The 57671-nt window shown below is 47.8% G+C and carries 54 protein-coding genes and 3 pseudogenes (2 of these 57 only partly in view); 44 read left to right on the top strand and 13 right to left on the bottom strand.

The genetic code is table 11. The features are described 5' to 3' along the window. From DWX26_RS01095 to DWX26_RS01085, 3 genes are all read left to right on the top strand, one after another. Positions 1 to 11, top strand: partial view of an ABC transporter substrate-binding protein gene (locus tag DWX26_RS01095; RefSeq protein WP_055265263.1) — the 3' portion only. The gene continues 1840 nt to the left of window position 1, outside the view; only the last 11 of its 1851 coding nucleotides appear in the window; the start codon falls outside the window, past its left edge; the stop codon is at positions 9 to 11. 5 nt (positions 12 to 16) lie between these two features. Further along, positions 17 to 2965, top strand: coding sequence for a hybrid sensor histidine kinase/response regulator (locus DWX26_RS01090; protein ID WP_118600577.1), 2949 nt, complete (start codon positions 17 to 19; stop codon positions 2963 to 2965). A gap of 216 nt (positions 2966 to 3181) precedes the next feature. Continuing rightward, a complete protein-coding gene (locus tag DWX26_RS01085; protein ID WP_055219527.1) occupies positions 3182 to 3442 on the top strand; it encodes a sensor histidine kinase in 261 nt (86 codons plus the stop codon). Here the strand turns inward: DWX26_RS01085 and DWX26_RS01080 are convergent. Next, positions 3431 to 3952: a transposase gene (locus tag DWX26_RS01080; RefSeq protein WP_243030458.1), complete on the bottom strand. Its 522-nt coding sequence runs from the start codon at positions 3950 to 3952 to the stop codon at positions 3431 to 3433. The genes DWX26_RS01085 and DWX26_RS01080 overlap by 12 nt on opposite strands. A gap of 267 nt (positions 3953 to 4219) precedes the next feature. Here DWX26_RS01080 and DWX26_RS01075 point away from each other — a divergent pair, with 267 nt between their 5' ends. The 7 genes and pseudogenes from DWX26_RS01075 to DWX26_RS01045 all read left to right on the top strand — a co-directional run bounded on the left by DWX26_RS01075 (position 4220) and on the right by DWX26_RS01045 (position 8729). Next, positions 4220 to 4819 carry a YczE/YyaS/YitT family protein gene (locus DWX26_RS01075; RefSeq protein ID WP_022461476.1) on the top strand — a complete coding sequence of 200 codons (600 nt, stop codon included), beginning with the start codon at positions 4220 to 4222 and terminating at the stop codon, positions 4817 to 4819. Positions 4820 to 4852: 33 nt separating this feature from the next. Continuing rightward, a pseudogene (locus DWX26_RS01070) lies at positions 4853 to 4969 on the top strand (transposase); the annotation flags it as partial. A 303-nt stretch (positions 4970 to 5272) separates the two neighbouring features. Further along, positions 5273 to 6000 (top strand): annotated as a pseudogene (gene rhuM / locus DWX26_RS01065) (RhuM family protein); the annotation flags it as partial. A 26-nt stretch (positions 6001 to 6026) separates the two neighbouring features. Next, a complete protein-coding gene (locus DWX26_RS01060) occupies positions 6027 to 6311 on the top strand; it encodes a hypothetical protein (RefSeq protein WP_055265269.1) in 285 nt (94 codons plus the stop codon). Then, complete coding sequence (locus DWX26_RS01055; protein ID WP_118600575.1) at positions 6293 to 6649, top strand: response regulator; 357 nt, start codon at positions 6293 to 6295, stop codon at positions 6647 to 6649. Before DWX26_RS01060 ends, DWX26_RS01055 begins: the two co-directional genes overlap by 19 nt. A gap of 27 nt (positions 6650 to 6676) precedes the next feature. Continuing rightward, positions 6677 to 7522, top strand: coding sequence for a LicD family protein (locus tag DWX26_RS01050; protein ID WP_022461471.1), 846 nt, complete (start codon positions 6677 to 6679; stop codon positions 7520 to 7522). A 31-nt stretch (positions 7523 to 7553) separates the two neighbouring features. Next, a complete protein-coding gene (locus DWX26_RS01045; protein ID WP_117814473.1) occupies positions 7554 to 8729 on the top strand; it encodes a glycosyltransferase in 1176 nt (391 codons plus the stop codon). A 63-nt stretch (positions 8730 to 8792) separates the two neighbouring features. Here the strand turns inward: DWX26_RS01045 and DWX26_RS01040 are convergent, their stop codons facing one another. After that, positions 8793 to 9470, bottom strand: a complete 678-nt coding sequence (locus DWX26_RS01040; RefSeq protein ID WP_242998566.1) for a GGDEF domain-containing protein — start codon at positions 9468 to 9470, stop codon at positions 8793 to 8795. A gap of 35 nt (positions 9471 to 9505) precedes the next feature. Then, positions 9506 to 10255 carry a transposase gene (locus tag DWX26_RS01035; RefSeq protein WP_227093614.1) on the bottom strand — a complete coding sequence of 250 codons (750 nt, stop codon included), beginning with the start codon at positions 10253 to 10255 and terminating at the stop codon, positions 9506 to 9508. Positions 10256 to 10464: 209 nt separating this feature from the next. On the opposite strand from DWX26_RS01035, the gene DWX26_RS01030 reads away from it, so the two are divergent. From DWX26_RS01030 to DWX26_RS01010, 6 genes are all read left to right on the top strand, one after another. Then, positions 10465 to 11460, top strand: coding sequence for a DUF4118 domain-containing protein (locus DWX26_RS01030; protein ID WP_055265279.1), 996 nt, complete (start codon positions 10465 to 10467; stop codon positions 11458 to 11460). Further along, complete coding sequence (locus DWX26_RS17025) at positions 11408 to 11641, top strand: sensor histidine kinase (protein WP_243030456.1); 234 nt, start codon at positions 11408 to 11410, stop codon at positions 11639 to 11641. The genes DWX26_RS01030 and DWX26_RS17025 overlap by 53 nt, the downstream gene beginning before the upstream one ends. Then, positions 11634 to 12335: a response regulator gene (locus DWX26_RS01025; RefSeq protein WP_022461465.1), complete on the top strand. Its 702-nt coding sequence runs from the start codon at positions 11634 to 11636 to the stop codon at positions 12333 to 12335. The genes DWX26_RS17025 and DWX26_RS01025 overlap by 8 nt, the downstream gene beginning before the upstream one ends. Before the next feature lie 82 nt (positions 12336 to 12417). Continuing rightward, positions 12418 to 13194, top strand: coding sequence for a GTP pyrophosphokinase (locus DWX26_RS01020; protein WP_022461464.1), 777 nt, complete (start codon positions 12418 to 12420; stop codon positions 13192 to 13194). 86 nt (positions 13195 to 13280) lie between these two features. After that, positions 13281 to 13496, top strand: a complete 216-nt coding sequence (locus DWX26_RS01015) for a metal-sensing transcriptional repressor (protein ID WP_242998571.1) — start codon at positions 13281 to 13283, stop codon at positions 13494 to 13496. Between the two features lie 15 nt (positions 13497 to 13511). Then, positions 13512 to 13754 (top strand): hypothetical protein, encoded by a 243-nt coding sequence (locus DWX26_RS01010; protein ID WP_117814475.1) that lies wholly within the window; start codon positions 13512 to 13514, stop codon positions 13752 to 13754. Positions 13755 to 13882: 128 nt separating this feature from the next. On the opposite strand, the gene DWX26_RS01005 is transcribed toward DWX26_RS01010, so the two are convergent. Beyond that, complete coding sequence (locus DWX26_RS01005) at positions 13883 to 14833, bottom strand: tRNA dihydrouridine synthase (protein WP_118600573.1); 951 nt, start codon at positions 14831 to 14833, stop codon at positions 13883 to 13885. A gap of 397 nt (positions 14834 to 15230) precedes the next feature. On the opposite strand from DWX26_RS01005, the gene DWX26_RS00995 reads away from it, so the two are divergent. Then, entirely contained in the window at positions 15231 to 15410 is a 180-nt protein-coding gene (locus DWX26_RS00995; protein ID WP_055219510.1) for a hypothetical protein, read from the top strand. Positions 15411 to 15470: 60 nt separating this feature from the next. On the opposite strand, the gene bsh is transcribed toward DWX26_RS00995, so the two are convergent. The 4 genes from bsh to DWX26_RS00975 form a co-directional block, all read right to left on the bottom strand. After that, positions 15471 to 16445 carry a choloylglycine hydrolase gene (bsh, locus tag DWX26_RS00990; protein ID WP_055219508.1) on the bottom strand — a complete coding sequence of 325 codons (975 nt, stop codon included), beginning with the start codon at positions 16443 to 16445 and terminating at the stop codon, positions 15471 to 15473. Between the two features lie 295 nt (positions 16446 to 16740). Beyond that, entirely contained in the window at positions 16741 to 18051 is a 1311-nt protein-coding gene (locus tag DWX26_RS00985; RefSeq protein ID WP_242856423.1) for a bifunctional diguanylate cyclase/phosphodiesterase, read from the bottom strand. Next, positions 18021 to 18812 (bottom strand): hypothetical protein, encoded by a 792-nt coding sequence (locus DWX26_RS17020; RefSeq protein ID WP_243030454.1) that lies wholly within the window; start codon positions 18810 to 18812, stop codon positions 18021 to 18023. Before DWX26_RS17020 ends, DWX26_RS00985 begins: the two co-directional genes overlap by 31 nt. Before the next feature lie 364 nt (positions 18813 to 19176). Further along, positions 19177 to 20712 carry an aminotransferase class I/II-fold pyridoxal phosphate-dependent enzyme gene (locus tag DWX26_RS00975; protein ID WP_118600571.1) on the bottom strand — a complete coding sequence of 512 codons (1536 nt, stop codon included), beginning with the start codon at positions 20710 to 20712 and terminating at the stop codon, positions 19177 to 19179. Positions 20713 to 21011: 299 nt separating this feature from the next. Here DWX26_RS00975 and DWX26_RS00970 point away from each other — a divergent pair, with 299 nt between their 5' ends. Together DWX26_RS00970 and DWX26_RS00965 are read left to right on the top strand one after the other, a co-directional pair. After that, positions 21012 to 22334: an APC family permease gene (locus DWX26_RS00970; protein WP_055219502.1), complete on the top strand. Its 1323-nt coding sequence runs from the start codon at positions 21012 to 21014 to the stop codon at positions 22332 to 22334. Positions 22335 to 22356: 22 nt separating this feature from the next. After that, the gene (locus DWX26_RS00965) at positions 22357 to 23736 is read left to right on the top strand and encodes an MATE family efflux transporter (protein WP_118600569.1); all 1380 of its coding nucleotides are present in this window, start codon (positions 22357 to 22359) and stop codon (positions 23734 to 23736) included. Positions 23737 to 23913: 177 nt separating this feature from the next. Here the strand turns inward: DWX26_RS00965 and DWX26_RS00960 are convergent, their stop codons facing one another. Next, positions 23914 to 24318, bottom strand: a complete 405-nt coding sequence (locus DWX26_RS00960) for an amino acid-binding protein (RefSeq protein WP_117801750.1) — start codon at positions 24316 to 24318, stop codon at positions 23914 to 23916. A 322-nt stretch (positions 24319 to 24640) separates the two neighbouring features. Between DWX26_RS00960 and DWX26_RS00955 the strand changes: the two genes are divergently transcribed. From DWX26_RS00955 to glgD, 3 genes are all read left to right on the top strand, one after another. Further along, positions 24641 to 27256, top strand: coding sequence for a glycoside hydrolase family 3 protein (locus DWX26_RS00955; protein ID WP_118600567.1), 2616 nt, complete (start codon positions 24641 to 24643; stop codon positions 27254 to 27256). Between the two features lie 292 nt (positions 27257 to 27548). Beyond that, entirely contained in the window at positions 27549 to 28757 is a 1209-nt protein-coding gene (locus DWX26_RS00950; protein WP_022461389.1) for a glucose-1-phosphate adenylyltransferase, read from the top strand. After that, a complete protein-coding gene (gene glgD, locus DWX26_RS00945; RefSeq protein ID WP_022461388.1) occupies positions 28751 to 29893 on the top strand; it encodes a glucose-1-phosphate adenylyltransferase subunit GlgD in 1143 nt (380 codons plus the stop codon). The genes DWX26_RS00950 and glgD overlap by 7 nt, the downstream gene beginning before the upstream one ends. 221 nt (positions 29894 to 30114) lie before the next feature. Here glgD and DWX26_RS00940 read toward each other — a convergent pair whose 3' ends face one another. Then, on the bottom strand, positions 30115 to 31878 hold the full coding sequence (locus DWX26_RS00940) for a Na/Pi cotransporter family protein (protein WP_118600565.1): 1764 nt from the start codon (positions 31876 to 31878) through the stop codon (positions 30115 to 30117). Between the two features lie 283 nt (positions 31879 to 32161). Beyond that, positions 32162 to 32590 carry a hypothetical protein gene (locus DWX26_RS00935; protein ID WP_022461386.1) on the bottom strand — a complete coding sequence of 143 codons (429 nt, stop codon included), beginning with the start codon at positions 32588 to 32590 and terminating at the stop codon, positions 32162 to 32164. A 181-nt stretch (positions 32591 to 32771) separates the two neighbouring features. On the opposite strand from DWX26_RS00935, the gene DWX26_RS00930 reads away from it, so the two are divergent. From DWX26_RS00930 to DWX26_RS00880, 11 genes and pseudogenes are all read left to right on the top strand, one after another. Further along, positions 32772 to 34205 carry a glycoside hydrolase family 32 protein gene (locus tag DWX26_RS00930; protein WP_118600563.1) on the top strand — a complete coding sequence of 478 codons (1434 nt, stop codon included), beginning with the start codon at positions 32772 to 32774 and terminating at the stop codon, positions 34203 to 34205. Positions 34206 to 34209: 4 nt separating this feature from the next. Further along, positions 34210 to 35628, top strand: coding sequence for a GH32 C-terminal domain-containing protein (locus DWX26_RS00925; protein WP_117509271.1), 1419 nt, complete (start codon positions 34210 to 34212; stop codon positions 35626 to 35628). A 190-nt stretch (positions 35629 to 35818) separates the two neighbouring features. Further along, complete coding sequence (locus tag DWX26_RS00920) at positions 35819 to 36694, top strand: methionyl aminopeptidase (RefSeq protein WP_117509270.1); 876 nt, start codon at positions 35819 to 35821, stop codon at positions 36692 to 36694. Between the two features lie 89 nt (positions 36695 to 36783). Continuing rightward, positions 36784 to 37692 carry a radical SAM protein gene (locus DWX26_RS00915; protein ID WP_243030452.1) on the top strand — a complete coding sequence of 303 codons (909 nt, stop codon included), beginning with the start codon at positions 36784 to 36786 and terminating at the stop codon, positions 37690 to 37692. A gap of 136 nt (positions 37693 to 37828) precedes the next feature. Next, a complete protein-coding gene (locus DWX26_RS00910; RefSeq protein ID WP_117760780.1) occupies positions 37829 to 39031 on the top strand; it encodes a class I SAM-dependent rRNA methyltransferase in 1203 nt (400 codons plus the stop codon). A 67-nt stretch (positions 39032 to 39098) separates the two neighbouring features. After that, positions 39099 to 39323: a DUF6472 family protein gene (locus DWX26_RS00905; protein ID WP_117760782.1), complete on the top strand. Its 225-nt coding sequence runs from the start codon at positions 39099 to 39101 to the stop codon at positions 39321 to 39323. 74 nt (positions 39324 to 39397) lie between these two features. Further along, the gene (locus DWX26_RS00900) at positions 39398 to 39919 is read left to right on the top strand and encodes a nitroreductase family protein (protein ID WP_022461381.1); all 522 of its coding nucleotides are present in this window, start codon (positions 39398 to 39400) and stop codon (positions 39917 to 39919) included. A 135-nt stretch (positions 39920 to 40054) separates the two neighbouring features. Further along, a complete protein-coding gene (locus DWX26_RS00895; RefSeq protein ID WP_022461380.1) occupies positions 40055 to 40726 on the top strand; it encodes a response regulator transcription factor in 672 nt (223 codons plus the stop codon). A 24-nt stretch (positions 40727 to 40750) separates the two neighbouring features. Beyond that, positions 40751 to 41770: a sensor histidine kinase gene (locus tag DWX26_RS00890; RefSeq protein WP_199607195.1), complete on the top strand. Its 1020-nt coding sequence runs from the start codon at positions 40751 to 40753 to the stop codon at positions 41768 to 41770. A 146-nt stretch (positions 41771 to 41916) separates the two neighbouring features. Then, positions 41917 to 42683 (top strand): annotated as a pseudogene (locus tag DWX26_RS00885) (ABC transporter ATP-binding protein). Further along, complete coding sequence (locus DWX26_RS00880; protein ID WP_117760786.1) at positions 42676 to 44676, top strand: ABC transporter permease; 2001 nt, start codon at positions 42676 to 42678, stop codon at positions 44674 to 44676. The pseudogene DWX26_RS00885 and the gene DWX26_RS00880 overlap by 8 nt, the downstream one beginning before the upstream one ends. A 117-nt stretch (positions 44677 to 44793) precedes the next feature. Here the strand turns inward: DWX26_RS00880 and DWX26_RS17450 are convergent, their stop codons facing one another. Then, positions 44794 to 45333: an FKBP-type peptidyl-prolyl cis-trans isomerase gene (locus tag DWX26_RS17450; protein WP_330418077.1), complete on the bottom strand. Its 540-nt coding sequence runs from the start codon at positions 45331 to 45333 to the stop codon at positions 44794 to 44796. Between the two features lie 327 nt (positions 45334 to 45660). Between DWX26_RS17450 and DWX26_RS00870 the strand changes: the two genes are divergently transcribed. The 10 genes from DWX26_RS00870 (at position 45661) to DWX26_RS00825 (ending at position 55316) form a co-directional block, all read left to right on the top strand. After that, the gene (locus DWX26_RS00870; RefSeq protein ID WP_117760790.1) at positions 45661 to 47133 is read left to right on the top strand and encodes a vWA domain-containing protein; all 1473 of its coding nucleotides are present in this window, start codon (positions 45661 to 45663) and stop codon (positions 47131 to 47133) included. Between the two features lie 87 nt (positions 47134 to 47220). Then, positions 47221 to 48663: an ATP-binding protein gene (locus DWX26_RS00865; RefSeq protein ID WP_118600552.1), complete on the top strand. Its 1443-nt coding sequence runs from the start codon at positions 47221 to 47223 to the stop codon at positions 48661 to 48663. A 102-nt stretch (positions 48664 to 48765) separates the two neighbouring features. Continuing rightward, positions 48766 to 49503 (top strand): tRNA pseudouridine(38-40) synthase TruA, encoded by a 738-nt coding sequence (truA, locus tag DWX26_RS00860; protein ID WP_117760794.1) that lies wholly within the window; start codon positions 48766 to 48768, stop codon positions 49501 to 49503. A gap of 106 nt (positions 49504 to 49609) precedes the next feature. Then, complete coding sequence (gene rsxC, locus DWX26_RS00855) at positions 49610 to 50938, top strand: electron transport complex subunit RsxC (RefSeq protein WP_117760796.1); 1329 nt, start codon at positions 49610 to 49612, stop codon at positions 50936 to 50938. A gap of 13 nt (positions 50939 to 50951) precedes the next feature. Further along, positions 50952 to 51908, top strand: coding sequence for an RnfABCDGE type electron transport complex subunit D (locus DWX26_RS00850; protein WP_117509260.1), 957 nt, complete (start codon positions 50952 to 50954; stop codon positions 51906 to 51908). Next, positions 51905 to 52543, top strand: a complete 639-nt coding sequence (locus DWX26_RS00845) for an FMN-binding protein (protein WP_117760798.1) — start codon at positions 51905 to 51907, stop codon at positions 52541 to 52543. The genes DWX26_RS00850 and DWX26_RS00845 overlap by 4 nt, the downstream gene beginning before the upstream one ends. Next, positions 52540 to 53244 (top strand): electron transport complex subunit RsxE, encoded by a 705-nt coding sequence (gene rsxE, locus DWX26_RS00840; RefSeq protein ID WP_022461369.1) that lies wholly within the window; start codon positions 52540 to 52542, stop codon positions 53242 to 53244. The genes DWX26_RS00845 and rsxE overlap by 4 nt, the downstream gene beginning before the upstream one ends. Then, on the top strand, positions 53241 to 53816 hold the full coding sequence (gene rsxA / locus DWX26_RS00835) for an electron transport complex subunit RsxA (RefSeq protein WP_022461368.1): 576 nt from the start codon (positions 53241 to 53243) through the stop codon (positions 53814 to 53816). The genes rsxE and rsxA overlap by 4 nt, the downstream gene beginning before the upstream one ends. A gap of 13 nt (positions 53817 to 53829) precedes the next feature. After that, the gene (locus DWX26_RS00830; protein WP_117760799.1) at positions 53830 to 54624 is read left to right on the top strand and encodes an RnfABCDGE type electron transport complex subunit B; all 795 of its coding nucleotides are present in this window, start codon (positions 53830 to 53832) and stop codon (positions 54622 to 54624) included. A 191-nt stretch (positions 54625 to 54815) separates the two neighbouring features. Then, on the top strand, positions 54816 to 55316 hold the full coding sequence (locus DWX26_RS00825; RefSeq protein ID WP_022461366.1) for a heme-degrading domain-containing protein: 501 nt from the start codon (positions 54816 to 54818) through the stop codon (positions 55314 to 55316). 113 nt (positions 55317 to 55429) lie between these two features. On the opposite strand, the gene DWX26_RS00820 is transcribed toward DWX26_RS00825, so the two are convergent. Next, positions 55430 to 56320 (bottom strand): RluA family pseudouridine synthase, encoded by an 891-nt coding sequence (locus DWX26_RS00820; RefSeq protein ID WP_117760801.1) that lies wholly within the window; start codon positions 56318 to 56320, stop codon positions 55430 to 55432. Between the two features lie 257 nt (positions 56321 to 56577). On the opposite strand from DWX26_RS00820, the gene ftsH reads away from it, so the two are divergent. Next, a protein-coding gene (gene ftsH / locus DWX26_RS00815; RefSeq protein WP_117760802.1) for an ATP-dependent zinc metalloprotease FtsH crosses the window boundary here: on the top strand, positions 56578 to 57671 show its 5' portion. Its footprint extends 766 nt past the window's final position; only the first 1094 of its 1860 coding nucleotides appear in the window; the start codon lies at positions 56578 to 56580; its stop codon lies off the right edge, out of view.

The raw sequence follows: 57671 nt of genomic DNA, 5'->3' as shown, positions 1-57671 counted from the left end.
CCCTGAGGTGAGAAAAATGGATGTTAAGAATTATAATAGAAATAGAAAGAAACCTGTCAGGAAAAAAGGATTAAGAATAGTTGCTTTTCTTCTTCTCTTTATAGGAGTTGTTCTGGCTGTTTTCCGATATTATAAGTTTATGTCGAAATCTATTTACGAGGAAAGTGTTTCTCATCTGACGGAAGTTCTTCATCAGTCTGATCAGATGCTGAGAGAACTGACAAATAAGAACCTGACTTACCTCCATATTTGGGGCGAGAATCTGCAGAATATTTCCGGTGAAGACGAGATCCGTGATTATATAAAGAAAGCGCAGGAAGATGCAGGCTTTTTGGAATTCTTTTTTCTATCATCTGACGGTGACTACAAGATGGCGACAGGTGAAACCGGGTATCTTGGATTACAGGAAAATATTGAAGAGGATATCCGGCAGGGAAATGATGTGATAGCGAATGCAGCAGTTCCCGGAAAATCCCAGCTGCTTGTTTTTGCCACACCTAAGGCGCATGGAATTTATCAGGGATTTGAATATGATGCGATTGCCATTGCTTATGAAAATTCTGATATCGTAGATGTACTGGATATTTCTGCTTTTGATGGAAATGCCCAGAGTTTTATTATTCATCCGGATGGTCGTGTTGTGATTGATCATTCTTCCGAGTTATGGGGGAACGTGTATAATTTCTTCGGTTTTCTGAGTAGGTATTCTGATATGTCTGAAAAAGAGATCAATGTCCTTTTGGAGAAGTTTAAAGCGGGACGTACTGATGCGATGTTGCTGAATCTGGATGGAAGAAATTATTATCTGGTCTATGAAAAATCGGATATTCAGGACTGGATGTTTCTGGGACTTGTCCAGGCTGATATTGTCAATGCCAGTATGAACAATCTGCAGTTTACCACGATGCTTCTTGTTGGAGCTGTTGTACTTTGCATTGCTGCCTTTTTTATCAGTCTTATTATCCAGAAAAACAGGAAAAATCTCAGAAGAAAGGATGTGGAGATCCGGTACCGTGATGAGCTGTTTCAAAAGCTTTCAATGAATGTGGATGACGTTTTCCTGATGCTGGATGCCCAAACATATCAGACGGATTACGTCAGCCCTAATGCGGAAAAACTGCTGGGTATTACAGTAGAACAGATTCGCAAGGATATTCGTGTTTTAAGAAAACTGCACCCTGCAGATTCTGAAGACTCGCAGAAGAATCATCTGAAAGAAATTCCGGTTCATGAACAGCAGGAGTGGGATTGTGAATTTATACATCGGAAGACAGGGGAAAGGCGCTGGTTTCATAATATTGCAATGGGAAGTGAGGTAAACGGGGAAAAGAAATATATTCTGGTTATGTCAGACCGTACCTCTGACCGGAAAATGAACCAGGCTCTTTCTGAGGCAGTCCATGCGGCAGAGACTGCAAATAGGGCGAAGAGTATTTTTCTTTCCAATATGTCTCATGATATCCGGACACCAATGAATGCGATTATTGGATTTACAACATTGGCTGCAAGTAATATTGATGACAAAAAAAGGGTTCAGGATTATTTGGGCAAAATTCTTTCTTCCAGTAAGCATCTGCTTTCACTGATCAATGATATATTGGATATGAGCCGGATTGAGAGCGGAAAGATCCATCTGGAAGAAACAGAAGTCTGTCTGTCGGATGTGCTTCATGATCTGAAGACGATCATCAGTGGACAGATTCATGCGAAGCAGCTGGAGCTTTATATGGATGCCATGGATGTTACGAATGAGGATGTCTATTGTGACAAACTGCGGCTGAACCAGATACTGCTGAATCTTTTGTCAAATGCGGTTAAGTTTACTCCGGCAGGCGGAACCGTTTCTGTCCGTCTCAGACAGTACCCGGGAAAAGTAAAAGGCAGCGAACTGTATGAATTTCGGGTAAAGGATAACGGAATTGGAATGAGTCAGGAATTTGTACAGAAGATCTTTTCTCCTTTTGAGCGGGAGCGGACTTCTACAGTCAGCAGGACTCAGGGTACGGGACTTGGAATGGCCATTACCAAGAACATCGTGGATATGATGGGCGGTACTATTGAGGTTCAGACAGAGCAGGACAAAGGCACCGAGTTTATAGTCCGTCTGCCATTTCGGACTCAGCCTGAGCATCATCGCATAGAGAAGATTTCGGAACTAGAGGGTCTTAAGGCATTGGTTGTAGACGATGACTTTAACACCTGTGACAGTGTAACAAAGATGCTTGTAAAGGTTGGAATGCGTTCGGAATGGACAGTCTCGGGTAAAGAGGCTGTTCTCCGTGCACGACAGTCAATGGAGCTGGGGGATGCATTTCATGCTTATATCATTGATTGGCGTCTGCCGGATATGAATGGAATTGAAGTTACACGTCAGATCCGCAGTCTTGATGACAATACGCCGATCATTATTCTGACGGCATACGACTGGTCAGATATCGAAACAGAAGCCAGAACTGCAGGAGTGACTGCATTCTGCGCGAAACCTCTGTTTATGTCAGATATCAGAGAGACTCTGATGGCTGCCATCGGTCAGAAACAGGCCCAGGCAGAGGATAAGATTCTTCCGGCAGCAGATTTAGATTTCAGAGGCAGGCGTATACTTCTTGTGGAAGATAATGAACTGAACAGTGAAATTGCAGTGGAAATTCTGAAAGAATATGGATTCCTGGTTGATACAGCAGAAAATGGAGCAGAGGCAGTGGAGAAAATTAAAAATTCAATACCAGGGGATTATGATCTGGTACTGATGGATGTGCAGATGCCTGTAATGAATGGATATGAGGCTACCAAGCAGATCCGTGCGCTTACTGATCCGGCACTGTCGGGAATTACCATTCTTGCCATGACTGCTAATGCTTTTGATGAGGACAGAAAGAAAGTTCTGGAATGCGGTATGGATGGATTCTTATCCAAGCCAATAATTATTGAAGAATTGATCGATACGTTACAAAAGAATCTGGATTAGGTGCCTGGAACATCATAAAACCCACAAGGTAGAAGAGGGAAATGGAAATCAGGCAATCAGGAGCCTTCCAGGTGCATGGAAAAATTTTTACTGTAAAAAAGGGATGAGTCTGGAAATGTAATCCATGTTTTATGTACGGTCCGTAGTATCAGCGATTCCAAGAGACGTGAAGAGGATCTTAACTTTGCTGCGGAAGCAGCAAAGCGGGAAGCCGAAATGAAAACAAGGTTTCTGGCAACGATGAGTCATGATATCCGTACACCACTGAATGGTATTATCGGTATGGTAAATATGGGAAATCAGTACGCAGATGATCCACAGATGCAGCAGAAGATCAGAGAAAAGGTAATGGAATCCCTGAAATATCTGGTGTCTCTGGTAAATGATGTGCTGGGTATGAATAAACTACAGAGCGGAGATTTGAAGGATTCTGTCGAATATTATGGACAATGCCATAAAATTCAGTCAGGCGGGTAGTGTGCTCATGGTCGGGGTTAAGGAAGAGTTTCTGCCTTTAACTGTCACAAGATCAAAGTTTTTATGTGTCACGGATAATTCGGCAGCCAATTCGCTGACAATGTCGATTTTAGAAATTGCCTTGTTATACAGCACAAAAGCATAATTCAAAACAATGCCGTTACAGGAAAGCATAACCGAAACTGCCTGATGCCCATAGTCCTGTTTGCCTTTCAAATGAGATTGATGAAAATACGCATCTTCAATCGGATGCAGAGCCCGTGACGAAGGCTTTGTCTTTGCAGCTATCGTATCGTCAACAATACAGAAAACAGGTTTTCCGGTGAGGGCTGCTTCTGAATAAATAATCTCAATGACAGGCCGTTTTAATGTATCTGAAAGCAACGATTCATCCCACTTTCCAGAGTTGAGGAAATGGGCAATTGTAGTTCTATGGCAGGAACTGTTTTTGGCAAAATCCGTGGTTTTTCCATGGTATCCAGAAAGAAAGATGATAATCAGGATACTCATAAGATGATTGATCATTCGATTAGAATACGATTTGCATAAATCTAATTTTTTAAACTGGTTGTATATGAATGCTGAATGATGTATAGTATTTGCAGGAGACACCTTCTTTCGTGAATGCTGTAAATGTTGGTTTGGTCACTTTCATTATACAACACAATCGAATTCAAGGTGTCTTTCTTTTATGCAAAATCACGAACTTGCTCATTTATAGTATAAAGATAAAATGCGTAGTAAGAATTCAAATAAAAATAAAAGGAGGCTATAACAATGAGTAAAACAGAATGGACGAAAAAAATAATAATCATTGTGATTGGTTCGATCATAGCAGCATATGGCATTACCCTTGCATTGTATGCGGGATTTGGAGGGGCAACCCTTGCTGTTTTGTGGCAGGGGATTTCAAGGACATTTCATATAAGTATAGGCATGGCATCTCTGATTGTAGCCATAATTATGATCGTATTCTCATTTTTCTATGACAGATCACAGATACATATTGGTACGATTATTTATCAGCTTGTGTATAGCCTCTGTGTTGATTTGTTTGCAAATGCACATGTGTACAGTACGCATTTGTGGGTGAATGCACTGATTATGTTGCTGGGAGTCATGCTTTTTGCAGTCGGAACAGGAGTTTATGCGGCAGCTTCACTGGGACGTGGTTCTTACGAGGCATTAACCTTTTCTCTTGCGGAAAAGAACGGCTGGCAGGTAAAAGCAGTGCGGATGATACTGGATATTGTTATGGTACTTACCGGAGTTTTGCTGGGGGGAAAGTTTGGCATATGTACAATCGTAACGATCATTATCTCAGGACCGATTATTCAGTTTACAGCATCAAAAACTAAAAAGTTATTAAAAAAATAAAGATGTGGATTTGGTGAAAATCGTCACCGGCGGGAGTATCCAGAAGCAGTCCGACGCCTGATCTATACGACCAACACCATCGAAGGATTTAACCGCCAGCTCCGAAAAGTCACAAAATCAAAAACTGTATTTCCATCGGATGACAGCCTGCTTGACATGCCTGGAAATTGCATTATAATACAAACAAGGACAGAGTCCCCAAAACGGGCTCCGTCCTCGATAACTAATGACATATCTTATATCAGTTTTTTCTGTTTACACAAAACTTGAAACAGTCTCAATTACCGCTCTGTAGATTACAGCACAATTAAAAACTTTGTTTTCAATGTTACTAAGGATATCCGCATGACAGACATACCTACATGGAAACAGAAATTAGAACAGCAGTATATCAATCTTGCATTTGACCCTGCAGCAGCATTGAGTGATTTATCGAAGAAGGAGGCCTTCTATTTGAAAAAGAAAAAAGATGAAGTAACTATCCGTTCCAGTGCAGCAGAATACCTGACCTATGTTGCCTCTGTTGGTGGTCAGCAGGATAGTATTGAGATGCGCTATGAGGATGGGAATATATGGCTGACACAGAGGATGATGGCCACATTGTATGACGTTGGTTTGCCAACGATAAATGAACATAGCAATATAATCTTCAAATGATTATTGCGGTTGGATTCAAGGTTAATAATGAGCGAGCAGTACAGTTTCGTAAGTGGGCCAATGGCATCGTGAAGGACTACGCCATCAAAGGTTGAGTCATGGATGATGAACGCCTGAAAAATGGTGGCTCTGTGCTCACAGTAGAATATTTCGACCATTTGCTTGAGCAGATTCGAGAAATCCGTCTCTCTGAGCGTAGATTTTATCAGAAGATAACAGATATCTATGCTACAGCTCTTGATTATGACCGAACAGCGAAAACAACAAAGCAATTTTTTGCAAAAGTGCAGAACAAGATGCACTATGCAGTTCACGGACATACAGCAGCGGAGTTGATTTACGAGCGAGCCGATGCAGATAAGCCACACATGGGATTAACTACATGGGCTGCAGCTCCGGAGGGCAAGATTGTAAAAAGTGATGTCAGCATTGCGAAGAATTATCTAACAGATAAGGAAATGCGTTCATTGGAGCGTATTGTATCTGCTTATTTGGATTTGGCAATGGAACGCTGCAGACATCAACCCTGACGGGTGCAAAGATCAAAGAAATGGCAAAAGAAGGCTGTGATCTCAATGGAAACGGATATCCTTATCCATATGTGCTTCTGACCAAAGATGGAACCGATCTGGAGGACGAAAAAGAGTACACCGTTGTGATCTGTGGTTTCTTAAAAGGAATGGAAGACGAGCTGAATCAGCAGGATACCGGAATCGTCGGTCTTGATGCAGCAAAAGAATATCTGAAGAACGTAAAAGAAGTTTCATCCGGTACGCTGGATGACAGTCTGGTCAAAGAACAGAAAAAAAGACCATTATGTGTACGGATGTTGTGATCGAAGAAAATACGTATTACATGGTTTTAAAGAAGCTGGACGGATACGACTGGTCGATGCTGATGCTGGTGCCGACATCGGATCATTATGCGCAGATGTGCCTGCGGGTAGCGGATAATGGAATCGGTATGAGCAAAGAATTCCGGAACAGCAGCCACCCGCTGGCAAAGAAAATCCCGATTCTTGCGATGACAGCCAACGCATTTTCAGAAGATGTGCAGAATGCCTTCAAAGCGGGCATGAACGCACACATAGTAAAACCGGTGGATATGAAGGTACTGATAAAAACAGTGCGGAATCTTCAGACGGGCGCCGGAGCGGCAGGAACTTTAAATTGAAAAAATCCGGCAGAGTGTTTATAATGGATGGGAAAAACAAAACAGAAAGGCAATGCCGTTATGCGTAAAATTACAGAATTAAAAGAAAAACAGGAGATTGCGCTTGGAATATTACTGTATCTGGATGAAGTCTGCCGGAAACATCACCTGATCTATTTTGCAGCAGATGGAACGCTGCTCGGGCTGATCCGGCATCAGGGGTTCATTCCGTGGGATGATGATGTGGATGTCTGGATGCCGAGAGCGGATTATGAAAAACTGGAACAGATTGTAAACAGCGAAACGGATACACCGTACCGCGTCATGAATTTTCATAATACAAAGGGTTTCACACTGGCATACGGAAAGCTGGTACACACCGGAACGAGTCTTGTTGAGCACGTGGCAGGAGCTGTGGATACCGGTCTTTTCGTCGACATTTTCCCGTTTGACGGACTGCCGGAAAAAGATACACCGGAGTACGACCGTCACTGGAAAAAGCTGCTGTTTCTGGAAAGCCAGCGGATGAATGCATTCCGCACCTACCGCCAGACCTTAAAAGGAAACAAAGGAAGCTTCGCAAAATGGTGCAAATGGGCGATCCGGAAATGTTATGGAAAAGAGCGGATTCTGCGCGAGATGGAAAAAGAGTGCAGAAAGTACCGCGCGGAGGACTCAAAGTGGGTGGCCTGCCAGTGCGGCGGTTACCGCAAGTCGGACGCGATTCCCAAAACAGCGATCGAAGAGATCGTGCGCCTTCCGTTTGAAGGCCATCTGATCAATGCCCCGGCGGGATACGAGACGTATCTTCACACCCTGTACGGCGATTACCATCAGCTTCCGCCGGAGGATCAGCGTCATCCTGCGCATGTGGGAGATGCCTACTGGCGTTAGAACAGAGAAAAAAGCAGATGAGAGGTAAGCAATGAGTAAAATACTGGTGCTGGGACGTACCATGGACATGGGCGGAACGGAAGTGGCCATGGCAGCGCTGCTGCAGAAACTGGTGGAGAAAAAAGAAGATGTAACGCTTCTTCTGGTCGAAAAAAGAGGCGTTCTGCTGGAGCGGATTCCGAAGGAAGTGGAAGTGCGCCAGATGATCTGGGACAAAAAGCCGCATCCGGCTTTGGAACGGATTGTGGGAAAACGGGAGACACCGGCAGAACGGTCTTTCTATGCCAGAGGAATGGGCGTATTTCTGATGCGCGTCGTGTATGGAAAGAAACGGTATGGAAAACTGTATGAACGGATTCTGGAGTGTGTGGAGCCGGAAACAAAACAATACGATCTTGTTTTCGACTTTTTCGGATTCGGTGCGTTCACAACCGCATTCGGAGCCAGAAAGACGAATGCGCGGAAGAAAGCGGTCTGGTTCCACGGAGAAAATCTCTGGTGGCTGTTCCGGACCAGGGACTTTATTCCGGAGTATGATAAAATTTACTGCGTTTCCGAGCCTGTCCGGAAACAGGTCATTGCCCGTTTTCCAGAACTCGCGGACCGGACAGAGGTTCTGCTGAATTTCATTGACATCAAACAGGTGCAGAGACGGAGTGAGGAGCCCCTTAGCGATCCGCAGTACACAGGAGAGCTGAAATTTCTGACGGTGGGAAGAGCTTCGGAAGAAAAAGGATATGATATTGCGGTGCAGATTACGGCGGAACTGAAAAAACGGGGACTTTGCTTCAAATGGTTCATCATCGGTGATGGAAGAGATCTGAACAAGCTGCGGACCATGGCAAAGGAATATCAGGTGGAGCAGGAAATTATTTTTCTCGGAATGCGCGAAAATCCTGCGCCGTACGTAAAATCCTGCGACCTGTATCTCCAGCCGTCCCGTCACGAAGGCTATCCGATTACGATTGTAGAGGCGAGAAGCCTGCAGAAGGTCATCATCGCTTCCGATATTCCGTCCATGCGCGAGCAGATCCGGGATGGGGAAAACGGATATCTCTGTCCGCTGGATGTGATGCAGTTTGCCGATAAAATCCAGAAAGTGCTGGCAGATCAGGAAGGACGCGATGCGGTCAGAAAGAAGCTGCGGGAGGAACCCATTGATTTTTCAGCGGGATATGCGCAGATAGAAGCGTTTGCAAAAAAATAAAAGAGAAACAGCAAGAAAAAACGCCAGAACCGGCGATAAGATATTTCCGGTTCCGGCGTTTCTTTAGTTCTGGCGTCCCTGCTTGCTCTGCTGCTTGTTTTCATACATATATTTATCTGCTTTGTCAAACAGCGTGCGGAGCGTACATTCGTTGTAATCGGTGGAAAGTGCCAAGCCGTGGGAATAGCTGATGCGGAACTGGGTTCCGTAGCCGTTGAACTGTTCGACTTCGTTCTGAAACTCTGTGAGGATTTCTGTGATGCTTTCGCGGGTTGCATCATAGATGACCGCCATAAATTCATCGCCGCCGTATCTTCCTACGAAATGCTTCGCGGGAATCGAGTTTCGCAGCAGCCGGGCAAAGTTCAGAATCAGCTGGTCGCCGATGGAGTGGCCGAGGCTGTCGTTGACGCGTTTCAGGTTGTTCATGTCAAAGACGATACAGGCGGTAGGAGTTTTGATGAATTCCACATTGTGGAACAGCTCTTCGCACTTGCTCTTGTTCGGCAGTCCCGTGTGAAGGTCGATGTAGGCTTTCTGTTCCAGCTGGCGGTTGGCATGGGAAACTTTGACTGCGGCAACCGTTTCATCTGCCATCTGGAAATACGTCTCGCTCATGTCTACCAGATCCGCCGTTCCGTTTTCTCCGGATCTGACCTTCTGAATTTCATTTTTCAGTTTATCCCAGTAGGCAATCTGGACATCCAGTTTTTTCTGATAATCCTTGTCGGAAAGACTCACGAGATCGTAGTGGCCGTCCTCGTATTTCAGTACGCTTAAGATATCGTCCAGGTAAGGTCTATCTCAAATCCGGAAAGATCCCAGACTTCAATACTCTTTTTTCCCTTCCTGAAGCTCCTTTTTCTCCCCTTGTCCCGCTGAAACATGCTTTCCGCATCCTGAAACAGAAGCCTTCTTTCATCTTTCAGACGGATTACCGTTTCTAAACCGCATTCCTTCAAAGTATTGATAAACGGGGCATTCAGGTACAGTGCATCCGCCACAATCACATCTGCGAAATGACCATGCCTTTTCTTTAAACGCCGGATGAGCCTTTTCGCTCCTGTCAGTTCCCCTTCATCTTTTTCTGAACCATCTCTGGGTTTCAGCATTTCCTGCCCAAAGATCACATGCGGCGATTTTCCTACCGTCATACATACCACACTTCGATGAAAGTATTCTGTCTTCCCCGTCCCGTTCTTCCGGCTCAGGCAGTCTGGACAGGACTTTTTTGTACTGCTGAATAATTCCACCCCATCAATACCTGCCGCAACATATCCGCCTATGGTTCCTTCCCGAAATACGCGGTTGCGTTTCAGAACATCAATCGTCTGCGCGTGAATTTCCTCGATTTCTTTTGGATCAATCCGGGAAAGAAGATCCCTGACTGCATCAACTTTTGGGATTTTTCCACGGATACAGTTTTTCGGTCGTTTCTCCATGCTTTCCGGCGCTGAAAAAATGGTATGAAAACTTTCATACTGAAGCATCAGGAAAATCAGCACTGGCATAACGATATTAAACAACGGGATGGGTTTTCTTTTTCTTTCATCGGATAAACCCTTGATTTTTTGTGGAATTTTGTATACACTTTTCATATAAGTTAGCAGTTTCTTCAATGCTAATTTTTCATTAAGGACACCTTCTTTCGTATGTTTGTGGGGTAACATAATTATACAATAAAAGGTGTCCTTTTTGATTGTTTATGTCTACAATTGGAAGCGAGGTGAAGCATTTGGAAAAAGAAAAACAGAAAACAGAGAGAAAAGAACATATTCTGGTCTGTCTGTCATTTTCGCCGTCCAATGAAAAAATTATCCGGACTGCGGCACAGATGGCCCGGGCATTTGGTGCTAATTTTACAGCACTGTATGTGCAGACCGCGGAACCGGCAGAGAAAACGCCGGAGGATCAGGCAAGGCTGCAGAAGCATATCCGCCTGGCAGAACAGAGCGGGGCGGAGATTGTAACGACGCACAGCGAGGACATTGCCCTGCAGATTGCAGAATATGCGAGAATTTCCGAAGTAACGCGGATTGTCATTGGAAAAAGCATGATGGATCAGGGATTTTTTCGAAAGAGAAGGGGATGGACCGAACGGCTGACCGATCTGGTGCCGGATTTGGAAATCCATATCATTCCGGATTCCAATATCATTACCATATATCTGGTCGGCGTTATGATGACGTCCATTCTGACCAGCGGTTATACCTGCAGCGTAATCAGTTCTGTGATCAGTGTAGTGCTGTTTAACTACTTCCTGACAGAACCGCGTCTGACACTGTACGCGTACGGTTCCGGTTATCCGGTGACCTTTGCCATCATGCTGGGCATTTCCATTCTGACAGGTACGCTTGCATCAAAATTAAAAGAGAATGCAAAGCTGTCTGCGCGGGATGCGTTCCGGACGAAAATTCTTTTCAATACCAGCCAGCTTCTGCAGAAGGCAGAGGATGCGTCGGAGATTTTTGATATTACAGCGACAAAGCTTGTAAAACTGCTGGGAAGGGATCTGACGGCCGCACCGGCAGGGGCACAGGAGAGCAGAATTGTCCGCGGAACACTTTACAGCGCGCAGACAGGAGGAAAGACGGAAAAAATCTTTGACCTAAGGGAACAGGAAATCATTCAGTGGGTTCTCGACAGCCGGAAAAGAGGAGAAAAATGTCTGGATCGCGGTGGAGGACAACGGCCCCGGGATTCCAAAAGAGTCCAGAGAGCATGTGTTTGAGATGTTCTATTCCGGGAAAAATAAAGTAAGCGACAGCCGCAGAAGCCTTGGCCTTGGACTGGCACTCTGCCGTTCGATTGTAAATGCGCACGGCGGGGAGATAGCACTTTATGACTACGGTCCACAGGGCTGCTGCTTTCGGATTAACCTGCCGCTCAGTGAGGTGAATTTGAATGAATAAGACATTAATTCTGGTTGTGGAAGATGATACGCCGGTTCACAACCTGATTACTACGACGTTAAAAACACACGATTATAAGTATATTTCTGCAAAGAACGGTGCGGGTGCCATTATGGAGGCATCCACACATAATCCCGACATTGTTCTGCTCGACCTTGGCCTGCCGGATATTGATGGCGTAGAGGTGATTGAAAAGATTCGAAGCTGGTCGAATATGCCGATTATCGTAATCAGTGCAAGAAGTGAGGACAGCGATAAAATCGAGGCATTGGACGCAGGAGCGGATGATTATCTGACGAAACCGTTTTCTGTGGAGGAACTGCTGGCCCGCCTTCGAGTCACACAGCGCCGTCTGTCCCAGATGCAGGCAGAAAATGGAGTCCAGTCGGCTGTCTTTGAAAACGGCGCACTGCGGATCGAGTACGCAGCGGGGTGCGCATATCTTGACGGAGAGGAACTTCATCTGACACCAATCGAATACAAGCTGCTCTGCCTGCTGTCGCAGAATGCAGGGAAGGTGCTGACGCATACGTTTATTACACAGAAAATCTGGGGAAGCAGCTGGGAGAACGATATCGCTTCCCTCCGTGTTTTCATGGCGACGCTTCGGAAAAAGCTGGAAAAGAACGGAGAGCAGACGCAGTATATCCAGACGCATATCGGGGTTGGCTACCGGATGCTGAAGGTAGAGTAAAAGAAGAAAAAATTTGACTTTACAGGCCTAAAATGATAGCATAAAGGACAGAGAACGCAGTTTTGGGAGGACGAAAAAACGGATGATGAAAAACCTCGAAGTACTGGAGGAAATTAGAAAACAGGGAAAAAATCTGATCGAGACAAAACGGGATGAGTTTGTAAAGCAGAATCTTTTATCGGACGAGTTTATTCAGATGATGCAGAAGAACAAAAAGCCGTTCGAGCTTCTGATGTCGTATTATCAGTGCGCCATTATGGAAATCGAGACAAAGTTCCGGGTGCTGAATCAGGAATACTCGCTTTCCTATGACCAGAACCCGATTGAAGGAATCAAAACAAGGGTCAAATCGTATGAGAGCATTATGCGGAAAATCCGCGTGAAAGACATCCCGGTCACACTGGAGTCTATCGAGGAAAATATCCGCGATATCGCCGGTGTGCGTGTGATCTGTTCTTTTCCAAGCGATATTTATAAGCTGGCAGACAGTTTTCTGAAACAGGATGACATTACGCTGATTGAGCGGAAGGACTATATTCAGCATCCGAAGGAGAGCGGCTACCGCAGTCTTCATCTGATCGTTCAGGTGCCGATCTTTTTACAGGATACAAAGAAACTGGTCTACGTGGAAGTACAGTTCCGTACGATCGCGATGGATTTCTGGGCGAGTCTGGAGCATAAGATGCGCTACAAGAAAAATATTCCCGAAAATCATGTCAAATATCTGCAGGATGAACTCTACGACTGCGCAAGACAGAGCGCGGAGCTGGACAACCGTATGCAGAATATCCGGAATCTGATTGCAGAGGAAGCAGAAGAGGAAGACCACTGCACCTTTGTAACGCTGCCGATGCGATGACGGATTTGAAACAAGGAGGATGCAAAATGAAACAGTGTATGGATGCAGATAATCTTCACCGTCACCTGAAAAAGATCATCGGTTAGGTGCAGGCGATCGAACGTATGGTGGATGAGGACGTGCCGTGCGAGGATATACTGGCGCAGATCAATGCGGTAAAATCGGCACTTCATAAAGTAGGACAAGTTGTCCTCGAGGGCCATATCCAGCACTGCGTGCGCGACGGCATCGAGCACGGAGATGCGGATCAGACGATTGTACAGTTTACGAAGGCTGTGGAACGGTTTGCAAATATGAAATAAAAATAAGAAGATAAGATGAAAAGAGAACTTCCGGCAGGAGCAGAAAAAAGATGCTTCGTCAGAAGTTCTTTTTGTTTTTCTGATTTTGAAAAACTCCTCTTGACAACCAATACCCCTATAGGTATACAAGGAGGAAATAGTGTGAAAAAGTTAGAGGAGTTTCTCGAGTTGGGGAGGAACGAAGAAGGACATCACGCTGGCATGCGCCGACAAGAGCAAAAAGCTTTTCGTCTTCCTTGTGTAAATCGATTATGGTAAAAATCCTCCCAAAAACAAAATAGAAATAAGTCGTTGTATCCTGTTTCTATCGTACCGGATTTTGCAGAAAAGACAAGTGCGTACCTGAAAGTGACATGGTTTCCAAAAGATACTAATGGACTTCGAAATTAAAGAATCAGCTCCTGTTCCCGGAACAGTGCGTCGACCGCCTCTTCATACTCGGCAAGCCGGTTCGCCTTTTTGATCTTTTTCAGATATTTCTGCGGATTGGTAAACGACATTCCAAGATAAATCCAAAGTGCTTTTAATTTGAACAGCACATTTTTATCCCCGGAAATCACACACGCATAACCGGCGCAGAGATCCTCACAGAACGCGTGCAGCAGCTCTTTATCGGGAGCAGAGGCTTCGCCGCCTGCCGGATCTGCACTGCGCAGCATCCCAATCAGCCACGGATTCTGCAGTACCCCGCGTCCGAGCATCACTTTCTCCGTGTCCGGAAACTCACGGCAGAGATTCTGAAAATCATCGGGTGAGAAAATGTCACCGTTGTAGCAGAGCGAGCAGCGGCTCGTCTCATACGCTGTCCGGTAGCACTCCATGCGCGGCGTAAATTTATAGAAATCTTTCTGAATCCGCGGATGAATGATCAGTTCCTCGAGCGGATATTTGTCGTAAACCGTAAGCAGATCCTCCCACTCGTCGGTATCCGTTGTGCCAAGCCGCGTTTTGATCGAGATGCGGCAGTCGCACGACGAAAAAATCTCATCGAGAAACGCGTCGAGCGTATTCGGCCACGCGAGCAGCCCGGAGCCGCGCCGCTTGGCGACAACCGTGCCGGACGGGCATCCGAGGTTCAGATTGACGGTATCGTAACCGTACTCCCTCAGTTCCTTTGTCAGGAACAGAAAATCCTCCGCCTGATTAGTGAGAATCTGCGGAATCACCGTCATTCCTTCGTTGTGCTCCGGGAGAATATCGTTCCGTTCGCGGGAACTCATTTTTTTATTTGTAATAAACGGCGTGAAATAACGGTCCGCCGCCGGAAAATATTTGTGGTAAGCATTCCGGTACACATACCCGGTCAGCCCTTCCATCGGGGCGAGATAAAACTGCATGATGATAAAATCCTTTCGAAAAATAGTCAGGGAACTGCAGAAAATGACTGCATTTCCCAATATCCAAAAGTGTACCACAAAACCATGGAAAACGACAGAAAAAGTTCCTACAGAAAGTGCAGTCAGACACCGAGAAGCACGGAAAATACAAAATATACTAAAATAGTGGGAAAAATAGAGAAAAATGCAGAAAAGGTCTTGACTTTAAAGTGTACTTGAATGATACACTGATTCCAGAAGGAAACATAAGGGAGGAATTTCAAGATGGAAAAAGTAAAAAAAGTAACCCTTTCCGGCATGCTCTTTGCGATCGGCCTGATCCTGCCGTTCTTCATCGGCCAGATCCCGGCAGTTGGAAAAATGCTCCTGCCATGAACGGCTGGAAGCATACTACGATATGAAGGTCTTCCTCACGATCGATCCGATCGAGCAGATCCAGAGAATTGAAAAGCGGAACGGGAGTGAAAAGGCGGTGGAATTTCAGAAGAAATGGATTCCGCTCGAGGAGCTGTATTTTGAAAAATGCCGCACCAGAAGCCGGTGCGACGTCTGTTTTACAATGTGTGATGAGATGTAGAAAAAATCCGATACAGAATCTTTTTTGAGGGGTCCTCAAAGATTTCTGTACCGGATTTTTCTAATTCTGCATATGAATCTGCTCGCCCGTCACCGGCGCAAAGCAGCGAAGCGTTTCGCCATCAAGATTCTCGCGGTGCATATCAACCGCAGAAATCTGATGATTGTCATACGTCGTATAATAGTAAATTCCCTGCGTCGCATTGCAGCAGGAAGTATAGAGCGTGATCTCATACTTTCCGTCCGCCACCTCGCAGCATCCTCTCTGCTGGTCAACAGAATTTAAAATATGGAAAAACTGGCTGACACTCTCCGTTTCGCTGTTTCCCGAGATCGAGTTCTGCTTTACAAACGCCACGCGTGCAAAGCGGGAAGCAGACGAGAGGTCGCCCGGCAGTCCAAGACCGCCCATGCCACGGCTGTACGTAGAAAGATCGAGCTGGTTGGAAAACGTGTTGGCCGGCTGTTTCGGTGACAGATGCAGGTAATTGTTCAGTGAGAACATCTGCATTGGAAACGGCGGATTGTTTGTCAGAACGCCGACCGGATTGTCGTAGACATGCAGACCGTCCGCCGTGGATTCCACGGTGATGGCACCCGATGCATCTGCGATGATCCAGTGAAGCTGTGCGAGCGGAAGATTCTTTTTAAAAGGTGTGCTGATGAGATTGATACGGGAGAGGGATTCTTTTGCTTCCGCAAGCGAAGCACATGTACCGAGAATCCACGGGATCAGCTCGAACTGCGCGATATTGTCTTTCTCCGGTTTCGGATCGAAATAAACGGCATTTCCTACAAAATTAAGGCCGGCGATACCAAGCCCCTTTTCATTGAACGCCTCATAATAGAGCGGGTAATCATCCATCACACACGCCATGCCGATCATTGCATAGTGATGGGAAAGGGACGGCATATGAAGAAAGGAAAACGGATAATTGCGAGGTGTAACGGTGATCTGGTCGCCATAGGAAAATTCATAATCGAGTGTGCGACCCATATAAAAGTCGCGTGTTTGATAGGTTGCTGCTGTACACATAGAAAAACTCCTTTCGATGGACGGGTTGTCATTGCTGTAAGGTATCATAGCACAGAAGCGGAGGAACGAACAGGAGAAAAATATGAAAAAAGTATAAAAAAGTATAAAAAAGGATCCTGTCAGGCAGGATCCTTCAGAGTGGAGACAAAACCCTGCTTTTGCAGGGTTTGCTATGGGTGTTTTTTGAGGGATGATTGCTCAGATACGCTCCGGGTCGCTGACCGGTATCTGTTTCGAAGCAGCAGATCAGACATAGATGCTGTGATTTGAAAGGACGCTGCAGGAAGAGGTGGAATTACGCAAGATGCTTCCGGAAGCGTTCTATGACAGCAACGGATTCTGCACTGACAGGTTTCGGAACAGCGGACGGTTTTGCAAGAAAATAGCCCTGCAGGAGATCAACATCCAGTTCCAGTACCTTCAAAAGTTCAGCTGGAGTTTCCAGACCCTCGGCAATGATTTTCATGCCTCTTTGATGTGCATAGGAAACAATATTTTCTACGATCTGCTGCTTGTCCGGATCGGAGTCGATATCGCGGATGATGGAAAGATCTAGCTTGATATACGCCGGTGCAAGCTCCAGAAGCGTTTTTTCATTGCTGTAGCCGCTGCCGTAGTCATCCAGGGCAAATACACCGGAAAATCCCGGCATCTCACGTTTTTTCAGCAGAGCTGTAAGATCCGGTGAATCCTCCTCTGTGATCTCAATGACAATCCGATCCTGAAGAAAGCTGTATTGTTCGACGTAAGCCACTGCCTCGTCGTGATTCATGTATTGGCTTGCAATCGAATTGACAAAGAGAAGCTCATCACCGCGTATCTGATGGGTGGAGAGGAATGTGGCATAGGATTTTGCAGAGAGAAACATAGTCAGACGTTCTATTTCATGCAGGCACTCTTCCTCGTGAGCCAGCTGCAGGATCTGATCCGGACGAGTAAGTGCCGGGAGATTTCCGCGCATCAGCGCCTCGTAGGCGTAGATACTGCCGTCCGTGGCGGAAACAATTGGCTGGAAGTAATACGTAAACAGCTCTTCATTCAACATTTTATGGAACAGGCGGCGCATCTCGGTTTCCTTTGCATTTTTTGTAAAAAGCTCCAGATCGAATTCGGTAATGTACCCTTTTTCTGCTTTCTTTACCTGGTACATTGCGAAATCCGCATATTTTTTCAGCGTAGACAGATCTGTACTGTTTTCCGGATACCAGGAAACTCCGCCGGAAAGGCGAAGGGGCAGTTTACGACCACTTGGCAGCTCCAGGGCTGTATTTGAAACCGCAAGGGAAAGATTCTGCAGAAGTGCTCGAATTTCTTCCTGCGATTGGTAGCCGTAGAACAGAAGATTAAATTCATCGCCGGAAATACGGGCACAGAGCGTTTTAGCCGGCACAGAGGAGATAAAACACTGTCCTGCCTGCCGGATATAGGCATCGCCCCAGTCGTGGCCGAAGGTGTCGTTGGTGCGTTTTAGATTGTCAAGGTCGATCATCAGAAGGGCAGCGTGACCGAGAACTTCCGAATGCTCAAAAAGAGCTTCACTTTCCCGCTGAAACGCGCGTCGATTGTAGAGACCGGTCAATGCATCGTAATCACGCTCGTGCTCCATGCGCTGCCGTTCCAGCATAACGGAGGTAAAATCTTCGACAAGTCCGATCTGCGCATAGCCCTCGCGGGAGGTCTCCATACGGATGTAGCGGATTGTTCCGTCAGAAAATGAAATTTCATACACCTTAGAATGTCCGACCCATACGGTATGAGAATGTGTCTGGTCAAATTCACGCAGCATCTGCTGGAAATACCGGGTGGAAAGCCCGGAGACATCTTCAGATGGAAGGTTGAGCATGGGAAAAAGTTCTTTGTGACATAGACCGTGTTGAGATCAAAACGCATCTCATAGCCACCCAGTTCAATACTTGCCATTTCCATGATACGCAGGAATTTTGTGGAGGTTGTCAGAATAATATGGATACTGCCGTCATCGGAAAAGTCACCTTCTTCCAGGTAATTGGGAAGATAGGCAGCCTTTTCTTTCTCTGTAAGATAAGGGGAAAGATCAACGACCTGTCCCATCTGCTCAAGCGTATAGGCGGTATCGGCGTAGGCGGAAAAAATATTTGGCATGGCAAGGGCACCAACCCTTCCTTTGGCGGCATCGAGAACATTTTTTTCCAGGTCATTGATGCTGCCCTGACTGGAGGCTTCGACCGTAATATGCTCTTTTTTTCCGATCGTTGTATTGAATTCCTCAACAAGACGTTCAAAGGAAGCTAACTGATCTCCGTTGTAATACGTCCATACGGTCAGCGTAACGGGTTTGTCGGAGGCGCGGCATCCGCCAAGAAGCGATACAGCGAGAATAGAACTCAAAAGAAAGGTTGTGACTTGATTTGAAAGAATTATAACATAAAGGAACAGGAGCCGCAATCGAAATTAAGCCGTGGAACAGAAAAGTTGTTACAGTTCACTGGTTCCCAGCGAACTGTAACATTCGCAGCCCTCATTTAAAGTTTTGCTTCGCAAAAGGAGGGCTGCTCACGCCTGAATCACTTTCTTACGCAGCGAAACAGCAAGTGTTTCACTGCTGAGTGAACAGTAACGAAAAGTTACCTGTTGTTTGCCGGGTACCGGTGAAGTGTAATGCAGCAGGAAAGAATCCGGTAAAGGAAAAAAGCTCCGCCGGAAAAAAAGGTGGTATTTCCGGTGGAGCTCTGTGAAAAAAGTGATCAGAATTTTACTGATGATAATAAGAGAGGAAGTCGGTGATCTTTTCAACCGCATCCTTTAAAACTTCAATTCGCGGCAGGTAAACAACGCGGAAGTGATCCGGCTGTCCCCAGTTGAAGCCGCCGCCGTGGACGATCAGAAGTTTTTTGTCGCGCAGCAGATCGAGAGCAAATTTTTCGTCGTTTGTGATATTGAACTTTTTCGTGTCAATTTTCGGGAACATGTAGAACGCAGCTTTTGGTTTGACTGCGGTGATACCCGGAATATCGCAGAATGCCTTGTAAACGTATTCGCGCTGCTCGTAAATCCGTCCGCCCGGAATGATGTAGTCGTTGACACTCTGGTGGCCGCCAAGAGCGGTCTGGACAACGGACTGTGCCGGAACATTGGAGCAGAGACGCATGTTGGAGAGCATTTTGAGCCCTTCAATATAGTCCTTTGCGATAGCTTTATTTCCGCTTAAGATCATCCAGCCGATACGGAAGCCTGCGATCATGTGCGATTTGGAAAGACCACTGAAGGTGACACAGAACAGATCCGGTGCGAGGGATGCAATAGAAACATGCTCGAGACCGTCCATGACGAGCCGGTCATAAATTTCATCGGAAAAGATGATCAGCTGATGTTCTCTGGCAAGCTCGACAATCTGCTGCAGTACCTCTTTCGGATAGAGTGCACCGGTCGGGTTATTCGGATTGATGATAACAATCGCTTTTGTGCGGTCGGTGATCTTCTTTCGCATATCATCGATGTCCGGATACCATTCGGACTGTTCGTCGCAGATGTAGTGGACGGCTTTTCCGCCGGCCAGCGTTGCGCAGGCAGTCCAGAGAGGGTAATCCGGGGATGGGATGAGGATTTCATCCCCGTCATCCAGAAGAGCGGACATACAGAGGTTGATCAGCTCACTGACGCCGTTTCCTGTATAAATATCATCAATAGAAACATTTGGCAGTTTCTTTAACTGTGCGTATTGCATGATTGCTTTTCTTGCGGAGAAAAGTCCCTGGGAAGGAGAGTAGCCCTCACAGTCGGTAAGCTGATGACTCATGTCGTAGATGACCTCATCCGGGGTACGGAAACCAAAAGGAGCCGGATTTCCAATGTTCAGCTTCAGAACCTGCGTGCCGCACGCTTCCATGCGGTTGGCTTCTTCTACGACAGGTCCGCGGACATCATATAAGACATTGTCGAGTTTTGATGATTTTTTAAATTCTCGCATAGGGGAACCTCCTGTTTTTTTCTGGGAAAGAGAAGCAGCAGATGGATCAGAACAAGATTCTGTCGAATCAGAAACCGTATCTGCCGTATAGTTTACTGTGGAATCTTTTGCAAGCAGCCAGTCGGGATCGACCTGGAGCACATCGGCCAGAAAGTGAAGAATGTCGGAGCGCGGAACCGTTTTTCCGCTGACATACTGGCTGACATGGCTTTTTCCAAGCTTCACACCGCGCCGCTGGGCCGCTCGGATCAAATCGACCTGCTTGAACTGTTTCGCCTGCATGGCTAGTTTCAGACGGTCGGAAAAGGTTTCGTTTGTCATAGAAAATCTCCTTAAGATAGAATACAAAATAAAAAAAAGTTCAAAACTGTGCTTATTGTAGCATGGACAAGAAAAAAGTTCAATAGAAAAACTGAAAATTGTAAAAATGTTGAAAAGTTCAAAATTAAAGCGAAACAAGTTCAATTATAATATTGTCTATTCTGTACAGGTAAAGCGTTAAACCTTGCGCATTTTGCAAATTGACAAACGATGAGATTTCGGTAGAATAAAAAAATAGGATGCTATGCGTTTCTGTTGGGATCCGCCAATAGAAACGGGAGAGAAAGGAAGGAAAATGTATGGGGGAAGGTCATAAAAAACTGAATTTTTCCGATTGTATGGGACTTGCGATCGGACAGATCATCGGTTCGGGCATCATGGTACTGACGGGAATCGTCATCGGTCTGACAGGACACGGCATTGCCGCAGCGTTTATTTTAGGTGCCGTGCTTGCCATTATCACCTGTGTACCGTTCATCATCCTGACGTCCGCAATCCCGTCATCAGGCGCCGGCTTTACTTACATCCGACGATTGATGGGTGAAAAAGCCGGCTTTATGTACATTGCGATGTTTGTCTTAAGCCAGGTTCTGATCGCAACGTACGCGAAAGGCTTTGCGAGCTATTTCTGCTCGATTTTTCCACAGTTTGGCGAGTCGGCTGTCGCAATGGCAGCACTTGTAATCTGTACCGCCGTCAATCTCATCGGACTGAAATCGAGCGCACTGGTGCAAAAGGGCATGGTTGTGCTGTTGCTTTTGAGCCTGTTCTTATTTATTGTATTCGGTCTGCCCAAGGTGAGCTGGGATGCCCTGACACCGACGGTATCCAACCTGATGCCGAACGGTCCGAAGAACTTTTTCACAGGCGTAGCGCTTTTAAGTTTTGCGTGCGGAGGCGCAAAATTCGTTGCGGAGAACGGAGATGATATCGTGGAGCCGTCCCGCACGATTCCAAAGGTTATCGTGCTTTCCACGAGTATCGTTGCTGTATTCTACGTGCTGATCGGTATCGTGGCAGGCGGCGTGCTTCCGGTCGAAACGGTCGCATTTCAGAATCTGACGCTTGTCGCACAGGAGATTTTTCCAACCTGGCTGTACCTGTTTTTCGTGTTCGGTGGTGCCGTATTTGCGCTGCTTACCACCCTGAACGGAACCTTGAGCTGGGTGACAAGAGGACTGCAGGCTGCCGCAAAACAGGGCTGGCTGCCGGAAAAAACCGCGGAGGAGAATAGAAACGGTGTTCCGGCGATCCTTCTGATGGTCTTTTTCCTGATGGGCGCCATTCCGATCCTTACGGGAATGGATCTGACATTGATTTCCAACATGGGTGTCGGAACCGATATGGTGACGGAATTTATGGTACTCCTGGCCTGCTGGCGTCTGCCGGATATCTTCCCGGAAGAGTATCAGAAATCTGCGTTTTGTATGAAAAAGCGGACACTTCACATTCTGCTGTTTTTCATCGGCATTCTGATGATCGGAACCTCGTATGTCAATCTGTCGGATCTTACCGTTCCAGCGGCGATCGCATGCGGCATCTATATTCTGGTGATGTTTGTTTACACGCAGGTCCGATACCCGTATGTGAAGGCAAAACAGGAAAAGAAAGAAGACAAATAAAGAAGAGAAATGGAGAAGAAACATGAGGGCAACAACAAAAGAGCAGGGCTTTTACAGCCAGATTTTTAAGCTGGTTCTGCCGATTGTGATTCAGAATCTTTTAAGCGCGGCAGTCAACTCTGCCGATGTCGTGATGCTGAACTACGTGGGACAGTCCGCTATTTCCGCGGTATCCCTGGCATCCAACTATGCAAATGTATTATTTATGGTTTATTACGGACTGGGAACAGGAGCAACACTTCTGTGTGCCCAGTACTTTGGAAAAGGCAATATGCGAGCAATTCAGACTGTCGAGGGAATCGCACTTCGATTCTCCGTCATCATCTCCGTCGTTGTGGCAGGAATTGCTTTTACCATGCCACAGATGATGATGCGTCTGTTTACAGATAATGCGGAACTGATCCGGATCGGTGCTTCGTATCTGCGCGTCATGGGTGTGACCTACCTGTGCTGGGGCATTACGGAGATCTATCTTGCGGTGCTTCGAAGCCTCGGCCGTGTGACGATCAGCATGGCGATGAATATGATGGCATTCGCACTGAACGTATTTTTCAACGCATGCTTCATTTTTGGTCTCTTCGGATTTCCGAAGCTTGGAGCAACCGGTGTTGCAATCGCAACGGCGATGTCGCGTGTCATTGAACTGATCGGCTGTGTGATTGTATCGATTATGAGTAAGGATATCAAGCTCGATCTGCGGTACATGTTCATCCGCAACAAGCTGCTGTTTTCCGATTTTGTGAAGCTGTCACTTCCGGCGCTTGGAAATGATCTTTCCTGGGGCGTTGCATTTTCGATGTATTCTGTGATCCTGGGGCATTTGGGAAGCGATGCGGTAGCGGCAAACTCGCTCGTTGTCGTTGTAAGAAATATCGGAACTGTGCTGTGCTTTGGTGTGGCAAGTGCGGGCGGTATTCTGCTTGGAAATGTTATGGGAGAAGGAAATCTGGAAAAGGCGAAGGAATATGCGTCTAAACTGCTGAAGCTGACGGTTGTTACCGGAGCTGTGGGCGGACTGGTTGTACTGGGTATCACGCCGTTTGTACTGAAGTTTGCCTCTTTAAATGAGACCGCGATGCATTATCTGAAATATATGCTGCTGATTAACACCTATTATATTATGGGGGCGGCCGTCAATACGACGCTGATTGCCGGAGTATTCCGTGCCGGAGGTGACACAAAGTTCGGACTGGTCTGTGATACGATTGATATGTGGTGCTACGCGGTGCCGCTTGGATTTATTGCAGCGTTTGTCTTCAAGCTTCCTGTCCTTGTGGTTTATTTCCTGCTGTGTACAGACGAGTTTGTAAAATGGCCGTGGGTTCTGAAACGGTATAAGAGCGGACTGTGGGCAAAAAACATTACGCGGGATCACCTGTTTGAGGATGAAGAAAAAGAATAGATGATATAGAAAAAAGACATCTGCAGGGGTGAAAAATCACTTCGCCAGATGTCTTTTTCAAACACGCTCTAACTGTGCTGCAAGAGTCAAAGAAACAACAGCGGAAAGTCAGAATGGTTATAGCATAACGGATCGGAAACTGGTATGATCAGACCGTAAAAGGATAGTGCAAAAGTTTTAAAGAACGGTATATCCTTTGCTCTTTAAGCTTGCTTCTGTCTCGTACACATCCGGTACATGGAACACCATGATCGGGCAGCCGGACTCGCGGTTGAAGGAGAGATAGATATAGTCGATGCTGATATTTGTCTCAAGCAGTGTTTTCAGAAGGGAATTTAAGTTGCCCGGCTGATCAACTACCTCGACACCGAGTACATCTGTCTGGCGTGTCATGTAACCGGCAGCCTGAAGCGCCTGCTCTGCTTTATCCGGATCGGAAACGACCATGCGGACAATGCCGTACTCTGCGCTGTCGTTGTTGACAGAACCTAAAATATTGACGTCGTTTTCAAACAGAATCTGTGTGATCTGCTGCATCGTGCCTTTTTTATTTTCTGCGAAAATAGAAAGTTGTTTTAACATAATGGGGGCCTCCTAAAATTGATCTCTGATTCCATTATACTGCCAAAATCAAACGCGTCAACGAATTTTGTAAAAGAAGACGAAAAAAAGGTAAAAAAGCGTATCGTTTACAGAAAATTAATAGAATAAAAGCATCAATATAAAAAAATAAAAAAAGAAATCAATGAGCGAAAAAAAGACAGAAAAGTCGGATAATAAGAGAAAATGCACAAAATACAAATAAAATATGAGAAAACGGGTGAAAAAACTTTTGCATAATGACGAAAAATGCGTTACAATATAAGCGCTATATGTGAATTTATTATTGGGAGGTATTAGAATTATGGCAACATTTTATGCATCAAAAACAGGAGAAGTATCTGCAAGAGAAAAAGAACATTCCGCGCTGGTACGTGAACTGGCCGGTGAGTGTATGACACTTCTTGAAAACGACGGAACCCTGCCGCTTGCCGGTGCAGGAAAAGTCGCAGTTTATGGTAACGGCGTCCGCCACACGGTAAAAGGGGGTACCGGTTCCGGAGACGTTAACACAAGAACGGTTGTTACGATCGAACAGGGCTTAAAAGAGGCCGGCTTTGAAATTCTGACTGGTAAATGGCTCGATGAATATGACAAAGTGCTTGCAGATGCGCAGGCTGCATATCAGGCAGAGCTGGCAAAAAAAGCAGAGGAGCTTCACGTTCCGATTTTTGCTGTTATGTTCTCGGAAGTATTTGCACAGCCTGATGTGCCGGTAATTACCGAAAAAGAGGACACCGATACCGCTATCTATGTTCTGTCAAGAAACTCCGGTGAAGGTGCAGACCGCTATAACAGAGCATGCGATTATCTGCTCGGCGAAAACGAGCTCGCTGACATTGCCTATCTGGCAGAGCATTATGAGAAAACAGTTTTAATTTTGAATATTGCGAACCTTGTAGACACCACAGAGTTAAAGAAAATCAAAGGACTGAATGCAATTCTTCTTGCAGGACAGGCCGGAAATGCAACCGGAAACATCGTTGCAGACGTTGTTCTCGGAAAGAGCATCCCATCCGGAAAGCTGACTGATACATGGGCTGCTTCCTATGAAGACTATCCGTCCTCAAAAAATTTCAGCCACAACAACGGTGACACCAACGATGAGTATTACAGCGACGGCATTTATGTCGGCTACCGTTATTTTGACACCTTCAACGTAACCCCGAACTACTGCTTCGGCTATGGCAAAGGTTATACTGATTTTGAGACGGAAGTAAGGGACGTGGAGGCAGATGCCAAGAACGTTACCGTTACCGCATCCGTAAAGAATATTGGTGATGCATTCGCCGGAAAAGAAGTCGTACAGGTTTACTATTCCGCACCGGATGGCACGATTGAGAAACCGTATCAGGAGCTTGGCGGCTTCGGAAAATCCGATCTGCTCTCGCCGGGTGAGTCCCAGACGATTACCATTTCCTTCCCGACGAGATCTATGGCTTCCTACGATGAGAAAAAAGCAGCATGGGTACTCGAGGCAGGAACGTATTACATCCGTGTCGGCAACAGCTCCAGAACAACGAAAGTGGCAGCAGCCCTGAATCTCAAAGAGACCGTTGTTACGGTTCAGGGAAAGAATCTCTTCCCTGCAGATGACGCTCCACAGGAACTCTCCAAAGCAGGCGTAACACCGTACAGCTATGAAGGTGAGGCAGAAGAAAAAGCAGCTGCAAAACAGATCGATATCTGCAGCAAATGCATCAAGACGGAGACTGTTGTCTACAGTGAGACACCGGAAGCATTCCCGGCTTATGAGGGAGAGAAGCTGACCGCGGCAGATGTAAAGAGCGGAAAAGCGACGTTAAAAGATCTCGTATCGCAGCTGACCGTAGAAGAGATGGCTGCCGTTTGCAATGGTACTGCAGACGGACTTGGCCAGGAAGGATTTATCGGATCTTCTTCCGATATGGCGCCTGGAGCAGCGGGAGATACGACTTCCATTCTTCTTGAGGACAGAGGTATTTACAATACGATTCTTGCAGACGGTCCGGCCGGTCTTCGTCTGATTCCGCACTTTGTCGTTGATGCAGACGGAAAGATGGTATCCTCCGGAAATCCTCTGGAAGATGCGTTTAACAAAAATGAAATCGAAGTTCCGGAAGGCGGCACGGAGTATTTCCAGTACTGCACCGCAATCCCGGTAGCAGCGCTTCTTGCGCAATCGTGGAACATGGATCTGATCCAGAAATGCGGTGATATCGTCGGAAAAGAGATGGAAGAATTCCACATTTCCGTATGGCTGGCGCCTGGCATGAATATTCACAGAAATCCGCTTTGCGGAAGAAACTTCGAGTACTACTCGGAAGATCCGCTGGTGGCAGGTATGTGCGCCGCAGCCGATACCAGAGGAATCCAGTCCCATGCCGGAATCGGAACCAGCATTAAGCACTTTGCAGCCAACAACCAGGAAGACAACCGTATGTACGTCAATGAGCACATCAGCGAGCGCGCAATGCGTGAAATCTATCTGAAGGGCTTTGAAATCGCAGTCAAGACAGCACAGCCGATGACGATTATGTCTTCCTACAACCTGGTAAACGGTGTGCATACTGCCAACAGCCACGACCTTTTGACCGCAGCAGCAAGAGATGAGTGGGGCTTCGCAGGCTATGTCATGACCGACTGGGGAACCTCAGAGGACATGAGCGGATTGTTCGCTTACAAATATAACCTGAAATATGGACATTCCACTTCAAGAGAGTGTGTTCTTGCAGGAAACGATCTGCAGATGCCTGGCCAGCAAGGAAACCGTCAGGAAATTGTAGCATCTGTTGCAGACGGAACTCTGCCGCTTGGACAGCTTCAGACCTGTGCATACCGCATTCTGAATGTTGTTCTGCAGTCCCTCGCCTATGATGATTGCAAACCATACGGTGATCAGTTCGATCTCGAAGAGGCAGTTACCGTTACAAAAGCATAAAAAATCAAAAAAACATAGAAGCAGCCCCGCAGACCTTTACCATAAGGCTTTGCGGGGCTGCTTTTTGTACGGTCAAAGGAGCAAGGCTGTGACTGCAAGAGATAAGCGATTTCCGCAATCTGCAAGCCCAGCTTGGTGGCATAAAATGTAAAAAGCTCACGAAAGAACTGTAAAACTGGAGAAAAATACAGAATAAAATCGGTAAAAAATAGTGAAAAATGCACAAAAAGATTGTCCATAGAGCAAATAGTGTGTTATAATGAATGCATCTATTAAAACAGGGGGATAGATTATGGCAAAAGAAATGATAGCAATGCTTCTTGCCGGAGGTCAGGGATCTCGCCTTTATGCGCTGACCGAGAAGCTTGCAAAACCGGCAGTTCCATTTGGCGGAAAATATAGAATCATCGATTTCCCACTTTCTAACTGCGTAAATTCCGGAATTGATACCGTAGGTATTCTGACACAGTATCAGCCAATGGTGTTAAATGAGTACATAGGAAACGGCCAGCCGTGGGATCTGGACCGCCTCCATGGAGGTGTTCACGTGCTGCCTCCTTATCAGAAAGCCTCAGGTTCTGACTGGTATAAAGGAACTGCAAATGCCATCTACCAGAACATTCCATTCATCGAGAGCTACGATCCGGAGTACGTCATCATCCTTTCCGGAGACCAGATCTGCAAACAGGACTACAGCGATTTCCTCCGCTTCCATAAGGAAAAGGGCGCAGAATTCAGCGTTGCGGTTATGGAAGTGCCGTGGGAGGAGGCATCCCGTTTCGGACTTATGGTGGCAGATGAAAATGACAAAATCACCGAGTTTCAGGAAAAACCAAAACAGCCGAAATCCAATCTGGCATCCATGGGTATCTACATTTTTAACTGGGATATCCTGAAAAAATATCTGATTGAGGACGAGGCAGACCCGAATTCTTCGAATGATTTCGGAAACAACATCATCCCGAATCTTTTAAAAGACGGACGCAATATGTACGCTTATCACTTCAGCGGATACTGGAAAGATGTAGGAACCATCTCCTCCTTGTGGGAGGCAAACATGGAAATCCTCGATCCGGAACACAGCGGAATCAACCTGTTTGACAATGACTGGAAGATTTACAGCCGAAACAGCGGAAAAACAGGTCATAAGATCACCGAAACCGCCGTTGTGGAAAACTGTATGATCACCGATGGCTGCCGTATTGCAGGTCATGTCAAACGTTCGATTTTGTTCTCCGGTGTAAAGGTTGCAGAGGGCGCAGAAGTAGAAGATGCCGTTATCATGGGAGGAACCGTGATCGAATCCGGAGCAGTCGTGAAACACTGTATCGTTGCGGAAAACGTTGTGATTGGCCAGAATGCCGTGGTAGGAGAAATGCCGCATGACGGTGAAAAAGGTGTTGCCACCATCGGATCCGGAATCCATATCGGTGAGCGTGCCAAAGTAGGACCAAATGCAATGGTAAATGCAAATGTAAAGGATGGTGAAGAAGAATGGTAAACGCAAATGCAGATGCACTGGGCATCATTTTCCCAAACAGCTATGATGAGCAGGTACCGGATCTGGTAAACGAGCGTCTGATGGCCTCCATTCCTTTTGCCAGCCGTTACCGCATGGTGGACTTTATTTTATCCAGCATGGTAAACTGCGGAATCGGAAATGTATCCATTATCGTCCGCAAAAATTACCATTCGCTGATGGATCATCTCGGCTCCGGACGTGAGTGGGATCTTGCCAGAAAAAAAGGCGGCTTAAACATTGTTCCGCCTTATTCCGAGAAGAAAATTCAGGTGTACTCCGGAAGAGTGGAAGCACTGGCAAATGTTCTCGATTTCCTGAAATGGCAGAAAGAAAAATACGTTGTTATGGCAGATACCAACATTGCCTGCAATTTTGATTTCAAAGAGATGCTGAATCAGCATATCGAAAGCGGCGCAGATGTTACTGCAGCTTATACCAAGCAGCCGATTCCGGAAGGCGTCAGAAGCTCTTACGAGAAAACCAATTATCTGCACTACACCTTCTCCATGGCAGGACAGAAGATCAGCAAGATTTTTGTAAACTCAGAGGAACACGGAGTACAAAATGTATCGATGAATATCTACGTGATGGAGCGTAAGCTTCTGATCGACGAAATCAAAAAAGGCTTTGTCCTTGGAAATAAATTCTTTGAGCGTGATGTTCTGGCACCGCAAACGGAGAAACTGAACATTCAGGGATATGAGTTTACCGGTTATCAGGCAAGAATCGACGATATGAAGAGCTATTTTGATGAGAACATGAAGCTCTTAAAAGATGAGAATCTGGATAGTCTCTTCTCCGGCAACCCGATCTATACCAAAGTCCGCGACGACAATCCGACCCGTTATATCAACGGATCAAAAGCGAAAAACGTGATGGTAGCAGACGGCTGTGTGATCGAAGGCGAAATCGAAAACAGCATTTTGTTCCGTGGTGTCAAGGTAGCCAAGGGAGCAAAAGTAAAGAACTGCATTCTGATGCAGGATACCGTGATTGAAGCAGGCGCTGAGATTGAGTACGTTGTTTCTGATAAATACGTTACGGTATCTGAAGGAAAACAGCTCAAAGGAACCGATTCCTTCCCGGTATTTATTGCGAAGGATCAGGTTGTATAAAGAAAAGAATAGAATGAAATAGAAATACCGACTGCCAATGTAGAATATATCAATATTGATGGGCAGTCGGTATTTTTTGGAAAAATTCAGAGAAAAATAGTAGATTGAGTAATGCATCTGTGATATGGTAATAAAACAAAACAGTGATAGCCTAAGGAAGGGAAGATTCTTACCATAAAAATTCCCGGTTGTACAGCTTATGGTTACAGTACAGTCTGTTTTTAGGCTTTCAGCGTTGGCAGCTGATACTGTTTTTTCAGCTCTTTATATTCTGTCTCAAATTCTTCTTCTTTCTTTAATGCATGCAGATACTCATGTGTATCAAAGGATCCGCTGTGGATCTGGCTGACGCAGACGGCAATGTTGGAGCAGTGGTCGGAAATCCGTTCGAAGTCGGTCATCACATCGGAAAGGATAAAACCAAGCTCGATCGTGCATTTTCCACTCTGGAGCCGTTCGATGTGGTGGTTCTTCAGGCTGGAATTCAGGCTGTCAATCACCTGCTCGAGTGGTTCCACTTCATTTGCTTTTTTTACATCCTCATTGTTGAAAACGGAGAAGGTCAGGCTGACAATATCTTTGACTGCTTTTCCATAAACAGCAAGCTCTGCGGCTCCGTCAGAAGAGAACTGCAGGTTCTTGTCATGCATCTCTCTTGCAGCTTTCATGATGTTGACGGTGTGATCGGAAATTCGTTCGAAATCGCCGATGCAGTGCAGAATCATGGAAAGTGTCTGGCTGTCCTTCGGGGAAAGCTTTTCGCTGGAAAGCTTCACCAGATATGTGCCGAGGGCATCTTCAAAATGATCCACCTTTTTCTCAAGAATATCTACATTTTCCGCATCCGCCTCGTTGTAGGAGGCCATCAGGTCAACAGAAGTAACAAGGCCGGTTTCGGTCAGTTCTGCCATTTTTGCGGCTGCAACTTTACACTGCTGCAGAGCAAAAGCCGGGCTGTCGAGGAAACGGGTATCGAGCATCTGAACAGCTTCGTCTGCTTTTTCTTCCGGTCCGTCCGGAATGGTCAGTTTCGCAAGTTTGACCAGTCCGTCTGCAAACGGGAACAGGATCAGTGTTGCGAAAATATTGAAGCCGGAGTGAACGATTGCGATGCCGGCTGCATTTGCCGAGGTTTCCAGGAATGGAAAATGTACAAAGGCATTGATTCCATAGAAGAGAACCAGGAAAAGAACAGTACCGATAATGTTAAAATAAAGGTGAACCATTGCGGTACGGCGTGCATTGCGGCTTGTACCGATGGAGGAGAGCAATGCGGTGATACATGTACCGATATTCTGTCCCATGATGATCGGGATCGCTACGGCGTAGCTGACGGAACCGGTTGCGCAGAGTGCCTGGAGAATACCGACAGAAGCAGAGGAACTCTGGATCACGGCGGTCAGAATGGTTCCGGCAAGAACACCGAGCACCGGAATTGAGAATTTTACGAGAAGTCCCGTGAATTCCGGTACATCTGCGAGCGGTGATACAGCGCTGCTCATGGTGTGCATACCAAACATCAGAATGGAAAAACCGGTTAACAGGGTACCGACATTTTTCTTTTTATCGCTCTTTGCCAGCATCAGCATAAAAACGCCGATGATTGCAAGAATGGGGGAAAAGGACGACGGGTTCAGCATTTTAATGAATACATTGTCGCCCTGAATGCCGGTAAGACTTAAGATCCAGGAAGTGATGGTGGTACCGATATTGGCGCCCATGATGATGCCGACTGCCTGGTTCAGCTTCATGATGCCGGAGTTTACGAATCCGACAACCATAACAGTAGTTGCAGAAGAGGACTGGATAACTGCGGTAACACCGGCACCTAAAAGAACTGCCATAATCCGCTTTGATGTCAGCTTTTCCAGCAGGTATTCCAGTTTACCGCCGGAAAGTTTGGTCAGGCCATCGCCCATGGCACTCATGCCGTATAAGAACATGGCAAGGCCACCGACAAAGGATAACACTCCAAAAATGTCCATAATTTCTCCCTTTACGTAATTTTCTTTTTCTTTTCGTGGTTTTAACAATAGATACACGTTTTGCAGGTCTTACTCGAGAAAAAACCTACATTTAGAAGATAACACATCTAAAAACAGTTTTGTGTTAAATGTATGTAAAGTTTGTAAAACGGTCAAAACAACTCAAAATCCGGTGCGGCACTGTTTTGTGCCGGTACCGGATCGTTTCTCGATTCCTTTGCATCCGAAAGAAGCTGCCACTCGCAGGATCTGCAGATGCGGGTAGTTTGGCTGAATATGATTTTCATAAGAAATCTTTTAACTTTTCCATGTTGTATTCTTCAAATTTTCGCAGCTTATCCATCAGATCCCGGATTTTGGGATCCGCGTCCTCATACTGGCGGTACTTCTGGATTGCCTCGACGATGCCCATGCTGCTTCCGGTAATCAGCATGCTGGCAATGTGTGAGACGGACGGATCCGTCATAGTCTGCAGGTTTATCATAAAATACGTGCGTGCTTTTTCCATTATGCCAAGGCCTTTTTCATCGTAGCCGTGTTCATTCAGCAGCTCCTTTGCCGCCTGATGAAATTCCTCATAGCCCTGAAACTGGGTTTTCAGATGTTCTTTTAAGTCTTTGTCCTCAACGACTCCAATGAGCTGCCGGATCGTGTCGACACCCATCTGGGAGTTCTGGTAAATAAAGTTTAAAAGCTCTGCATCTCCACTCATCGTGCATCTTCCTTTCTTACTTTCTTTGGTGGTTTCATGAAAAAGTATTGCCGGAAATCGGGGCAAATATACCTGATTTTAATTGTAATTTTACAGGGGAAAAAGTATAATAAAAGCATCGGAAAAAGAGTACGAAAAAGCGGGAAAAACCGCAGAAAAACGGAAAGGAGAAGAAAAAAATATGCAGTTATTTTATACCCCGCAGCATGCCCGTGTCGGCGATGTGATTCCTTATTATGAAGATGGGAAATTCCACCTTTTTTATCTGAAAAACTGGAATCCATATTTCGGCAGCGACAGGAAAGACGGCTGGCATCTGCTAAACACAAAAGATATGGTGCATTACGGGCCGGAGACGGCGATTGGGATTCTGGGAGGAACGGGATCTGTCATCAAGGCAGATGGGATTTACCATTTATATTACTGCGTCTTTGAACAGAATCCGCAGCGGCAGTACGTCTGCCACGCGACGAGCCGTGATCTGGACAGTTGGACGAAACACGAAGAAGAAACATTCGGACCGGACGAAACGATCTATCTGCTGACCGACTGGCGCGATCCATACGTGTTCTGGAATGAGGAAGAAAACAGCTGGTGGATGCTGCTGTGCGCGCAGAGCCAGGGAAAAACAGGCCGCCGCGGCTGTGTAGGCTTATGTAAATCTGCCGATCTTCACCACTGGGAGTGCTGTGAGCCGCTGTATGCACCACATGCGAGCATGTCGGCATACGAATGCCCGGATATGTTTTACGAAAACGGCTGGTGGTATCTGATCTTTTCGCAGTTCACAGACCGTTTCCAGACCATTTACCGCATGAGCCGTTCCTGCCATGGACCATGGAAACGCCCGAAAACAGATTCCTTTGACGGTCGTGCGTTCTACGCGGCAAAAAGCTGCGGGGATGGAAACCACCGGTATCTGTTCGGCTGGAATCCGACAAGGACACAGAACACCTGGAATTTCGACCCGGATCCGAACCACGAGGGATACGATTACAAAACATATGACTGGGGCGGTACGCTGATTCCGCATGAAATTTATGCACGGGAGGACGGCACACTGGCGGTAAGACCAAATCCGGCGCTGAAAGAGGTTCTGACCATTCAAAATGACGTAAAGTGGGCACCGATGAACGGCGCGTGGGAGATTGGTGAAACATCTGCCGTTGTTGATACGCCGTATGCTTATGCGTCTGCACTCAGTGAAAACGATGTTCCGCATCAGGGCTGTCTGGCATTTGATTTCACGTTTTCGGAAGGAACAGAGCGTTTTGCCGTGGCACTGCAGGTGGATGAGGAGTTTGCGAGAGGCTACTATTTCTACTTAGATCCGAAGCGGCAGCGTCTGGAGTACAAGAGCGCAATCCGTATGCATGAGCAGGGCGGATGGACGTTCCAGTACGATGTCGAGCTGGAGCGGCCGCTGGAACTGATTCCGGGGAAAACGTATTCCATGGAAATTTATATCGATGAGTCTGTGATGGAAGTCTATGTGGGCGGAACAACGGCTCTCAGTGTGCGCGCGTATGACTTGCACGACCGGAAGTTTGGTCTTGCTGTATCTGACGGAAAGGTGCGCTTTGAAAATATTCAATTGACAACGATGGGAGGGTGAGCGGATGAGTCTTTATTTTCGACCGGAAAAGGCAGTGCTGGGTGATGTGATCCCCTATTATGACAATGGTGTTTTTAAACCGTTTTATCTTCGCAATTACCGTGCGAACCGGGATGAACAGCATCAGGACAGCTGGGTGATGCTGAGCACGACAGATCATATTCATTATACGGAGCATGATACAAAAATTGTGGGCGGCACGGGTTCTGTGATCAAAGTGGATGGCCTGTATCACATGTTTTACTGTACCTTTCAGAAGCTGCCAGAGAAGAACTACATGAATCACGCCGTCAGCACCGATCTGGATGTGTGGACGGAAATCCCGGAGGACCGCTTCGCATCGGATGATGTGATCTATGAGCCGATCCACTGGAGGGATCCGTTTGTTTTCTGGAGTGAGGAGGAAAACTGCTGGTGGATGATTTTTGCGGCGCAGAAAAAAGGAAAAACGACGAGGAGAGGCTGTGTGGGTCTGTGCAAATCGAAGGATCTGCATCACTGGGACTACTGCGAGCCGTTCTATGCTCCGATGAATGCACAGTGTGCGTTTGAGTGCCCTGACTTTTTCCGGATGGGAGACTGGTATTATCTCGTCTTTTCTTCGTATGCGGACCGCTATCAGACGATGTACCGGAAGAGCAGAAGTCCGTATGGACCGTGGCAGACGCCGGAAATTGATACGTTCGACACGCGTGCTTTTTATGCGGCAAAGACGGGAAGTGATGGCGTTCACCGATACGTTTACGGCTGGAATCCGACAAGAGAAGTCAACGAGCACAATTTTGATCCGCCGGGATATCCCGGAAAAGACTGTAATACATGGGACTGGGGCGGCAGTCTGGTGGTGCATGAGCTGTGGCAGGATGAGAATGGCGATCTTTTTGTGAAGCCGATTCCACAGGTGCTGGAAGCCGTGGGATGGGAAGAACCGCTTCAGATGCAGGCACTGACAGGAGAGTGGAAGCTGGAAAAGAACCAGGCAGAGGTTGATGCACCGTACGATTTTGGTGCGCTGCTGCTGAATCCGGTGGGGGAAACGAGCCGTCTTTCCTTTGACGTCGAAGTGGACGGGGATTGTCCGAGCGTTGGAATTGCCGTGCATGTCGAAGAAACATTTACGGTCGGTTATTATCTTCTGATTGATTTTGGCCGCCGCCGGATCGAGTTTAAATCCGGAGTCCGCATGACAGAGCGGGGCGGACAGATGTTCCCATATGAGGTGGAACTGGAACGGCCGCTGCCGTCATCAACGGGAAGAAGCTTTCATGTCGATGTGATTGCAGACGGTACGATTCTGGAAGCTTATGTGGATGGCAAAATTGCGCTTGGAACACGGATGTATGATCAGACGGGCGGATGCTTCGGGCTGTATGCATCGGATGGGAAAGCGGTATTTCGGGATATAAAAGTTTTTCACGCATAATAACCTTACTGCACGCGCCGTCCGCATGCGGAATCCGGCGGAGGGTCTCTTTTGAGAGAGTTATTCATTTGGGAACTTTTGCTTGCAGTTTTGCCGGAGTGTGGTAAAGTAGTAGAGGAGTTATATGAATTTCAGCGGGAGACAGAAAATCGGATCTGTCGTTCCGCGTTCAGAAAGAGGATAGAACATTATGCTGAAAAAAATTGGAAGAAATGATCCCTGCTGGTGCGGCAGCGGGAAGAAGTACAAAGACTGCCATCTGGCGCTGGATGAGAAAATCAATTCTTATAAATTAAAGGGATGGAAAATTCCGCCGAAGAAAATTATCAAAAGACCGGATCAGATCGATGGAATTCGTGAAAGCGGTCTTGTCAATATTGCAGTTCTGGATTATGTGGCCGAAAACATTCATGCAGGCATGAGTACCGAGGATATCGACCGCCTCGTTGCGGAGAAGACAAAGGAGCTCGGTGGAATCGCTGCACCTCTGAATTACGAAGGATTTCCGAAGAGTGTGTGCACTTCGATCAACGATGCTGTATGCCACGGCATTCCGAACGAGGAGGAGATTCTGCAGGACGGAGATATCATCAATGTCGATGTCTCTACTATTTATAAGGGATATTTTTCCGATTCTTCCCGTATGTTCTGCATCGGCGATGTAGATGATGTTTCGAAGAAGCTGGTGGAAGATACGTTAAAAGCCGTACAGCTTGGACTCTCTGAAGTACGCCCGTTCAACCGCCTCGGCAATGTCGGCGCGGTAATCAATGAATTTGCCCAGAGCCAGGGCTATAAAGTTGTCCGTGATATCGGTGGCCATGGCGTCGGTCTGGAGTTCCATGAGGATCCGTTCGTCAGCTATGTCACAAGACGAGATACCGGAATGCTGCTCGTACCGGGTATGGTATTCACCATTGAGCCGATGATCAATCTCGGAACCGATGAAATCTTCATCGACTCCGACAACGACTGGACTGTCTACACTGAGGACGGCGCACCGTCAGCCCAGTGGGAGGTTACGGTTGCGGTAACAGAAGATGGATATGAAATTCTGGCATATTAATTGACGCATAGAAATATGAAAGCTGTGTCTGTGGAAGAACTATTTTCCGGAGACACGGCTTTTTTCTAAAGAGAAAAGGGAGAAATACGATGCAGGATTTGGAACTGGAGATGAGCCGGTGCCGGGTTTGTCCGCGGAAGTGCGGAGCGGACCGGGAGCATGGAAAGACGGGATATTGTAAGGCGCCCTCCGGGGTTGCGGCGGCGCGGGCTGCACTGCATTTCTGGGAGGAGCCGTGTATTTCCGGGACGACGGGGTCGGGGACGGTTTTCTTTTCCGGATGTAATCTGCGGTGTGTTTACTGTCAGAACCATCATATTGCGGAGATGGAGAGCGGAAAAGTGATTTCGATCGGGCGGCTTTCGGATATTTTTCTGGAGCTGCAGGCGCAGAATGCGAATAACATCAATCTCGTGACGCCGAGCCACTACGTGCTGCAGATCCGGGAAGCACTTCTTCTGGCGAAAGAGAAGGGACTTACCGTACCGATTGTCTATAACTGCGGCGGGTATGAGAGCGTGGAAGCCCTGCAGGCCCTGGATGGGCTGATCGATATTTACCTGACGGATTTTAAATATATGGTTCCCTCCCTTGCAAAAGCGTACTCGCGGGCAGAAGATTACCCGGAAACAGCAAAACGGGCGCTGGCGGAAATGGTGCGTCAGACGGGCAGGGCTGTATTCGATGAGAATGGTCTGATGAAAAAAGGTGTGATTGTGCGCCATTTATTGCTGCCCGGTGCTGTAAAAAATGCAAAAGCTGTGGTAAAATACGTCTATGAGACGTACGGCGATACCGTCTGGCTGAGCCTCATGAGCCAGTACACGCCGCTTCCGCAGGTGGAAAACATAAGTCCGCTGAACCGGAAAACGACAAAACGGGAGTATGAGCGTCTGCTGGACTATACGTTTTCCCTCGGCGTCACCAACGCCTTTTTACAGGAAGGCCCGGTGGCTGAGGAGAGTTTCATTCCGGAGTTTGATGGAAGAGGAATCTGACGTTATAGTTCACTCGTGCAAAAAGGAGCTGCGCAGTAGCAAAAAGCGCTGGAAGCGCGGTTTTGAGAATGCAAGCAAAACACATTTGTCCATGATTAGATATGACTAACTATATTGTTTTAAGGAGGAAAAACTTTTGAGCAACGCAGTTGTAACACTGAAAAAAGGAGAGGGCCGCGCCTTAAAGCAGGGCGGAGCCTGGATTTTTGATAATGAGATCGCTTCGATTTTAGGAGCATATGAAAACGGAGATATCGTGCTGGTGCGCGACTTCGACGGATACCCGATGGGACGAGGTTTCATCAACGAGCATTCCAAAATCCGCATCCGTATGATGACAAGAAATATCGACCAGGAAATCGATGAAGCATTTTTGAGAAAAAGAGTGCAGGATGCTTGGGAATACCGCAAAAAAGTGACAGACACATCAAGCTGCCGCCTGATCTTTGGCGAGGCAGACTTCCTGCCGGGACTCGTAGTGGATAAATTCTCCGATGTGCTGGTCGTTCAGTCGCTGGCACTCGGTATCGACAAAATGAAAATGACGATCATCCGCCTGTTGGAGGAGGTTCTGGCAGCTGACGGGGTTAAGATCCGCGGCGTGTTTGAGCGAAGTGATGCAAAAGTGCGTGAGCAGGAGGGCATGGAGCGTGTGAAAGGATTTCTCTCCGAGCCGTTTGACACCAGCGTGGAAATCGTCGAGAATGGTGTCCACTATCTCGTCGATGTCAAGGACGGCCAGAAAACTGGTTTCTTCCTGGATCAGAAATACAACCGTCTGGCTGTGCAGAAGCTCTGCAAGGACGCGAGAGTGCTCGACTGCTTTACCCATACCGGATCGTTTGCACTGAATGCGGCATATGCAGGAGCAAAGGAAGTTATCGGCGTTGATGCATCAGAGCTCGGCGTAGAGCAGGCACGGAAAAACGCATCCTTAAATGGTCTGGAAAACGTAGCATCTTTCGTGTGCGAGGATGTCTTTGAACTGTTGCCGCGTCTTGAAAAAGAGGGAGAAAAATTCGACGTCGTTATCCTTGACCCGCCGGCCTTCACAAAATCAAGAAACTCCATCAAAAACGCAATCAAGGGATATCGTGAAATCAATCTGCGCGGCATGAAACTGGTCAAAGACGGTGGCTATCTGTGCACCTGTTCGTGTTCCCACTTTATGGACTACGAACTCTTCACGAAAACCATCAACCAGGCGGCTCACAACGTCCACAAACGCCTTCGTCAGGTAGAATACCGCACCCAGGCCCCGGATCATCCAATTTTGTGGGCGGCGGATGAGTCCTATTACCTGAAATTCTATATATTCCAGGTGGTGGATGAAAAATAGAAATTCTTCCTCTTCCGGAAGCGCCGAAACGGAAAAGCGAAGTGTAAGAAATGGGAGGAATTGCCATATGATAGAACCAACACCCCACACACAAAAGAAAAAGCACTCCCGCCAGATGGCCACAAGCTGTGAGTCGTGCGGCAATTTTGTGTATGATGAGGAGTATGAGTGCTACACCTGCGAGGTCGATCTCGATGAGGATGAGATGGCACGTTTTCTGCAGGATAAATTTTACGACTGTCCGTACTACCAGCTCGGCGATGAGTATCGAATTGTGCGGAAACAGATGTAGGCAGGCAATGCGTCCGGTATACAAGGCTGCGGCGTTTGCGATAAAAATAGAAAAAGAACAGGAGGATTTTTACCATGAACAATGAAGTATTAAATGCAATCAAAACAAGAAGAAGCATCCGCAAATACAAAGCGGAGCAGATTACCGATGAGCAGCTCGATGCAATTCTGGAGGCCGGAACGTATGCGGCAACCGGCATGGGAAAACAGTCGCCGGTGATTGTTGTGGTACAGAAACCGGAGCTGATTGCAAAGCTTTCGAAAATGAATGCGGCTGTTATGGGTACAACATCCGATCCGTTCTACGGCGCTCCGACCGTTCTGATCGTGCTTGCTGACCCGGAGCGCGGAACTTATGTGGAGGACGGCTCTCTTGTCATGGGAAATCTGATGCTGGCAGCACATGCCGTTGGTGTGGATTCCTGCTGGATCCATCGTGCAAAAGAAGAGTTCGCGAGCCCGGAGGGAAAAGCCCTCTTAAAAGAGTGGGGACTTTCCGAAAATTATGTTGGCATCGGCCACTGCATCCTCGGCTATCGCGACTGTGAGTACCCGGAGGCAAAAGAAAGAAAAGCAGATTATATTGTAAGAGTATAATCATCTGCGAAAACGGCTCTGGGAGCGGCTGTGCGTTGAAAACACCCGCCCGGAGTCCATATTTTTAACCGAATCAAGCAAGTAGCGAAGCGGATTGTGAATATCCGCTTTGCTAGAGACAACAGAGGAACAGCCATGTATCGAATTATGATTGTAGAAGATGATGAAGTCATCGCCCGCGCCGTGCAGCAGAGCCTGGTTTCCTGGGGCATGGATGCGTTCTGCGTACAGGATTTTTCCGGCGTTCTCGCCGAATTTGCCGTGAAAAATCCGCAATTAGTGCTGATGGACATTCATCTTCCCTTTTTTAACGGATTTCACTGGTGCCAGGAGATTCGAAAGGTCTCTAAAGTGCCGGTAATTTTTCTTTCTTCTGCATCGGACAACATGAACATCATTATGGCCGTTAATATGGGCGGCGATGACTTTATCGCGAAGCCGTTTGATTTAAGTGTCCTGACCGCCAAAGTCCAGGCGATGCTCCGTCGCACCTACGAATTTGCCGGAGAAACGAATTTCCTCGAGCACCGCGGTGCCATGCTCGATACGGGAAGTGGTGTGCTGAATTACCGGGGAAAGCGAATTGAGCTGACAAAAAATGAGTGGCGCATTCTGCAGTCCCTTCTCGAAAATAAAGGAAAAGCCGTCAGCCGCGATATGCTGATGATGCATCTGTGGGAGTCGGACAGCTTTATAGATGACAACACGTTGACCGTCAACGTCACGCGCTTGCGGAAAAAACTGGAGGAGGCAGGACTTACAGACTTTATCCAGACGAAAAAGGGTGTCGGCTACCTGATCGCATGACGGAAGCAGAACAGGAGAAAGAGGATGGAACAACAGAAAGAGGGAATCCGGCAGGAGTTTATGCTTCTTAACTGGTATTTGAAAGAGCATCTTGCATCGGCCGTGCGGATTGCCGCTTTTATAGGAGTATTTTCACTCCTCTGTTTTCTGCGCAATGTGCCGCAGGATGTCACCGTTTATATGATCGTGCTGATGGCTGCTGTCGGAGCCACAGGTTTTTGCTTTCATTATGGGAAGTACCGGAAACATCATCTGGTCTTAGCACTCCTTGCCGCCGAACCGCAGGGCAAAACAGAAGCGCTTCCGGAGGCGGACGGGCTTCTGGCGCGGGATTACCAGCAGATCATCGCATCCTATGAGCGGCAGTTTCAGGAAGAACAGATTAAGATGGAGCAGAAATACCGCGATATGATGGAGTATTACACGATGTGGACCCATCAGATCAAAACGCCGATTGCGGCGATGCGGCTGCTTCTGCAGGAGGAGGATACGCCGTTTTCGCGTGAAATGCAGAGCGAACTTTTCCAGACGGAGCAGTATGTGCAGATGGCGCTGCAGTACCTGCGCATGGAAAAAATGACATCGGATCTTGTCTTTGCAAGGTACGATTTGGATGCGCTGATCCGCCAGGCTGTGCGGAAATATGCTCCGCTTTTTATCCGCCGGAAGATTATCCTTTCCTACGAGCCGGTGCACTGCGAGGTGCTGACAGATGAAAAATGGCTCGTCTTTGTGCTGGAGCAGATTCTGTCAAATGCGCTGAAATACACGAAAAGTGGAAGCATTCACATCTATCTGTCACCGGATGCACCAAAAACGCTGGTGATTGAGGACACCGGCATCGGCATTGCGCCGGAGGATCTGCCGCGGATTTTCGAAAAAGGCTACACGGGCTGCAACGGCCGCGCAGACAAGCGGTCAACGGGCATCGGACTGTATCTGTGCCGCCAGATCATGGAGAAACTTTCGCATACCATCCGCATCGAGTCGGAGATGGGAGTGGGAACGAAGGTGTATCTTGGGCTGGATACCGTATCCCTGTAGTACATAGAGAGCTTCGCCGGGAATCTTACAGAAATGTAAGGTTGCCGGTCTTTTTGTAAGATGATCCTAAGGCAGAAGAGGGCGCGGACGGGTATAATAAGCCTTGTCAATTAAGAAAACAGTTCAGACAGAAAGGAAAATGTGACATGGCAATTCTGGAAGTAGAACATCTGAAAAAAACATATACCACGCGCCTTGGCAGCAACCGGGTGGAAGCGTTGAAAGACGTTAATTTTACAGTGGAACGGGGCGAATTTGTTGCAATCATGGGCGAATCGGGAAGCGGAAAAACGACGCTTCTGAACCTGCTCGCAGCACTCGACAAGCCAACCGGCGGACAGGTGCGGTTAAATGGAAAGAATCTCGGCGAATTAAAGGAGAAGGAGATTGCCGGATTCCGCCGCGAAAATTTAGGTTTCGTGTTCCAGGACTTCAACCTGCTCGATACCTTTTCCCTGCGTGACAACATTTATTTGCCGCTCGTGCTGGAAGGAAAAAATACGAGGAGATGAGTCTTCGGGCAGAGCCGATTGCGAAAAAACTCGGCATCACCCAGATCCTCAATAAATACCCATATGAGGTGTCCGGCGGACAGAAGCAGCGTGCAGCCGTTGCGCGTGCGCTGATTACCAATCCGGAGCTGGTTCTTGCGGATGAGCCTTCCGGCGCGCTCGATTCCCATGCAGCGGATGGCCTCATGAAACTGTTCGGGGAGATCAACGAGGAGGGCCAGACGATTGTTATGGTAACGCACAGTGTGAAGGCGGCCTGCTCGGCGAAGCGTGTGCTGTTCATCAAGGATGGCGAGGTCTTCCACCAGCTGTATCGCGGTTCTTTAGGGCGCGATGAGATGTATCAGAAGATCTCCGATACGCTGACAATTCTTGCGACGGGTGGTGAACGGGATGAATAATCTGCTGTATGCCAGACTGGCAAAAACAAATTTGAGCAAAAACCGTCAGAATATTCTTCCGTATCTGCTGTCATGCATCGGCACGGTGGTGATGTTTTTTATCATGGATACACTGGCGCAGGGAAGTGGCTTTGATTCCATGATCGGAAAAGATACGATCCTGACAGTGATGGGGATGGGAACCTATATCATTGGCCTGTTCGCGGTGATTTTTCTGATTTACAGCAACAGTTTTCTGGCAAAAAGAAGAAAAAAAGAGTTCGGTCTGTTCCAGATTCTCGGCATGGAGAAAAAGCATCTGGCGAAGATCCTCTTTTTTGAGAGTCTGTATCTGTGGGCGGCATCGCTTGGAATCGGTATTCTGCTCGGTGTGTTGCTGTACCGCCTGCTGTTTCTGGTGCTGATGAAGCTGACCGGACTGAACGGAACAATTGGTTTTGCGTTCAGCGCAAAAGCCGTGGGAAGTACGATGCTGCTGTTCGGCCTGACTTTTGTGATCAATTTTCTCTTAAGCCTTCGCCAGATCCACGTCTCACAGCCGGTCGAACTGCTGCACGGCGGCGCGCAGGGTGAGCGGGAACCGAAAACGAAGCTTTTGACGGCGGTTCTTGGATTCATGCTGCTTGGTGTTGGTTATTATCTGGCTCTGACCTGCCAATCCTCGATGGACGCACTTGATAAGTTTTTTAATGCAATCGCTTTGGTTATGGTGGGAACGTACTGCCTGTTTTCTGCTGGAAGTATTGCATTTTTGAAAATTCTGAAGAAAAACAAGAATTATTATTACCAGACACGCCATTTTACAAGCATTTCAGGTATGCTGTACCGCATGAAGCAAAATGCGGTCGGTCTTGCGAATATCTGTATTCTGTCAACGGGTGTGCTTCTGGTTATCTCCATCAGCACATGTTTGTGGACGGGAATTGAGGAGGTTACCTATACGCGGTTTCCACATCAGATTTCGATCGAAGCAAATACTGGCGTGAGCGGCATTATGAAGACGGTGAAACCGGTCAGTCAGAAGATGATAGAGGAAGTGAAAACTGGGATTGATCAGCATCTGGAAGAAAAGCAGCTCAGAAAAAAGTATGAAAGTGATCAGAGATACTATGTTATGCTTGCTGCTGTAGATAGAAACAAAGTAGAAAAAACACAGTCAGATGATGCTGCGGCGAGCACACTGATAAAAATCATGGAAGAGTCGGAGTACAATCAGGTAACCGGCGAACAGGTAGAGCTGGAACCAGGGCAGGCTCTGGTTTTTCAGGCAAAACAGAAAAATTATGGATATGACACGATTGAACTGGGAAATCAGACGTATGAAGTAAAAAAATGGAATACCGATAAGAAATCGTACATTCTGGATGAGAAGACGCAGGTGTATGAGACAATGACGGTGGTGACGCGGAATAAGGAAGCAAAGGAAGCGTATGCAGCTGTGCAGGGAAAGGAGCCAGAAGGATACAGTTGGGAATATGCTCTGGATCTTATCGGGGATGCTGGCGAACAGATCACAGTTGGAGATGAGATTGAGACGATACTGACGGAGTCATCTTTTAACGGATGGGTGGAAGTGCGCGAAAAAGAGCGCAATACGGTTTACAGTCTGTATGGTTCACTTCTGTTTTTAGGTGTTTTCGTCGGTGCGCTATTTTTGATGGGTGCCGTTATGATTATCTATTACAAGCAGGTTTCAGAAGGCTTCGATGACCGAAAACGGTTCCAGATTATGCAGAAGGTCGGCATGAGCCGCAAAGAAATCCGTCAGACGATTCAGTCACAGGTGGTAACGGTCTTTTTCCTGCCGCTCGCGGTGGCCGTGGTGCATACAATGGTAGCGTTTCCATTGACCAGGCGTATCATGGCAATGCTGAATTTCCCGGACAGCAATCTGTTCCTGGCTGCAACAGCGATTACGATTGCGGCGTTTGCCGTGGTTTACCTGATCGTCTATGTGCTGACGGCGCGGGCGTATTACAAAATTGTGGAATAAAAAGATGTACTTTTTTCAAAACATCAGCGCGGCTTTGAAAAAAACTTAACAAAAAACGATGAGAAAAAGACATCCGGCGCAGACGGAAAATCTGTGGAGGATGTCTTTTTTGCTGTTCTATTTATAAATGCCGTTGACGGTAACTTTGAAAAGAGCTTCTTTTCCGTTGAGTTCGTCTTTTCCATAGTCTTCCGGGAAAGTGACGGTTACATCTACGCTGTCGCCCGGGTGATGACCGATGAGCTGTTCTTCAAAGTCATCGATGTAAGTATGAGAACCGATCACAAGATCAGCGCCGTTTCCTTTTGTGTTTCCACCTTCAAATTCCACGCCGTCAATGGAGCCGACATAGTCGATATTGACGGTATCACCGTCCTCGATGGTAAGGGAAGTGTCGGTCTGCAAAGAGGCAGAAGCCGAAGTGGAGGCTGATGAGGCGGATGCGGTCGATGAGGCTGTGGAGGTATCCTCCGAGGCACTTTTGGTAGAGAGTCGTTTGGAATCGAGTACGCTGGCAATAATAAGGCCGACGATCACAACGACAATCAGAGCCGGTCCGGCCCAGCTCCAGATCTTTTTGTAATGCGCTACTTTCGCTTCGTGCTCCCGCTCTTTGGCACGCCGTTCCTTGGCAGCTTTTCTGTTTTCTTTGTTCATAAAAAGGATCTCCTTTGCACTTTTACGACTGCAATCGTATTTTATAATATCAAGTATATCATAAAAATATGGTAAAAGTGTGAAAAAAATAACACGATCCAACATTGTCAATGCTCAAAAATGACGATATAATGAGTGCAAGTGAGTCAAATGAAAATTTATTTTCAGTTGACGAACGACGAATGTTGCTTACGCGGCAGCGTAAGATTGAGTGCAAGTGAGTCAAATGAAAATTTATTTTCAATTGACGAACGACGAATGCCGCTTACGCGGCAGCGTAAGATTGAGTGCAAGTGAGAAAACGCGGCGAGTAAGGGAGTGAATAAAATGGATGACTGGAGTAGTTTCAGAACGACGACATCCGAACAGCAGCGCCTCCGGGCTGCACTTTCCAGCTTTTGTGAATCGCAGGATCTTCCGGAAGAACAGCGAGCCGCATATACTGCATACCTGCGGAAACGCATTCGTCCCGCTGTCGAAATGCTGATTCGTGAGGATGATTTTTCAAAGCTGGAACGTATTCTGCAGACCGGATGGCTGTCCGATGCAGACCGAAAACGTTTTCTCAACCTTGCTGCCGACCAGCAGAAATGGCAGGCTTTCCGTATTCTCCTGAACCGGAGCTCACAGGATCCGATGCAGGAGAATACGGAAAGCAGAAAAACAGAAGCTGCGTTTCAAAAAGAAAAGCCCACAAAAGAAAAAGAAGCGCTGGCGCTCCGGCTTTTCGAAGAAGCCCGCAAAAACCTCTGCTGGTTGTACCCGGAACTTGGTGAAGCGATTCTTTTCTTTCAGCATCAGCCATCCGACAGGACAAAAGCCATCACATCCGACGGTCATACGATATATTTTAACTCCGATTTTGTACTCTGCATGTGTGCCGAAAATTCATCGTTCCTCAAGGAAGGCTATCAGCACCTGCTGCTGGAATGCATCCGCCGGTTTGGGAAAGAAACACCGGAGCCGGAAAAAAAAGAACAGCCCCCGGTTTCATGGCTGATGCCGGAAAAAGAAAAACAGTCTCCGGTTTCATGGCTGGTGCCGGGAAAAGAACCGGAACTTATCGAGTCTTTTCAATCAGTCTGGAAACGTGCTTCCCGCAAGTTGGCGGAAAACTACGGCACCGGCGGCCTGCTGCGAGGCCAGAACCGTGGTGGAAAAAAAGAAACCCTGTCCGGGATCGAAAAAAGAGCGTACGATTACCGCCGCTTCCTGAAACGCTTTACCGTTACCCGCGAGGAAATGGAGCTGGATCTCGACAGCTTCGATCCAGTCGCTTACCATTATGGGCTTATGTATTACGGAAATTTCCCTTTCATCGAGCCGCCGGAGACGCGCGAGGGAAACCGTCTCGAAGAGCTGGTTATCGCGATCGACACATCCGGTTCGTGCAAAAAAGAAATTGTAGCAAAGTTCCTTGGTGAGACGCGCAGCATTCTTGAAGAAAAAGAAAACTTCTTTTCCCGATGGAACGTCTGCCTGATCCAGTGCGACAGCTTCGTGCAGGATGTCACGATGATCCATTCACCGAAAGAATGGGAAGCTTACCGTGAAACAATTATCATCAAGGGCCGAGGCGGAACCGATTTCCGTCCTGTCTTTCAGAAAGTGGAAGAGTTGCGGAAACAGCATGTATTCCGAAACTTAAAAGCGTTGATCTATTTTACCGACGGAGACGGAATTTATCCCGAACAAAAGCCCGATTACGAGACGGCATTCGTCTTTGTCAGACAGACCGAAAAAATGAATCTTGTCCCAAAATGGGCAAAAAAACTGCTGACAGAAGAATGTACTCTTTGAACAAAACTGACAAAAAAGCATCTCGCAAAATCAAACACAGAAAGATTTCGAGAGTACATAAAGAGTGCATAAGATAAGAGAGATCATATGAACATACAAGAAGCAAAAGAGACAATTGAAAAAGCCCTGCGCGCATACTTTGCAAGAGATGAAATTGGTTTTCCGCTGGTTCCGCTCCGGCAGCAGCGTCCCATTCTCCTGATCGGCCCGCCGGGCATCGGAAAAACGGCAATTATGGAGCAGATCGCAGAAGAGTGCGGTGTGGGGCTTGTCGCCTACACGATGACACACCATACGCGTCAGAGTGCCATGGGCCTTCCGGAGATCTGCACACGTGGAATCGAAGGGAAAATGGTACATACAACGGAATACACGATGAGCGAGATCATCGCCTCGATCTATGACTGCATGGAGCAGACCGGAAAGAAGCGGGGTATCCTCTTTCTCGATGAAATTAACTGCGTCTCCGAGACCCTCGCTCCGGTAATGCTGCAGCTTTTGCAGGACAAAAAATTCGGCAATCAGCACATCCCGGATGACTGGCTGATCGTGGCCGCCGGAAATCCGCCGGAATATAATAAATCTGTGCGGGAATTTGATGTGGCAACGCTTGACCGTGTGCGGAAGATCGAGGTGCTTCCCGAGCTTTCCGTGTGGCTTTCCTATGCAGAGAAAAATCAGATCCACAGCGCCGTGACAACGTACCTTATGGCACACAGTGACCATTTTTATTCTGTTTCGCATGAAGCGGATGAGAAGCGTTTTGTGACAGCACGCGGCTGGGAGGATTTGTCGGCAGTGCTGAAAAGTTATGAAATCCTGCATTTTCCGGTCGACGAAGCACTGATCGGACAATATTTGCAGGAAGAAAAGACGGCGGAGGAATTCAGCTCATACTACAGGATTTACGAAAAATATGGACAGGATTACGGTGTAGAGGAGATTCTGACCGGTGCATTTTCCGGAAAAATCATGGCAGAAAAACAGAAGATGGCGGCAAATGGTTCCGCAGAAGAGCGATCTGTACTGCTGTCTCTGTTTCATGCGGCACTTCAGAAAGAGGCATCCGGCTGCCAGAAGCAGGAGCACACGGCAAAGGAGCTCTCCGAGTGCTTTCGCCAGTTTATCGGGCTTTGCAGGCAGAAAAAAGATGAGACATACGCATCCTGGCTACAACAGAAAGAGCAGGGATTTGCAGTGTGCAAACAGCAGGGACTGCTGAAAAAGGGCGAGGAAGAAACGAATGCGCGGGTCTTGAAAAAGTTAAAAAAACTCGAGGAGACCGCTAAAAAATGTCGCAAAACCGATTCAGATCAGATGAAAGAGCTTTTTGAAACGGTATGTGAACTGGAACAGGAAAAAGTGGAGAAGGAAGTAAAGGATGTGAAACTGCAGATCCGCCGTGCCGCTGAATTTTTACAGAACAGCTTTCCGGGCGGAGCAGAAGTGGTGCTGTTTGAAGCAAATCTGGCGCGAAGTCCTGCGCTGCGAAGCTTTTTGATTGAGAAAAGCATGGATGCCGAAGGATAAGCTGCCACTTTGGAAAGAAGAAAATGGTTCTGAAAAGCCCATTTCTGGAGAAAAATGATTTGAAAGGAAGAGGAAGAACAGGACAGAGGAAGGAAGAAAAAGATGAATTATAAAATGATCCTGCAGTACGATGGCACGCGCTATAACGGCTGGCAGAAGCAGGGAAATACGGACAACACGATTCAGGGCAAGCTCGAAACGCTGTTGTCCAGGATCGCAGGAGAGCCGGTGGAGATCCACGGCGCGGGCAGAACCGATGCCGGCGTCCATGCGGCGGGACAGGTCGCAAATGCAAAGTTCCATACGGATCTATCCGATGAAGAACTTCTGCAGACAATCAACCATTATCTGCCGGAAGACATCGAAGTCACCAGCCTCGCGCGGATGCCGGAGCGCTTCCACAGCCGTCTGAATGCGGTGGACAAAACATACGAATACCGTATCGTGATCGATGGCAGAAAGCATGTTTTCGAGCGGAAATACGTGTATTTTCCGGAAGCACCGCTCGATGTGGAAAAAATGAAAGAAGCATCGAAAGCGTTTATCGGAACGTATGATTTCAGGAGCTTCTGTGCCAACAAACGTATGAAAAAATCGACAGTACGGACGATTACCGGAATTGATTTCTGCGAGAAAGACGGGATTCTTATCATTTCCTATACCGGAACCGGTTTTCTGTACCACATGGTGCGGATCCTGACCGGAACACTTGTGGAGGCCGGGATGGGAAAACGGGATATCGCATCAATGACGGAGCTTCTCAAAGCAAAAAATCGCGAAAGTGCGGGTTTTCTTGCACCGGCATGCGGACTCCTGTTAAAAGAAGTCCGATATGAATAACCGAAATAATCAGGGCAATGCACCAGCCTTTTTTGTATAAAAAACCGAAAAAAGGCTGTGAATTGATAAATGCAGCATAGAAAAGAGAAAGGATGAGGTGAAAAGCATGTTTCAGAAGAAAAGAAATACTTTTCATGGCGGCGTTCACCCGTACGAGGGAAAAGAGCTCTCCAAGGACAAACCGATTGTCAAAGCGCAGCCGGGCAACTTATTGTATTACGCAGTGTCACAGCACATCGGAGCGCCTGCTGTGCCGATCGTACAAAAAGGCGATCATGTAAAAGCGGGACAGAAAATCGCAGAAGCGGGAGGGTTTGTTTCGGCTCCTGTTTACGCATCGGTTTCCGGCACGGTAAAAGGAATTGAGAAAAAAGTTTCCGCAGCCGGTTCCCCGGTAGACTGTATCGTTGTGGAGAACGACGGGTTGTATGAAAAAGAAACATTTGAGGAGTGCCCGCACTGGGAAAAACTCGACGCAGATACGATTCGGAACAAGATCAAAGAGGCCGGAATCGTGGGAATGGGAGGTGCAGGCTTCCCGACACACGTCAAAGTATCCCCGAAAGATCCGTCAGCGATCGACCACATTCTCGTCAATGGAGCAGAGTGTGAGCCGTATCTGACGAGCGACTATCGCAGAATGCTCGAGGAGCCGGAAAAGGTGATCGGAGGCTTAAAAATCATGCTGCATATGTTCCCGAAAGCAAAGGGAATCATCTGCATTGAGGACAACAAACCGGACTGTATCGCGAAGTTCCGTGAGCTGGTGCTTCCGGAGGATAACATTGAGGTTCTGGAGCTTAAAACGAAATACCCGCAGGGTGCCGAGCGTATGCTGATCTATGCAGCAACGGGACGAAAGGTAAATTCCTCCATGCTGCCGGCGGACGCGGGCTGTATCGTGGACAACATCGACACCGTAACCGCTATTTACCAGGCAGTCCGCTTCGGCGAACCGCTGATGAGCCGTATCGTTACCGTGACAGGAGATGCCGTACAGAATCCGTGCAACTTTGAAGTGCCGGTCGGCATGCTCTTATCCGAACTTTTAGAGCAGGCAGGTGGTCTGAAAAACGAGGCATCCAAGATCATCTGCGGCGGTCCGATGATGGGAAAAGCCCTGTTTACAATGGAGGTTCCTGTAACCAAGACAACATCTGCACTGACCTGCCTCACCGAGGATGAAGTATCTGCGCTGGCACCATCTGCCTGCATCAACTGCGGACGCTGCGTTTCCGTCTGTCCGGGTCAGATTCTTCCGGCCCGCCTTTCCGTTTTTGCGGAGCACGGAGAGGAAGAGAAGTTCCTGAAATACGGCGGAATGGAGTGCTGTGAATGTGGCTGTTGTTCCTTTATCTGCCCGGCAAGACGTCCGCTGACGCAGGAAATCAGCTCAATGCGTAAAGTGCTTCTGGCAAAGAGAAAGAAGAAATAGGGGGATCTTACATATGAATGGATTATTACACGTATCATCTTCCCCACACGCGCGGTCCAAGGTGACGACAGACAAAATCATGTTTGCCGTCCTGCTTGCCCTTGCCCCGGCAGCCTGCGTGGGAGTCTGGAATTTCGGCCTTCGGGCACTGCTTTTGATTGCGATTTCGATGGCAGTCTGTCCCCTGACGGAATATCTGTATGAAAAAGGAATGAAGAAACCGGTGACGATTGCCGACGGCAGTGCACTGGTAACCGGCCTTCTGCTGGCCATGAACATGCCGGTGCAGGCACCTCTTTGGATGCCGGTGATCGGCGGTGTGTTTGCAATTCTCGTCGTAAAACAGCTTTTCGGCGGTCTTGGCCAGAACATTATGAACCCGGCGCTTGCAGGAAGATGCTTCCTTTTGATTTCCTTCCCGGGTCATATGACCAACTTCGCTGCCCCGGCAGCCGCACATCTTGTGGATACCGTATCCGGTGCGACACCGCTTGCCGCAGCAAAAGCAGGAGAGCAGGTGAATCTGCTGTCCATGTTCCTTGGGAATACGGCCGGAACGATCGGTGAGACTTCCGCACTGGCCCTTCTGATTGGCGGCATTTTCCTTGTCTGCATTCATGTGATTGACCTCAATATTCCGCTCATCTACATCGGAACAGAGCTTTTATTTGCCCTGATTTTCGGCGGCCACGGTTTTGATATCAACTTCCTTGGCGCGCATCTTTTTGGCGGTGGTCTGATGCTCGGCGCATGGTTCATGGCAACCGATTACGTTACCCGTCCGATCACAAAGAAGGGACAGTATATCTACGCGGTCATTTTAGGACTTCTGACCGGTGTATTCCGTATCTTTGGAAATTCGGCAGAGGGCGTTTCCTATGCCATCATCTTTACCAACCTTCTGGTTCCGCTTATTGAGCGCGTGACCGTGCCGGTTGGATTCGGAAGAGGAGGCAAGAAAAAAGCATGAACAAAATCATAAAAAACGCACTGATTCTTGCGGCGATCACGCTGATTGCCGGATTGCTTCTCGGGGCGGCACATCAGGTAACCCTGGAGCCGATCCAGAAACAGCAGGAGAAAGAAAAACAGGAATCCTGTCAGAACGTATTCCCGGAGGCAGCTTCCTTTGAAGAAGTAACAATGAGCGATGCACAACAGGCAGAGCTTACGGCAGCACTGATCGGCCACGGTTTTGAAGCACAGACGATTGACGAACTGCTGCTTGCAAAAGACGCATCCGGCGCGACGATCGGCCTGGTTGAGATCATCTCCACAACCGAAGGCTATGGCGGCGGCATGCAGTTCTCGATGGGAATTGCATCGGACGGAACGACAAAAGGAATCTCTTTCCTGTCACTTTCCGAGACGGCCGGCCTTGGTATGCGTGCCGACACAGACGATTTCAAGAATCAGTTCAAGGATAAAAACGTAGAAGCATTCTCCTACACAAAATCCGGCGCATCCGCGGATGATGAAATCGATGCGCTGAGCGGAGCAACTCTGACAACGAACGCTGTAACAAACGGTGTCAATGCAGGAATCTGCTGTTTTAACTACTGCAGTGAATCCGGTCTGCTTTCCGGAGAGGGAGGGAACTCATGAGAAAAGATACGCCGCTGGAACGGCTTTATAATGGTATCATAAAAGAAAACCCGACCTTCGTCATGATGCTGGGTATGTGTCCGACGCTTGCGGTTACCACTTCTGCAAAGAACGGTATCGGCATGGGCCTTGCGACGATGGTCATCCTGACCGCCTCCAACCTGATGATTTCCCTGCTTCGGAAAATCATCCCGGACGGCGTGCGTATGCCAGCATACATCGTTGTTGTGGCATCGTTTGTAACCATCGTGGAATTTTTGATGGAAGGTTTTATTCCGGCACTCTATTCCGCCCTTGGCATCTACATCCCGCTGATCGTTGTAAACTGTATCATCCTGGGACGCGCCGAGGCATATGCTGGAAAACATGGTCCGATCCCGTCTTTATTTGATGGTATCGGCATGGGCCTTGGATTTACCGTCGGCCTGACCCTGATCGGTATGTTTCGTGAGCTGATCGGAGCCGGAACCCTGTTCGGTATCCAGGTAATGCCGAGTGCTTACGAGCCGGTCAACATCTTCATCATGGCGCCGGGTGCATTCCTTGTGCTGGCAATGCTCGTTGCGGTGCAGAACCGCATCAAACGCCAGAAGTCAGAGAAAACCGGAAAACCGGCAGTCCCGGCAGAAGAGACCGGCTGTATGGCATGCGCCAATAAGGCATACTGCCAGGCTGTGAAAGGAAAGGAGGAAGCGAAATGAAAGAACTGATTTTAATTGCGATCGGTGCGGCGCTGGTGAACAACGTTGTCTTAAGCCAGTTCCTCGGCATCTGTGCTTTCCTCGGTGTTTCCAAAAAGATGGATACGGCGGCCGGCATGGGCGGAGCGGTTATTTTTGTCCTCACGATTTCTTCATTTGTGACAAGTCTGATTTACAAATTTATCCTGGCACCGGCAGAACTTGATTATCTGAAAACGATCGTTTTCATTCTTGTCATCGCGGCGCTGGTACAGCTCGTTGAGATGTTCCTGAAAAAGACGATTCCGTCTCTGTATCGAGCGCTCGGCGTTTACCTTCCGCTGATTACAACAAACTGCGCGGTACTCGGTGTGGCACTCATCAACGTACAGAAGGATTACACGATTCTGCAGGGTACGGTTTACGGTCTGGCAACCGCAATCGGCTTTACGATTGCCATGGTGCTGATGGCCGGCCTGCGGGAAAAGATGGAGTACAACGATATCCCGGAGTCATTCAAAGGAATGCCGATCGTTCTTCTTACGGCTATGCTGATGTCAATGGCATTTATGGGATTTTCCGGAATGATCTAGGAGGGATGAAGAGATGAATGGTATTTTAGCAGCCACCCTGATGGTGGGTGGAACCGGCCTTTTGATTGGTATTCTCCTTGGAATTGCCGGAAAGAAGTTTTATGTGGAAGTGGACGAGCGCGAGACGAAGGTCCGTGAAGCGCTGCCGGGCAACAACTGCGGCGGCTGCGGTTACCCGGGCTGTGACGGAGCGGCGGCTGCAGTGGTAAAGGGTGAAGCCCCGATTTCGGTCTGTCCGGTCGGCGGTTCGCCGGTTGCGGCAGCGATCGGTGCCATTATGGGACAGGAAGCCGGAGCACAGGAGCGCAGAAAAGCAGTGGTACGGTGCGCCGGTACGTGTGACGTGGCAAAGAACAAGTATGAATACACGGGTGCAAGGGACTGCTCCTACGCCGTTTTTGTACCGGGCGGCGGTCCGAAGAGCTGCGGAAACGGATGTCTTGGTTTTGGAAACTGCGTGAAGGCATGTAAGTTTGATGCGATCCATATTGAAAACGGCATTGCCGTTGTGGACGGCGAAGCGTGCAAGGCATGCGGTGCCTGCGTGAGGGCCTGTCCGAGAAATCTGATCGACCTGATTCCGTATGAGCAGAAGATCACGGTGAAATGCCGCTCAACCGAGAAGGGCAAGGCGGTGATGGCAGCGTGTGAGATCGGCTGTATCGGATGTAAGAAGTGCGAGAAGAACTGCCCGTCGGATGCAATTCACGTTGTGGATCAGCGCGCGGAGATCGACCCGGCAAAATGTACGGGCTGCGGCCTCTGCGCGGAGAACTGCCCGCGGAAGTGTATTATGGTAGAAAAATAAAAATGAGAAATTCCATGCTGTGGGAGGGAACTTCTGCGGCGTGGAATTTTTGCTTTTCGGTGATATCGTGTTAGCCAATGCCGGTGGTGGCTGGCTTGACTTGAATTTGGGAAAATGATAAACTGAAAGTCAGAAAACGATGGGCAAAAAGCTAAAAAAATATAAAATGGCAGAAAGGACGGGGCAAAAGTATGACAATGACAATGGATGAACTGATGAAAGTGCTCGATATGCAGGAGGATATTCTGCAGTTTACGCATTTTACAAATGCAGACGCATGGGAACTGGGAACGATGATCCTGATGGAGGCAAGACGGCGCGGAGCACAGGTTGGCATCATGATCCGCAGAAGCAACGGGGAAGTTGTATTCCAGTATTGTGATAACGGCATTACGCCGCACAATGTGGAGCTGATGAGACGGAAGAGCAATTCGGTGCTTCTGACGGAGCGGAGTTCGCTGCAGCTCTACATGGCAGCGACGAATGCGCCGGAGAGCGTAAAACAGATGGTACTGGACCCGAAGGAATACGCAATGCTGGGCGGAGGTTTTCCGATCTGCGTGGAAGAAGTCGGCGTTGTGGCGACCGTAGCAGTGTCCGGCATGGGACAGGTTTCGGATCATGATGTGATTGTGAAATGCATCAGCAAATATTTGCATATCGATGAAGTACCAAGAATCAGAACTGTATGAAAATGATGATTGAAACTAAATTTTGTGTATGATACAATGTCACCGGCAAAAAGACATGACAGTTCCATCAGGGACAACAAAACCCCCGTGAGCGGCAACTCACGGGGGTTGGTTTATGTCAGCAGGTTTTGCATATCTTCCGGCAGTGGTGCGTGGAAGTTTAAGGGTTCTCCGGTGATCGGATGGACGAAGGAGAGCGATGCAGAGTGAAGTGCCTGGCGGGGGAAAGTGCCGGGAGTTTTGTTGTAGAGGGTATCGCCGAGCAGCGGATGGCCGATGTAAGCCATGTGGACGCGGATCTGGTGGGTGCGGCCGGTTTCGAGGTTGAGTTCGAGGTGGGAGAAAACGGAGCAGTGCGCGAGGGTGCGGTAATGGGTTACGGAGCGCTCGCCGGAGGCAAAGTCGACGGTGCGCTGGATGAGGGAGCCGTCGAGGCGGGCGATCGGGGCGTCGATGGTGCCGGATGCAGCGGTTTCGCCGAGGGCGAAGGCCTGATACGTGCGGTGGATTTCGCGGGAGCGCATGGCCTGGGAGAGGACGGCGGCGCTTAAGGCGTGCTTGGCGAGTACGATAAGGCCGGTGGTGTCGCGGTCGAGGCGGTTGATGCAGCGGTAGACGAAGGGTTCACCTTTCTGTTCAAAATACCATGCAATGCCGTTTGCCAGCGTATTTTCATAATTTCCAATCGACGGATGAATCGGCGTATCAGCGGGTTTATCCACAACGAGGATGTCGTCATCCTCATACACAACCGAAAACGGAACCGGCCGCGGCAGAATTCCGTCGGAGGGTTCTGTTTCGACAAGGTGCGTTTCGATCACATCCCCGGCGTGCACGGCCTGGCTCGTCCAGGCGCGGACGCCGTTTCGGAAAATGCCGTCCTCTGTGCGTTTTAAGCCCGTAATAATATGGCGCGAATATCCATGCCGGCGGAGAAACCATTCCACAGTCAGATTTTCCCGTTCCTCCTCCGGCGAAACCACATATGTAAACCTGTGTCCCATACACAAAACCTCCGTTTCTATAGCTTTTTTATCGAATGAACCCCGTCATTTCGGGGCAAAATTTCAAAAAGAGACTTTCCCAGTCTTTCGCAAGTATAGCCGAAAACAGATGGAAAAGCAAGAAACTTACTTTTCTATAGCGAAAATATAAAAAAGTATAAAAGTTTCATGAAATGTCAGAATTTGATTGATTTTAGCGAAAGAAAAGTTTATGCTACTAAAAAAGAAAGAAAATCAAGAAACAGGAGGGGATACAGATGAAGCAGGTGCAAAAACCGAAAAAACCCATAATTTTTTATTATGTAATTGCGCTGATCGTCATTCTGCTGTTAAATCTTCTGCTTTTCCCGAGACTTCTCGAGCCCAAAGTAACAGAAGTTGATTACGGAAAATTTTTGCAGATGGTAGATAACAACGAAATCAGCGAAGTCCAGATCCAGTCAAATGAGATTATTTTCAGCGACAAATCAAGCCCGGCGAATTATTATAAGACGGGTATGATGAATGATTACAAGCTGGTAGATCGTTTATATGAGGCAGGTATTACCGAATTCGGAACGCCGATCATAGAGCAGATGTCGCCACTCATGGAATTTCTTTTAACATGGGTAATACCGATCGTTGTGATGGTTGCGCTCGGACAGTGGCTGATGAAACGCATGACGAGCAAGATGATGGGCGGCATGGGAAATGCGATGAGCTTTGGAAAGAGCAACGCCAAGGTTTATGTACAGTCCGAAACCGGCATTAAATTTGCAGATGTTGCCGGAGAGGATGAGGCAAAAGAAATTTTACAGGAGATTGTTGACTTCCTGCATAATCCCAAAAAATATGAAGAAATTGGTGCAAAAATGCCGAAAGGAGCACTGCTTGTCGGCCCTCCAGGAACCGGTAAAACGCTGCTTGCAAAGGCAGTAGCCGGAGAGGCAAATGTTCCGTTCTTCTCCATTTCCGGTTCTGAGTTTGTCGAGATGTTCGTCGGCATGGGAGCTGCGAAGGTGCGTGACCTGTTCCAGCAGGCAAATGAGAAAGCACCGTGTATCGTCTTTATCGATGAGATCGATACCGTCGGCAAAAAACGTGACGGCGGCGGATTCTCCGGAAACGACGAGCGTGAGCAGACCCTGAACCAGCTGCTTGCCGAGATGGATGGATTCGATGGAAAGAAAGGCGTTGTCATTCTGGCAGCGACGAACCGTCCGGATTCCCTGGACCCGGCACTTCTTCGTCCGGGCCGTTTCGACCGCCGTGTGCCGGTTGAACTGCCTGACTTAAAAGGCCGTGAGGAAATCCTGAAAGTCCATGCGAAAAACATCCGCGTGGGCGACAATGTCGATTACAATGCGATCGC

Source organism: Blautia sp. AF19-1, from assembly GCF_003479155.1.
GTDB classification, from domain to species: Bacteria; Bacillota; Clostridia; order Lachnospirales; family Lachnospiraceae; genus Fusicatenibacter; species Fusicatenibacter saccharivorans.
This window is presented reverse-complemented; position numbering and strand designations above follow the sequence as displayed.

Coding starts and splice junctions, on each gene's coding strand:
- DWX26_RS01090 (WP_118600577.1), top strand. CDS start 17: ATGGATGTTAAGAATTATAATAGAAATAGAAAGAAACCTGTCAGGAAA.
- DWX26_RS01085 (WP_055219527.1), top strand. CDS start 3,182: ATGAAAACAAGGTTTCTGGCAACGATGAGTCATGATATCCGTACACCA.
- DWX26_RS01080 (WP_243030458.1), bottom strand. CDS start 3,952: ATGAGTATCCTGATTATCATCTTTCTTTCTGGATACCATGGAAAAACC.
- DWX26_RS01075 (WP_022461476.1), top strand. CDS start 4,220: ATGAGTAAAACAGAATGGACGAAAAAAATAATAATCATTGTGATTGGT.
- DWX26_RS01060 (WP_055265269.1), top strand. CDS start 6,027: ATGGCAAAAGAAGGCTGTGATCTCAATGGAAACGGATATCCTTATCCA.
- DWX26_RS01055 (WP_118600575.1), top strand. CDS start 6,293: ATGTGTACGGATGTTGTGATCGAAGAAAATACGTATTACATGGTTTTA.
- DWX26_RS01050 (WP_022461471.1), top strand. CDS start 6,677: ATGGGAAAAACAAAACAGAAAGGCAATGCCGTTATGCGTAAAATTACA.
- DWX26_RS01045 (WP_117814473.1), top strand. CDS start 7,554: ATGAGTAAAATACTGGTGCTGGGACGTACCATGGACATGGGCGGAACG.
- DWX26_RS01025 (WP_022461465.1), top strand. CDS start 11,634: ATGAATAAGACATTAATTCTGGTTGTGGAAGATGATACGCCGGTTCAC.
- DWX26_RS01020 (WP_022461464.1), top strand. CDS start 12,418: ATGATGAAAAACCTCGAAGTACTGGAGGAAATTAGAAAACAGGGAAAA.
- DWX26_RS01010 (WP_117814475.1), top strand. CDS start 13,512: ATGAAAAGAGAACTTCCGGCAGGAGCAGAAAAAAGATGCTTCGTCAGA.
- DWX26_RS01005 (WP_118600573.1), bottom strand. CDS start 14,833: ATGCAGTTTTATCTCGCCCCGATGGAAGGGCTGACCGGGTATGTGTAC.
- DWX26_RS00995 (WP_055219510.1), top strand. CDS start 15,231: ATGAAGGTCTTCCTCACGATCGATCCGATCGAGCAGATCCAGAGAATT.
- bsh (WP_055219508.1), bottom strand. CDS start 16,445: ATGTGTACAGCAGCAACCTATCAAACACGCGACTTTTATATGGGTCGC.
- DWX26_RS00985 (WP_242856423.1), bottom strand. CDS start 18,051: ATGGAGCACGAGCGTGATTACGATGCATTGACCGGTCTCTACAATCGA.
- DWX26_RS00975 (WP_118600571.1), bottom strand. CDS start 20,712: ATGACAAACGAAACCTTTTCCGACCGTCTGAAACTAGCCATGCAGGCG.
- DWX26_RS00970 (WP_055219502.1), top strand. CDS start 21,012: ATGGGGGAAGGTCATAAAAAACTGAATTTTTCCGATTGTATGGGACTT.
- DWX26_RS00965 (WP_118600569.1), top strand. CDS start 22,357: ATGAGGGCAACAACAAAAGAGCAGGGCTTTTACAGCCAGATTTTTAAG.
- DWX26_RS00960 (WP_117801750.1), bottom strand. CDS start 24,318: ATGTTAAAACAACTTTCTATTTTCGCAGAAAATAAAAAAGGCACGATG.
- DWX26_RS00955 (WP_118600567.1), top strand. CDS start 24,641: ATGGCAACATTTTATGCATCAAAAACAGGAGAAGTATCTGCAAGAGAA.
- DWX26_RS00950 (WP_022461389.1), top strand. CDS start 27,549: ATGGCAAAAGAAATGATAGCAATGCTTCTTGCCGGAGGTCAGGGATCT.
- glgD (WP_022461388.1), top strand. CDS start 28,751: ATGGTAAACGCAAATGCAGATGCACTGGGCATCATTTTCCCAAACAGC.
- DWX26_RS00940 (WP_118600565.1), bottom strand. CDS start 31,878: ATGGACATTTTTGGAGTGTTATCCTTTGTCGGTGGCCTTGCCATGTTC.
- DWX26_RS00935 (WP_022461386.1), bottom strand. CDS start 32,590: ATGAGTGGAGATGCAGAGCTTTTAAACTTTATTTACCAGAACTCCCAG.
- DWX26_RS00930 (WP_118600563.1), top strand. CDS start 32,772: ATGCAGTTATTTTATACCCCGCAGCATGCCCGTGTCGGCGATGTGATT.
- DWX26_RS00925 (WP_117509271.1), top strand. CDS start 34,210: ATGAGTCTTTATTTTCGACCGGAAAAGGCAGTGCTGGGTGATGTGATC.
- DWX26_RS00920 (WP_117509270.1), top strand. CDS start 35,819: ATGCTGAAAAAAATTGGAAGAAATGATCCCTGCTGGTGCGGCAGCGGG.
- DWX26_RS00915 (WP_243030452.1), top strand. CDS start 36,784: ATGCAGGATTTGGAACTGGAGATGAGCCGGTGCCGGGTTTGTCCGCGG.
- DWX26_RS00905 (WP_117760782.1), top strand. CDS start 39,099: ATGATAGAACCAACACCCCACACACAAAAGAAAAAGCACTCCCGCCAG.
- DWX26_RS00900 (WP_022461381.1), top strand. CDS start 39,398: ATGAACAATGAAGTATTAAATGCAATCAAAACAAGAAGAAGCATCCGC.
- DWX26_RS00895 (WP_022461380.1), top strand. CDS start 40,055: ATGTATCGAATTATGATTGTAGAAGATGATGAAGTCATCGCCCGCGCC.
- DWX26_RS00890 (WP_199607195.1), top strand. CDS start 40,751: ATGGAACAACAGAAAGAGGGAATCCGGCAGGAGTTTATGCTTCTTAAC.
- DWX26_RS00880 (WP_117760786.1), top strand. CDS start 42,676: ATGAATAATCTGCTGTATGCCAGACTGGCAAAAACAAATTTGAGCAAA.
- DWX26_RS17450 (WP_330418077.1), bottom strand. CDS start 45,333: ATGAACAAAGAAAACAGAAAAGCTGCCAAGGAACGGCGTGCCAAAGAG.
- DWX26_RS00870 (WP_117760790.1), top strand. CDS start 45,661: ATGGATGACTGGAGTAGTTTCAGAACGACGACATCCGAACAGCAGCGC.
- DWX26_RS00865 (WP_118600552.1), top strand. CDS start 47,221: ATGAACATACAAGAAGCAAAAGAGACAATTGAAAAAGCCCTGCGCGCA.
- truA (WP_117760794.1), top strand. CDS start 48,766: ATGAATTATAAAATGATCCTGCAGTACGATGGCACGCGCTATAACGGC.
- rsxC (WP_117760796.1), top strand. CDS start 49,610: ATGTTTCAGAAGAAAAGAAATACTTTTCATGGCGGCGTTCACCCGTAC.
- DWX26_RS00850 (WP_117509260.1), top strand. CDS start 50,952: ATGAATGGATTATTACACGTATCATCTTCCCCACACGCGCGGTCCAAG.
- DWX26_RS00845 (WP_117760798.1), top strand. CDS start 51,905: ATGAACAAAATCATAAAAAACGCACTGATTCTTGCGGCGATCACGCTG.
- rsxE (WP_022461369.1), top strand. CDS start 52,540: ATGAGAAAAGATACGCCGCTGGAACGGCTTTATAATGGTATCATAAAA.
- rsxA (WP_022461368.1), top strand. CDS start 53,241: ATGAAAGAACTGATTTTAATTGCGATCGGTGCGGCGCTGGTGAACAAC.
- DWX26_RS00830 (WP_117760799.1), top strand. CDS start 53,830: ATGAATGGTATTTTAGCAGCCACCCTGATGGTGGGTGGAACCGGCCTT.
- DWX26_RS00825 (WP_022461366.1), top strand. CDS start 54,816: ATGACAATGACAATGGATGAACTGATGAAAGTGCTCGATATGCAGGAG.
- DWX26_RS00820 (WP_117760801.1), bottom strand. CDS start 56,320: ATGGGACACAGGTTTACATATGTGGTTTCGCCGGAGGAGGAACGGGAA.